The 54,645-nt window shown below is 75.1% G+C and carries 48 protein-coding genes and 6 pseudogenes (1 of these 54 only partly in view); 21 read left to right on the top strand and 33 right to left on the bottom strand.

Annotated features, from left to right (window positions below):
* Positions 1-232: 232 nt before the first annotated feature.
* Positions 233-443: pseudogene (locus ACFWTC_RS22915) on the top strand (IS630 family transposase); the annotation flags it as partial.
* A 579-nt stretch (positions 444-1,022) separates the two neighbouring features.
* Here the strand turns inward: ACFWTC_RS22915 and ACFWTC_RS22920 are convergent.
* Both ACFWTC_RS22920 and ACFWTC_RS22925 read right to left on the bottom strand, forming a co-directional pair.
* Positions 1,023-1,241, bottom strand: coding sequence for a hypothetical protein (locus tag ACFWTC_RS22920; RefSeq protein ID WP_383923596.1), 219 nt, complete (start codon positions 1,239-1,241; stop codon positions 1,023-1,025).
* A gap of 278 nt (positions 1,242-1,519) precedes the next feature.
* Positions 1,520-1,846 carry a GYD domain-containing protein gene (locus ACFWTC_RS22925; protein WP_383923599.1) on the bottom strand — a complete coding sequence of 109 codons (327 nt, stop codon included), beginning with the start codon at positions 1,844-1,846 and terminating at the stop codon, positions 1,520-1,522.
* 919 nt (positions 1,847-2,765) lie between these two features.
* Between ACFWTC_RS22925 and ACFWTC_RS22930 the strand changes: the two genes are divergently transcribed.
* Positions 2,766-3,074: a hypothetical protein gene (locus ACFWTC_RS22930; RefSeq protein WP_384074402.1), complete on the top strand. Its 309-nt coding sequence runs from the start codon at positions 2,766-2,768 to the stop codon at positions 3,072-3,074.
* Positions 3,075-4,071: 997 nt separating this feature from the next.
* On the opposite strand, the gene ACFWTC_RS22935 is transcribed toward ACFWTC_RS22930, so the two are convergent.
* The 3 genes from ACFWTC_RS22935 to ACFWTC_RS22945 all read right to left on the bottom strand — a co-directional run bounded on the left by ACFWTC_RS22935 (position 4,072) and on the right by ACFWTC_RS22945 (position 6,675).
* Positions 4,072-4,443, bottom strand: coding sequence for a hypothetical protein (locus ACFWTC_RS22935; RefSeq protein ID WP_383923603.1), 372 nt, complete (start codon positions 4,441-4,443; stop codon positions 4,072-4,074).
* 157 nt (positions 4,444-4,600) lie between these two features.
* Positions 4,601-5,398 carry a hypothetical protein gene (locus ACFWTC_RS22940; protein WP_384074405.1) on the bottom strand — a complete coding sequence of 266 codons (798 nt, stop codon included), beginning with the start codon at positions 5,396-5,398 and terminating at the stop codon, positions 4,601-4,603.
* Positions 5,398-6,675, bottom strand: a complete 1,278-nt coding sequence (locus tag ACFWTC_RS22945; RefSeq protein WP_383923608.1) for a VWA domain-containing protein — start codon at positions 6,673-6,675, stop codon at positions 5,398-5,400. The genes ACFWTC_RS22940 and ACFWTC_RS22945 overlap by 1 nt, the downstream gene beginning before the upstream one ends.
* 283 nt (positions 6,676-6,958) lie before the next feature.
* Between ACFWTC_RS22945 and ACFWTC_RS22950 the strand changes: the two genes are divergently transcribed.
* Both ACFWTC_RS22950 and ACFWTC_RS22955 read left to right on the top strand, forming a co-directional pair.
* Complete coding sequence (locus ACFWTC_RS22950) at positions 6,959-7,324, top strand: DUF6204 family protein (protein ID WP_383923611.1); 366 nt, start codon at positions 6,959-6,961, stop codon at positions 7,322-7,324.
* Positions 7,325-7,328: 4 nt separating this feature from the next.
* Entirely contained in the window at positions 7,329-7,865 is a 537-nt protein-coding gene (locus ACFWTC_RS22955) for a GNAT family N-acetyltransferase (protein WP_384074407.1), read from the top strand.
* On the opposite strand, the gene ACFWTC_RS22960 is transcribed toward ACFWTC_RS22955, so the two are convergent.
* Positions 7,832-9,619 (bottom strand): FAD-dependent monooxygenase, encoded by a 1,788-nt coding sequence (locus ACFWTC_RS22960; RefSeq protein WP_384074409.1) that lies wholly within the window; start codon positions 9,617-9,619, stop codon positions 7,832-7,834. The two genes, ACFWTC_RS22955 and ACFWTC_RS22960, sit on opposite strands and share 34 nt — an antisense overlap.
* A gap of 71 nt (positions 9,620-9,690) precedes the next feature.
* Positions 9,691-10,101, bottom strand: a complete 411-nt coding sequence (locus tag ACFWTC_RS22965; RefSeq protein WP_383923620.1) for an organic hydroperoxide resistance protein — start codon at positions 10,099-10,101, stop codon at positions 9,691-9,693.
* A 131-nt stretch (positions 10,102-10,232) separates the two neighbouring features.
* On the opposite strand from ACFWTC_RS22965, the gene ACFWTC_RS22970 reads away from it, so the two are divergent.
* Positions 10,233-10,709 (top strand): MarR family winged helix-turn-helix transcriptional regulator, encoded by a 477-nt coding sequence (locus ACFWTC_RS22970; RefSeq protein ID WP_383923622.1) that lies wholly within the window; start codon positions 10,233-10,235, stop codon positions 10,707-10,709.
* 43 nt (positions 10,710-10,752) lie between these two features.
* Here ACFWTC_RS22970 and ACFWTC_RS22975 read toward each other — a convergent pair whose 3' ends face one another.
* Complete coding sequence (locus ACFWTC_RS22975) at positions 10,753-11,061, bottom strand: hypothetical protein (protein WP_383923625.1); 309 nt, start codon at positions 11,059-11,061, stop codon at positions 10,753-10,755.
* 188 nt (positions 11,062-11,249) lie between these two features.
* On the opposite strand from ACFWTC_RS22975, the gene ACFWTC_RS22980 reads away from it, so the two are divergent.
* The gene (locus ACFWTC_RS22980; RefSeq protein WP_383923628.1) at positions 11,250-12,284 is read left to right on the top strand and encodes a PHP domain-containing protein; all 1,035 of its coding nucleotides are present in this window, start codon (positions 11,250-11,252) and stop codon (positions 12,282-12,284) included.
* 9 nt (positions 12,285-12,293) lie between these two features.
* Here ACFWTC_RS22980 and ACFWTC_RS22985 read toward each other — a convergent pair whose 3' ends face one another.
* A complete protein-coding gene (locus ACFWTC_RS22985; RefSeq protein ID WP_384074412.1) occupies positions 12,294-13,163 on the bottom strand; it encodes a UbiA family prenyltransferase in 870 nt (289 codons plus the stop codon).
* Positions 13,164-13,239: 76 nt separating this feature from the next.
* Here ACFWTC_RS22985 and ACFWTC_RS22990 point away from each other — a divergent pair, with 76 nt between their 5' ends.
* Genes ACFWTC_RS22990 through ACFWTC_RS23000 form a run of 3 tightly spaced genes read left to right on the top strand, consistent with a single transcriptional unit; the run spans position 13,240 to position 15,880 of the window.
* Positions 13,240-14,301 (top strand): type III polyketide synthase, encoded by a 1,062-nt coding sequence (locus ACFWTC_RS22990; RefSeq protein WP_384074414.1) that lies wholly within the window; start codon positions 13,240-13,242, stop codon positions 14,299-14,301.
* A 5-nt stretch (positions 14,302-14,306) separates the two neighbouring features.
* Positions 14,307-14,858 (top strand): isoprenylcysteine carboxyl methyltransferase family protein, encoded by a 552-nt coding sequence (locus ACFWTC_RS22995; RefSeq protein WP_383923637.1) that lies wholly within the window; start codon positions 14,307-14,309, stop codon positions 14,856-14,858.
* Positions 14,855-15,880 carry an NAD(P)/FAD-dependent oxidoreductase gene (locus ACFWTC_RS23000; RefSeq protein ID WP_384074417.1) on the top strand — a complete coding sequence of 342 codons (1,026 nt, stop codon included), beginning with the start codon at positions 14,855-14,857 and terminating at the stop codon, positions 15,878-15,880. Before ACFWTC_RS22995 ends, ACFWTC_RS23000 begins: the two co-directional genes overlap by 4 nt.
* A gap of 61 nt (positions 15,881-15,941) precedes the next feature.
* Here the strand turns inward: ACFWTC_RS23000 and ACFWTC_RS23005 are convergent, their stop codons facing one another.
* Positions 15,942-16,931 (bottom strand): hypothetical protein, encoded by a 990-nt coding sequence (locus ACFWTC_RS23005; protein ID WP_384074418.1) that lies wholly within the window; start codon positions 16,929-16,931, stop codon positions 15,942-15,944.
* 183 nt (positions 16,932-17,114) lie between these two features.
* Between ACFWTC_RS23005 and ACFWTC_RS23010 the strand changes: the two genes are divergently transcribed.
* Positions 17,115-18,764: a carboxylesterase/lipase family protein gene (locus tag ACFWTC_RS23010; protein ID WP_384074421.1), complete on the top strand. Its 1,650-nt coding sequence runs from the start codon at positions 17,115-17,117 to the stop codon at positions 18,762-18,764.
* Positions 18,765-18,846: 82 nt separating this feature from the next.
* Here ACFWTC_RS23010 and ACFWTC_RS23015 read toward each other — a convergent pair whose 3' ends face one another.
* The 4 genes and pseudogenes from ACFWTC_RS23015 to ACFWTC_RS23030 form a co-directional block, all read right to left on the bottom strand.
* Positions 18,847-19,656 carry a carotenoid oxygenase family protein gene (locus ACFWTC_RS23015; protein ID WP_384074424.1) on the bottom strand — a complete coding sequence of 270 codons (810 nt, stop codon included), beginning with the start codon at positions 19,654-19,656 and terminating at the stop codon, positions 18,847-18,849.
* Between the two features lie 76 nt (positions 19,657-19,732).
* Positions 19,733-20,233 (bottom strand): annotated as a pseudogene (locus tag ACFWTC_RS23020) (carotenoid oxygenase family protein); the annotation flags it as partial.
* Positions 20,234-20,309: 76 nt separating this feature from the next.
* A complete protein-coding gene (locus ACFWTC_RS23025; protein WP_383923649.1) occupies positions 20,310-20,777 on the bottom strand; it encodes an SRPBCC family protein in 468 nt (155 codons plus the stop codon).
* A gap of 101 nt (positions 20,778-20,878) precedes the next feature.
* Positions 20,879-21,445: a TetR/AcrR family transcriptional regulator gene (locus ACFWTC_RS23030; protein ID WP_383923652.1), complete on the bottom strand. Its 567-nt coding sequence runs from the start codon at positions 21,443-21,445 to the stop codon at positions 20,879-20,881.
* Positions 21,446-21,847: 402 nt separating this feature from the next.
* Here ACFWTC_RS23030 and ACFWTC_RS23035 point away from each other — a divergent pair, with 402 nt between their 5' ends.
* Positions 21,848-22,354, top strand: coding sequence for an HAD domain-containing protein (locus ACFWTC_RS23035; RefSeq protein WP_384074427.1), 507 nt, complete (start codon positions 21,848-21,850; stop codon positions 22,352-22,354).
* On the opposite strand, the gene ACFWTC_RS23040 is transcribed toward ACFWTC_RS23035, so the two are convergent.
* The 5 genes from ACFWTC_RS23040 to ACFWTC_RS23060 all read right to left on the bottom strand — a co-directional run bounded on the left by ACFWTC_RS23040 (position 22,347) and on the right by ACFWTC_RS23060 (position 35,463).
* Entirely contained in the window at positions 22,347-24,218 is a 1,872-nt protein-coding gene (locus ACFWTC_RS23040) for a hypothetical protein (protein WP_384074428.1), read from the bottom strand. The two genes, ACFWTC_RS23035 and ACFWTC_RS23040, sit on opposite strands and share 8 nt — an antisense overlap.
* On the bottom strand, positions 24,215-28,123 hold the full coding sequence (locus ACFWTC_RS23045) for a DUF5682 family protein (RefSeq protein WP_384074431.1): 3,909 nt from the start codon (positions 28,121-28,123) through the stop codon (positions 24,215-24,217). Before ACFWTC_RS23045 ends, ACFWTC_RS23040 begins: the two co-directional genes overlap by 4 nt.
* Positions 28,123-29,283: an AAA family ATPase gene (locus ACFWTC_RS23050; protein WP_384074434.1), complete on the bottom strand. Its 1,161-nt coding sequence runs from the start codon at positions 29,281-29,283 to the stop codon at positions 28,123-28,125. The genes ACFWTC_RS23045 and ACFWTC_RS23050 overlap by 1 nt, the downstream gene beginning before the upstream one ends.
* Positions 29,284-29,587: 304 nt before the next feature.
* Entirely contained in the window at positions 29,588-34,516 is a 4,929-nt protein-coding gene (locus tag ACFWTC_RS23055; RefSeq protein ID WP_384074518.1) for a DNA-binding protein, read from the bottom strand.
* Positions 34,517-34,590: 74 nt separating this feature from the next.
* Positions 34,591-35,463 (bottom strand): DUF4132 domain-containing protein, encoded by an 873-nt coding sequence (locus tag ACFWTC_RS23060; protein WP_383931796.1) that lies wholly within the window; start codon positions 35,461-35,463, stop codon positions 34,591-34,593.
* A gap of 200 nt (positions 35,464-35,663) precedes the next feature.
* Between ACFWTC_RS23060 and ACFWTC_RS23065 the strand changes: the two genes are divergently transcribed.
* Entirely contained in the window at positions 35,664-36,422 is a 759-nt protein-coding gene (locus ACFWTC_RS23065; RefSeq protein ID WP_383931794.1) for a DUF1524 domain-containing protein, read from the top strand.
* Entirely contained in the window at positions 36,419-36,712 is a 294-nt protein-coding gene (locus ACFWTC_RS23070) for a hypothetical protein (RefSeq protein WP_383931792.1), read from the top strand. Before ACFWTC_RS23065 ends, ACFWTC_RS23070 begins: the two co-directional genes overlap by 4 nt.
* 105 nt (positions 36,713-36,817) lie before the next feature.
* Here ACFWTC_RS23070 and ACFWTC_RS23075 read toward each other — a convergent pair.
* From ACFWTC_RS23075 to ACFWTC_RS23085, 3 genes and pseudogenes are all read right to left on the bottom strand, one after another.
* A pseudogene (locus ACFWTC_RS23075) lies at positions 36,818-37,429 on the bottom strand (YncE family protein).
* Positions 37,426-37,884 (bottom strand): ankyrin repeat domain-containing protein, encoded by a 459-nt coding sequence (locus ACFWTC_RS23080; RefSeq protein WP_383931790.1) that lies wholly within the window; start codon positions 37,882-37,884, stop codon positions 37,426-37,428. The pseudogene ACFWTC_RS23075 and the gene ACFWTC_RS23080 overlap by 4 nt, the downstream one beginning before the upstream one ends.
* A gap of 57 nt (positions 37,885-37,941) precedes the next feature.
* The gene (locus ACFWTC_RS23085; RefSeq protein ID WP_383931788.1) at positions 37,942-38,475 is read right to left on the bottom strand and encodes a GNAT family N-acetyltransferase; all 534 of its coding nucleotides are present in this window, start codon (positions 38,473-38,475) and stop codon (positions 37,942-37,944) included.
* A gap of 154 nt (positions 38,476-38,629) precedes the next feature.
* Here ACFWTC_RS23085 and ACFWTC_RS23090 point away from each other — a divergent pair.
* Positions 38,630-39,939, top strand: a pseudogene (locus ACFWTC_RS23090) (sulfite oxidase).
* Between the two features lie 8 nt (positions 39,940-39,947).
* On the opposite strand, the gene ACFWTC_RS23095 reads toward ACFWTC_RS23090, so the two are convergent.
* Positions 39,948-40,334, bottom strand: a complete 387-nt coding sequence (locus ACFWTC_RS23095) for a hypothetical protein (RefSeq protein WP_383931784.1) — start codon at positions 40,332-40,334, stop codon at positions 39,948-39,950.
* Positions 40,335-40,342: 8 nt separating this feature from the next.
* Positions 40,343-40,618, bottom strand: a pseudogene (locus tag ACFWTC_RS23100) (2-oxoglutarate and iron-dependent oxygenase domain-containing protein); the annotation flags it as partial.
* Between the two features lie 252 nt (positions 40,619-40,870).
* On the opposite strand from ACFWTC_RS23100, the gene ACFWTC_RS23105 reads away from it, so the two are divergent.
* The 4 genes from ACFWTC_RS23105 (at position 40,871) to ACFWTC_RS23120 (ending at position 43,307) form a co-directional block, all read left to right on the top strand.
* A complete protein-coding gene (locus ACFWTC_RS23105; RefSeq protein ID WP_383931802.1) occupies positions 40,871-41,635 on the top strand; it encodes a VOC family protein in 765 nt (254 codons plus the stop codon).
* Positions 41,636-41,711: 76 nt separating this feature from the next.
* On the top strand, positions 41,712-41,900 hold the full coding sequence (locus tag ACFWTC_RS23110) for a DUF6381 family protein (protein WP_384074437.1): 189 nt from the start codon (positions 41,712-41,714) through the stop codon (positions 41,898-41,900).
* Positions 41,901-42,032: 132 nt separating this feature from the next.
* Positions 42,033-42,482, top strand: coding sequence for an SRPBCC family protein (locus tag ACFWTC_RS23115; RefSeq protein WP_384074439.1), 450 nt, complete (start codon positions 42,033-42,035; stop codon positions 42,480-42,482).
* A 3-nt stretch (positions 42,483-42,485) separates the two neighbouring features.
* Positions 42,486-43,307 (top strand): DUF1206 domain-containing protein, encoded by an 822-nt coding sequence (locus tag ACFWTC_RS23120; protein ID WP_384074442.1) that lies wholly within the window; start codon positions 42,486-42,488, stop codon positions 43,305-43,307.
* Positions 43,308-43,380: 73 nt separating this feature from the next.
* Here ACFWTC_RS23120 and ACFWTC_RS23125 read toward each other — a convergent pair whose 3' ends face one another.
* Positions 43,381-44,718 carry a M64 family metallopeptidase gene (locus ACFWTC_RS23125; protein WP_384074444.1) on the bottom strand — a complete coding sequence of 446 codons (1,338 nt, stop codon included), beginning with the start codon at positions 44,716-44,718 and terminating at the stop codon, positions 43,381-43,383.
* A 139-nt stretch (positions 44,719-44,857) separates the two neighbouring features.
* Between ACFWTC_RS23125 and ACFWTC_RS23130 the strand changes: the two genes are divergently transcribed.
* A complete protein-coding gene (locus ACFWTC_RS23130) occupies positions 44,858-46,237 on the top strand; it encodes a tetratricopeptide repeat protein (RefSeq protein WP_383923086.1) in 1,380 nt (459 codons plus the stop codon).
* Here the strand turns inward: ACFWTC_RS23130 and ACFWTC_RS23135 are convergent.
* Positions 46,200-47,723 (bottom strand): MFS transporter, encoded by a 1,524-nt coding sequence (locus tag ACFWTC_RS23135; RefSeq protein ID WP_383923089.1) that lies wholly within the window; start codon positions 47,721-47,723, stop codon positions 46,200-46,202. The genes ACFWTC_RS23130 and ACFWTC_RS23135 overlap by 38 nt on opposite strands.
* 44 nt (positions 47,724-47,767) lie before the next feature.
* Positions 47,768-48,337 carry a TetR/AcrR family transcriptional regulator gene (locus tag ACFWTC_RS23140; RefSeq protein ID WP_384074447.1) on the bottom strand — a complete coding sequence of 190 codons (570 nt, stop codon included), beginning with the start codon at positions 48,335-48,337 and terminating at the stop codon, positions 47,768-47,770.
* 43 nt (positions 48,338-48,380) lie between these two features.
* Between ACFWTC_RS23140 and ACFWTC_RS23145 the strand changes: the two are divergent.
* Positions 48,381-48,549 (top strand): annotated as a pseudogene (locus tag ACFWTC_RS23145) (cobalamin biosynthesis protein CobW); the annotation flags it as partial.
* 87 nt (positions 48,550-48,636) lie between these two features.
* Complete coding sequence (locus tag ACFWTC_RS23150; RefSeq protein WP_383923095.1) at positions 48,637-49,170, top strand: DUF6328 family protein; 534 nt, start codon at positions 48,637-48,639, stop codon at positions 49,168-49,170.
* Between the two features lie 24 nt (positions 49,171-49,194).
* Here the strand turns inward: ACFWTC_RS23150 and ACFWTC_RS23155 are convergent, their stop codons facing one another.
* The 6 genes from ACFWTC_RS23155 to hypB all read right to left on the bottom strand — a co-directional run.
* Positions 49,195-49,437 carry a DUF6158 family protein gene (locus ACFWTC_RS23155; RefSeq protein WP_383923098.1) on the bottom strand — a complete coding sequence of 81 codons (243 nt, stop codon included), beginning with the start codon at positions 49,435-49,437 and terminating at the stop codon, positions 49,195-49,197.
* An 88-nt stretch (positions 49,438-49,525) separates the two neighbouring features.
* Complete coding sequence (hypE, locus tag ACFWTC_RS23160) at positions 49,526-50,587, bottom strand: hydrogenase expression/formation protein HypE (protein ID WP_383923101.1); 1,062 nt, start codon at positions 50,585-50,587, stop codon at positions 49,526-49,528.
* A complete protein-coding gene (gene hypD, locus ACFWTC_RS23165; protein WP_384074450.1) occupies positions 50,580-51,725 on the bottom strand; it encodes a hydrogenase formation protein HypD in 1,146 nt (381 codons plus the stop codon). Before hypD ends, hypE begins: the two co-directional genes overlap by 8 nt.
* Positions 51,722-52,069: a HypC/HybG/HupF family hydrogenase formation chaperone gene (locus tag ACFWTC_RS23170; RefSeq protein ID WP_383923106.1), complete on the bottom strand. Its 348-nt coding sequence runs from the start codon at positions 52,067-52,069 to the stop codon at positions 51,722-51,724. The genes hypD and ACFWTC_RS23170 overlap by 4 nt, the downstream gene beginning before the upstream one ends.
* Positions 52,038-54,452, bottom strand: coding sequence for a carbamoyltransferase HypF (hypF, locus tag ACFWTC_RS23175; protein ID WP_384074453.1), 2,415 nt, complete (start codon positions 54,450-54,452; stop codon positions 52,038-52,040). The genes ACFWTC_RS23170 and hypF overlap by 32 nt, the downstream gene beginning before the upstream one ends.
* Positions 54,452-54,645: the end of a hydrogenase nickel incorporation protein HypB gene (gene hypB, locus ACFWTC_RS23180; protein WP_383923112.1), read on the bottom strand. The gene runs 775 nt beyond the window's last position; only the last 194 of its 969 coding nucleotides appear in the window; its start codon lies beyond the right edge, outside the window; its stop codon occupies positions 54,452-54,454. Before hypB ends, hypF begins: the two co-directional genes overlap by 1 nt.

Raw genomic sequence — 54,645 nt, forward strand, 5'->3', positions numbered from 1 at the left:
CACAAGGCTGACCAGCGAGCAGCCACCACAGTGCCGTAACCAGCAGATCACGCCATCCTCTGAACCAGCCGCAGGGCCCACGCCCTGAGCGGTCCAGCCTCCCCCCACCTTCAGGGGAGGCCGGACCGCCGCAGCTCGACAGCAGTAAGGCCAAGTCGTTCTGCACGCCCCCCACCAGGAGCTGGGATGGCTGCCACAGCGTTGGCAATCGACGCCGGGCAGGTCAACCGCACTCGTCACCGAGACGCTGCAATCGACGCCGAATGACGCGACGCACTGGTCCACGCGGTCGATGGCCAGGGAAACGAGCCTGTCCCACGACCGTGTCGCGGATCTGGCGGGCGTTCGGTCTGCAGCCGCACCGGTCCGAGACGTTCAAGCTTTCCACGGACCCGCACTTCGTCGACAAGGTCCACGATGTCGTGGGCCTGAGGACGTCGCCCGCGGCGGCGGTCACGGTGGACAGGACGGCGCCGATGTCCCACAGGGCCGCTTCTGTGGTCGGATGCGAGCGGTCGACCGGGGGCCGGGCCTGTGGGTTTCGGTGCACAGGCGGGCGCGCCCGCCTTCGCCCGGAGGTGCTGACCTTTCCCACGTCGAGCGGAGGACATCTCGCGCTGCGGGGTGTGGGCAACGCTGTGGTGAAACGGGGCGTGCGCTGTGGGGTTCGGCAAACGAGTGCACCGTGACCCCCGGCAGCACACCACCGGGGGTCACGCCGCTGACCGTTCGCCCCGCTCGGCCCCATGCAGCGCGAAGACGGATGGGAGGGCAGCCGGATGGGAGGACAACGCCTCCGCCGGCCCTACCTGATGCCGGGGCGCGCAGATCTACCGCACGAATCCGCTCGGGGGCGGGCAGTGAACGCCCGACACGCTGCGGGACATTCGGATCTCTCGACACGGACAGGATCTGCGCGCCTCGTCAACGAGGCCGGGTCAATTCACTGCCGAGGAACAGACCGTCGGCACGAGCGTCTCGGGTCACGGTACTAACCACGCACGACCCTGGGTCGTGCGTGCTCAGTAGCCGCTGCTGCCGTAGACCCGCTGGCCGTCGTACGTGCCGCCCTGGCAGTACCAGTAGCCGCTGCTGTGCTTTGCCGGGTTTCCGCCGGCGTACTTGCAGTCCGCCCAGGATACCTGGGGTGCGGCCGCCTCGGCCGCGAAGGACGTAGTGACGCTCATTCCTGCGAAGGCCAGGGTTGCGAGGGTCAGGCCGAGCAGTCGTCGAACGCGCATGGCTTACTCCTCTCGAGGTTAGCCCGTTTGGGTCTTCTCAGAGTGACTGCTCGACGTGTCCGCGGCACGCGCGATTACTCCAATCGGGTGACGCTGGGGAGGGGCCTGGACCTGATGAAAGCCCCGACATTCGAACGCGACCCCTCTTCATGATCGTTGGCTACGACAACCTTGATCATCAGGGGTCGCGTTCGCTTTCCAGCCGGCAGATCCCGCGAATGGCCCACACCTGGGCGAACCGCTCATCTCGTCACCCGAGAACGCATCGGCCGGGACCGCTACGCGCCCGGCGCCCGGTACTGGACTCGTTCGGCTTTGCGCAAGGCATCCATGGTTTCATCGACGGTCAGGAGAACTGTCGTCTCGAACGAGCTAAGCGCGCCGCCTCCACCAATCGCCAGCGCAACCGCGGCCATGGACACGTTGTCGGGGGCCTCCCACAGGCTGTAGCCGTCGTGCCGGCCGAAGGCGTACCAGAAGCCATGGAGCTTCCCGCCGACGGACTCGATGTACGCCTGAGCGGCCTTCGTCCGGTCCTCGGGGTGGACGATCAGCCTCGCCCAAGTCTCCGGTGTGTAGCTGAACCTCGATAGGTAGAGCGGCATCAAGTCTCCCTTTCGTTCCGCCAAGGGATGCCCCGGCGGGACAGGAAGCGCGCAGGATGCGGCCCACGTATCCCCCGAACGGCTGAGGACGATGACCGGCACGGCCACAGCCAACGGGTGAGCGACCTACCCGGAGCTCTGGCCCTGCTTCGTACGCGGTGGCCGATACGTCCGCGTACGGTTCGGTCCGCGTGACCACTACCGGTCACGCCATGCCCACGCATGCGAGCTACTCCATCTCACAACCTGAGAACGCATCAGCCGGGGGTTGGGGCCCGCTTCACGGGCCCGGCCAGCCCTTCGGGCCGGAGTCCTGCGCTTCGTTTCGAACTGGTTCCCGGTTTCGCTGCGCTCCACCCGGAGCAGCCCCCGCTTTGCAGGCCATGAACTCCCTCGCTTCGCTCGGCACACGATTCCGCATGCCGGTCTTCGAGGATGGCAATCCGGCAGGCGGCCTCGACGGGGACGCCCCGGTCGACGACTCACGGGCGCGGGCGGCGATCGCAGGTGGCGGCGGGAGTGACGCCGCTCCCCGCCCCTCCCCCATGGCGTTGACAAAGCTCTGGGACCTGCCACCTCGGAAGCCTGCCTGCCGGCAAGGTGGTGAGCACGACGGCCTGGGCGCCGCCATTGCACAGCGCCCCAGGTGCCGGACGCGGGCAGCGGCGCCATATCTGGCGAGGGTGCCGACTCGCCGGGCGCGTCGACCGCTGCCGAGGCGCACTCGGGCGATTGCACGGCCCAGGCTCCCGTTAGCCCGGCAAGGTCCCGACGCTCCGAGCTCCATCGGATCAAATTGCCCCTTATGCGGTACTTACTTGCCGATTTCGGGTAGTCACTGCACGGGACGGCGTCGATCTTGGCGTGATCCCAACCCGTGGAGCACTCCGTGCTCCACTCAACGGATTGGACACCTCTCATGACCACTGCGAACCCGGGCGGCACCCCCTCAGGTCGCCGGACTGCCGGTGCCGACGTTTCCGGACACGGGACACGCCGCCTGTCGACCGAGACGAAGTCGGCCCTGAAGACGACGGAGTTCTTCGTCTACATCGCTGCCGTCATCGCGGTCCTGATCGCCTCCATGGTGGTGGGCACCGAGGATAACCACCGCGACTACTTCCGCGCCGACCAGGCGTGGCTGTACATCGTGATCCTCACCGTCGGCTACATGATCAGCCGAGGACTGGCCAAGTCCGGCAGCCGGGACAACTACGACGGCTCCTGACACCGGCCGACGGGCGCGCGTGCCTGCGGTCCGGGTCGCTGCCACCGCTGCCGAAGTGGAAACCTCCGGCCGCCGCCCGTGCGAGGAGCCGGCCCAGACTGTGTCGGCTCCGTGGGCGGGGGCGGAACCACCGGGCGGTCCTGACCCCCACCACCGTCCTCGGCAGCCTCCGCAGCATCAGATGGGACCGGGTCCGGTCCAGGTCCGCGACCGGGTCCACGCGCCGCCGGTCCAGCACCTCGCCCTGCCGGGCCAGCGCTTCGCCCTGCTCCCGCGGCTGCCCGGTGCGGGTTTGCCGACGGCGGCGGATTCTGGCCGCGGCCAGGATTGCAGCGGCAGCCAGGCCGGCGGTGATGGCGAGTGCGGGGCCGCCGAGGGCGATGGCGTGCTGGACGGATGTGGCTGCTGCGTATCCGGTGCCTGCTTCAGCGCCGGCCCACAGGGGCGCGGCCAGCAGGCTGTAGGGGGCGATACGGCGGTAGGGCATCAGGGTGGCGCCTGCCCAGGTGCGGGGTCAGGGTGCGTACGACCGGCACGAATCGGGTGAAGAAGACGGCCTGGCCACCGCGTCGTGCCATGAGGGCATCGGCGCGTTGCCAGGCGGCGGGGATGCGGCGGCCGGTGCGCAGGCGGCTGCCCAGCGCATACCCGTTGCGGTGGCCGAGGGCGTCACCGGCCACGACAGCGCAGGCTGCGGCGGCGATGACCCAGATGAGGTTCAGCTCGCCGGTGCGTGCCAGCGCGCCGGCGTAGTTCCTCGGGGCGGTGCCCGTGGCGCCTGAACGGCATCTGGTAGAGGTGCGGCTGGTTCCGGCCGACGCCGACCAGGATGCGGAGCGCGCCGGGGAGCTTGTCGGAGGGCGTCGGGGCCAAGTCAGCCCGCAGGGCGTACACCCGGTCGGCGATCCGGTCCCAGCTCTCGGTCGCGATGGCGGTCAGCAGGCTTTCCCGGAATGTGACGCCGCCCGGGACGGCGGTCGTCGCGGGTGGCGGCGGCCTACTCCTGCTCCTCCAGCCGGATGGCCTTCTTCAGGTCGTGGTGGGCCTGGCCCCACTTGCCCTCCTGCTGCTCCAGCAGGGCGGCCGCGATGGCGTCGAGCTTGCGCTGGATGGCGTGCTCCGCGCGTCTTTCGGAGTTCTTCAGCAGGGCCAGCAGCAGCAGGGAGACCGCGCCCATGGCATCACCGGTCAGGTGCTGCCAGCTCACCGGCAGGTGCAGGACGTGGACGACGATGAAGGCCGCCACGAGCAGCACGCAGAGTACGGAGAAGCCCGCGGAGCTGGTGAAGTTCGAGGCGAGTTCGGCGAATTTCTCGAATCGGCCGATCTTGCCGTTGGGGTTCTTCTCCGATGGATGTTCGATGCTCATGGTGCGCGCCTGCCCCGGGGAGACCCCCGGCACACCCCCGGCGACCCCGCCGCCACCTGCACGGCTGGGGCAGACGGCCTCGTACGGGGCCGTGGAGACGGCCCGGCTCCGGGCGGTCGCGGTCCCGGGGAGCCCCCGGCCGCGACCGCCCGGGCGGTCAGGCGCCCGGCGGGACCCGGTGCGGGCGGCCGGAGCCGCGCGTCAGGGAGTAGCCGAAGAGTCCGGCGGCCGCTCCGAGCACGCCGCCCGCGCCGGTCCAGATCCAGCGGTCGGACCACCAGCCGCCGGCCCAGCCGTCCTCCGGCTCGCGGAGCGCGGAGGTCACGGTGGCGGGCACCAGGGGGGCGGCGAGGGCGCCGTCCACCGCGTGGGCGCCGCCGGCCTCCTTCACCTCGGCTTCGACGGCCGCGCGCACCGGCAGGCCGAGGTCCTCCTCGGGGGCGCCGATGACCGTCAGCCGTACGTAGTAGCTGCCGGGCAGCGGGTCGTTGGCCCACGGCTCGGCCCCGGCGCGGACCGTGCGCAGGGTGCAGGACAGGTCCGCCGCGGCGGCGGTCGCTGCCGCGGCGACGGTCTGCGTGCCGTACGTACAGTCCTGGCGGCGGCGCAGGCCGTCGTACACGTCGAGCCGCCAGGTGGAGGCGCCGTGCCGGGCCGAGGCCTCGGGGAGCGTCACCTTCGCCTTGACGGTGACGCGCTGCCGGGCGTCGATCGGGAACACCCAGTAGAGGTAGTCGCCGGTGGAGGCGGCCGCCGTGGCCTGCTGGCCCGGGCGGAACGCCGCCGCGGTGCGGAAGCTCGTACCGGCCTCGGTCGGGGCGGGTCCGCCCTCGCCGGAGGCGCTCGGGCTCGGGCTCGGGTTCGCCGACGGGGTGTCCGCGGAGGCCGTTCCCGCCACCGCGAGGGCGGCGGTCGCGGCCAGCAGGGCGGTGGTCAGGGTGCGTACGGTACGCATCAGTTGGTCCTCCAGACGGAGACGCGCCAGCGCGAGATCCATCCCCACACCAGACCGGCCAGCAGGCCGAACACGACCAGTACGGCCAGCAGCCACCAGCCGCGTCCGAGGCCGAAGGACGCGGCGTCGGAGGCGTCGTCGGGTCCGTCCACCACCTCGATGGTCAGTTCCACGGGCATGCCCGGGGAGGTCTTGACGGACGCGGGGGCGGAGAAGGAGTTGCTGACCTGGACGCAGACGGTCTCCGCGGCCGGCTTCGCGTCGTCGTCCGCGCCGTCGGCCTCGGCCTTGGGGTAGCGCAGGCCGGTGGACAGGACGTCGGTGCGTCCGTCGCCCGCCTCGGAGCCGCGGACGATCTCGCGCCCGTGGACGGTGGTGGCGCGCAGGAGGACGCCGTAGTCCCGGTTGACGGCGCGGTCGGCGGCGATGCTGACGGAGGCGCGCAGTTCCTGGCCGGGCAGGACGTCCACGCGGTACCAGCGGTGCTCGCCGAAGGACTCGCGGTCGCTGTACAGGCCGGGCTTCAGCTGCGGGGCGCCCTCGCACTGCTTCGCGCCCTCGGTGGCGACCGGGTTGACGACCGGGTCGGCGGCGCGGTCGACGAGCTGTTTGACGCGGCCGGAGAGTTCCGCGGTGTGCTGCACCGAGGTGTAGGTGCCCCCGGTGGCCTCGGCGATGCAGGTCAGCTGGGCGCGGGTCTTGGCGTCCGGGACCAGCCCGAGGGTGTCGATGACCAGGTGGATGCCCTTGGCGGCGATGTCACGGGCGACCTCGCACGGGTCGAGCGGCGCGCAGGTGTCCTCGCCGTCGGTGATGAGGACGATCCGCTTGGTGGCGTCTCCGCCGTCGAGGTCCTGCGCGGCGGCGAGGAGGGCCGGGCCGATCGGGGTCCAGCCGGTGGGGGCCAGGGTCGCCACCGCGGTCTTGGCCTCGGTGCGGTTCAGCGGTCCGACCGGGTAGAGCTGCTTGGTGTCCTTGCAGCCCAGCGCCTTGTCGTCGCCGGGGTAGGTGGCACCCAGGGTCCGTATGCCGAGGCGGACCTCGTCGGGCACCGCGTCGATGACCTCGTTGAAGGCCTGCTTCGCCGCGGCCATCCGGGACTGGCCGTCGATGTCGGCGGCGCGCATGGAGCCGCTGACGTCCAGGACGAGATCGACCTTGGGGGGTTCCTTGGCCGCGGGTCCGTCGGCGGCTGTGGCGCTCGCCGGGAAGAGCCCGACGACCAGGGCGGCGAGCAGGCCGCACGCCCCGGCCGCAAGCCGTTTCGATGTGATCATCGCCGGATCGTATTGAGGATCGTCCGGCAATCCAAAACGGGCCCCCGGCCCGGCCTTTCGGGCCGCACCGGGCACCCGTGCGGTGCGGCGGCGGATGCGGCGGGATGCGGGTCGGGACCCGGAGCGGCGGCCTCCGCCGCGGCGGCGGACGACCCCGGACGGCCCTCGCGCGGGCCTGGCGCGGGCGCAGGCGGACGCAGGCCGGGCGCGGGTCGGGTCGCATGTGGTCGGGGTGGGGGGAAATGGCGGTGCGGGGGCGGGGTTTGCGTCCTAGGGTGCTCCGATGAGCTCCCGTACCTTTCGCATCACCGTTCGCGGCTCCTTCGACGGTCTGACCGACGACCAGCGGGCCGAGCTGCTCGCCGCCGCTTCCGACCACGACATGCTGTACGCGGCCTTCACCCCCGAGGGCCACCTCGCGTACGACATCGCGGCCCGCGACTCCTTCACGTTCCGCTTCCTGGACTCCGGCGAGGCCGAGGAGGACATCCTCGACGCGACGGCCCGCGCCGAACTCTCGGCGGAGAGCTGGCTGGGCGAGCGTGGGTACGGCTTCAAGCGGCTCACCTCCCGGGGCCAAGACCTGTCGCTCGCCCCGCTGAGCAAGCGTCAACGTCAGGCGGCAGCCCGCGCCGACGGCGGGGCCTGAGGGGATGGCGGCCGCCGAGTGGGTGCGGCTGGAACTCGACGCGGACGCATTCGCCCCGGGCCGCTTCGCGGCGTACGGGGAGCGGGCCCGGGCGGGCGGTGTCTCCTTCACCACGCTGGACGAGCTGGGCGACGGTCCGGACGAGCGCCGGCGGCTGTTCGAGCTGAACCGTGAGTGCTCCGCGGACATTCCGGGGCGCGGCCCCTTCTACGCCTACGAGGAGTACGCGCGGCTGCGCTTCGACGCGCCCTCGTACGATCCCCGGGGAGTCGTGCTCGCGCGCGACGGCGACGTGTGGATCGGCATGTCCGCGACCTCGGACCACCGGTCGTCGGGGTGCGTCTTCAACGAGATGACGGGCGTGCGCGCCGCCTACCGGGGCCGGGGCGTGTCGATCGCCATGAAGGTGCTGGGCGTCGGCTTCGCCGGGCTGTGCGGAGTCGGCCGCGTCCGTACGGTCCACCACCCGGCGAACGTGCGGGCCATCGCGATGAACCGGACGCTGGGCTACGTCGACGCGGAGTGGGACGACGGTCCCTGACCGTCCGGGGCGAAGACGGCTTCGAGGTGGGCGGCCAGCCGGTGCGGGTCCGGCGGGCAGAGCCGGGCACCGAGGTAGCCGTCGGGGCGGACCACGAAGGCGGTGGGGCGCTCCACCCCGTAGAGGCGGGCGAACTCGCCCTCCGTGTCGTGGTGGACGGGCAGGGCCGTGCCGTCGGCCGGGGTTCCGGGGGCCAGGACCGTACAGACCTCGATCCGGTCCCCGGTGCAGGCGCGTGCCGTCGTGACGAGTGCGTCGAAGTCCGCGGCGCCGTCCGGTTCTCCGGTGCCGAACAGCAGCAGCACGTGGCCGCGCTCGCGCAGGAGGTCGTACAGGCGCAGCGGGTGGGCGGCGATGGGCCCGCTGAGACCCCCGCAGTCCGGGGCGCGGTCCCCGGGGCGCGGGCCGGACCCGTCCGATCCGTCGCCGGCCTCTCTGATCTTTTTGGCGTCACCCTCGGATCCGGTGGCACCCTCGGATCCGGTGTTACCACCGGCTCCGGCGGCCCCGTCGCCCGGCGGGTCGACGATCGGGCCGCCCCGGTAGGTGACGAGCAGTTGGGCTTCGCGCAGCAGCAGGGTGGCCGGGTCCTCCGGGTCGGCCTGCACCCCTTCCGCCGCGTGCCGGACGGTGCGGCCGACGACCTCCTCGCCTACAGGCCGCCGCTCGGCGTCGTAGCTGGCGAGCAGGCCGGGGCCTGCGGCTCCTGCGACGGCGAGGGCGAGTTTCCAGGCGAGGTTGAAGGCGTCCTGGATGCCCGTGTTCATGCCCTGGGCGCCCGTCGGGGGGTGGATGTGGGCGGCGTCCCCGGCGACGAACACGCGCCCGTCGCCGTACCGGTTCACGATCCGGTGGCTGATCCGGAACACCGAGGCCCAGCGCATGTTCCCCGCGGTCGTCGGCTGCGGGGAGAGCCGGTCCAGGACCGCCTGGATGTCGGGCAGCGCGGGGGCCCGGCCGCTCTCCAGGCCGTGCGCCACCCCGTCCCCGGCGGTCCTGGACGCCTGGTCGCCCCCGGGCGCCCGTCCGGCGTCCGTGAGCTCGGGCGGGACCAGCATCGACATGCGGTAGCGGCCCGGTCCGGGCAGTGGAATGCCCACGAGGACGTCGTCGACCGCGCCGTCGGCGCCGCGGTGCATGGCGCGCACGCCGTAGCCGGCGGGCAGGTCCCAGTCGACCTCGACGTCGGCGAGCATGTACCCGTCGGCGAAGGCACCGCCCTCGAAGGTGAGCCCGAGGCCCTTGCGCACGATGCTGTGCGCGCCGTCGCAGCCGATCAGGTACCGGGAGCGGACCTCTTCCTCCGTGCCGTCCGCGGCGCGCAGGACGCTGGTGACCCCGTCGGCGTCCCGGCTGAACGAGACGAGCTCCACGGACCGTTCGATCCCGGTGCCGAAGCGGCCCAGGAACGCCTCGAGGATGCGCTCGGTCTCGTACTGCGGCAGCGCGGCGAAGCCGTACGGCACTTCGGGGGGCATGACGAGCTCGACGCGGGCCTGCTCGACGCCGTTGGCGTACACCAGCTGGCCGCGCATCGGGACGGACGCGTCGAGGGCGTCGCGCACGAGGCCCATGCGGTCCCAGACCTCCAGGGTCCGGGGCTGGATGCCCACCGCCTTCGCGAACGGGAGCCTGGCCGGCAGCCGGTCGACGATCCGGCAGCCGACGCCGTGCCGGCGCAGTTCCCCGGCGGCGGTGAGGCCGACGGGTCCGGCGCCGGCGACCAGCACGTCCGTGGTGTAGGTGCGCGCCATGGGCGCCTCCCTGGGAGCGGCCCCGTACGGGTCGGTGCCCTCCCATGGTCGCCCGGCGGCGCGCGGAGGGGCTACTCGATCACGAGCTCGACGTCGATGTTGCCGCGGGTGGCGCGAGAGTACGGGCAGACCTCGTGCGCCTGCTTGACCAGCAGGGCTCCGGTCTCGCCGGCCAGGGACTCGGGGAGCTCGACGCGCAGGACCACGGCCAGGCCGAACGCGGGGCCGTCCTTGCCGATGGAGACCTCGGCGGTCACCGAGACCTCGCTGGTGTCGGCCTTGGCCTGACGGCCGACGAGGCCGAGGGCGCTGGCGAAGCACGCGGCGTAGCCGGCGGCGAAGAGCTGCTCGGGGTTGGTTCCGCGGCCGTCTCCACCGAGCGCCGGGGGCATGGCCAGCGCGAGGTCGATCTGACCGTCGGAGCTGACGGTGCGGCCTTCGCGGCCGTTGGCGGTGGCGACAGCGGTGTACAGGGCGTCCATCGGAGTTCCTCTCGCAGGGGGTGAACCGTGGTGCGGGGGCCGGGTGGCCGGCCGCGCTCCACCAGTAGAGCACGCGATTCAGTTGTGCACAACTCAATGCCGCGCACATTGCCCCGGGTACACTGGCGGACATGACCGAGACGCCGACCGAACCCCTCGCCGCCCAGGACTTCCTGCGCCTGGACGGGCAGATCTGCTTCGCCTTGAACGCGGCGACCCGGGCCTTCGGCGGCCTCTACCGCGTCGTCCTCAAGGACCTGGGCCTGACCTACCCCCAGTACCTGGTGATGCTGGTGCTCTGGGAGCACGGCGAGCTGCCGGTCAAACAGATCGGGCAGCACCTGCGCCTCGACTCCGGGACGCTGTCGCCCCTGCTCAAGCGGCTGGAGGCGGCCGGGCTGGTGGTGCGCGAGCGCAGCACCGAGGACGAGCGGTCCGTCCGCGCGCGCCTCACCCCGGAGGGCGCCGCCCTGCGCGACCGCGCGGTGGAGGTACCCCGGCGCATCGCGACCGCGACCGGCTTCGACCTAGCAGAGATCCATGACCTCCACGCCCGCCTCGGGCGCCTCACCGCGGCCCTGGACGCCGCCGTCCCGCCGGACGCCTGAGCGGCTCCACGCCGCCCGAGAGGCCCTCGGCGCGCACTCCGGGTCACTCCTCGCCGGCCGCGATCCCCCGGTTCTCCCGGGCCGTCATCTGCCCCTGCACGAAGGCGTCGGTGTGCGGCGCGTAGGGGCCGCCGTGGTCGAAGAGCAGCTCGGTGATCCGCCGCCACTCCGCCGCCGTCGCGGCGGTGTCCTCGTCGGCCCGCTCCAGGTCGCCCGCCGCCTCCTCGGCGGCCTCCAGGGCGGCCGCCGTCTCGTGGTGCGTCATCCCGATGGCCGTGCGCCGCACCCGGTCACGGGCGGCGCGTTCCGCCCCGGAGGGCTCGTGGGGCTGTGTCGCCTCGTCCTCGGTCATGCCTCGTCCTCGCCCTCGGTCATGCTGCGTACTCGCTCATGGGTTCCGCCGCCCCTCCCGTCCCCGCGCCCGTCCTGGTCGCGGGCGCCCGGGCCACCTCCCGTATACCCCGGACCTGGGCGTTCATCGCGCGACGCGCCCGCGCGGGACGCCCGCCCGCTTGTCACACTGGGGCGAGGAGGTGAGCGATGGACCCGGTGGCGGCGCTCGACCGGATCGCGTTCCTGCTGGAGCGCGCGCAGGCCCCCACCTACCGGGTGCGCGCCTTCCGGACGGCGGCGGCCGCCCTCGTCCGCATGGGCGGGCCCGAGACCGCCGCGCGGGCATCGGCGGGCTCCCTGGAGGCCGTCAAGGGCATCGGTCCCAAGACCGCCCAGGTCGTACGGGAGGCGCTCGCCGGATCGGTACCGGGCTACTTGCAGGCACTGGAGGACGAGGCCGCCGCCCTCCCCGAGGGTCCCCCGCCCACACCGGAGGCCCTCGCCCTGCGGGCGGCTCTGCGCGGGGACTGCCACGTGCACTCGGACTGGTCCGACGGCGGCAGTCCGATCGACGTGATGGGGCGGGCGGCCGCCTCGCTGGGCCACGCGTACGCCGTGCTCACCGACCACTCGCCGCGGCTCACCGTCGCCCGCGGGCTCTCCCCGGAGCGGCTGCGGGAGCAACTGGACGTGGTGGCCGGGCTCAACGCGTCCTGGGCGCCGTTCAGGCTCCTGACGGGCATCGAGTGCGACATCCTCGACGACGGGTCGCTGGACCAGGAGCCGGAGCTGCTGGAGCGGCTGGACGTGGTCGTCGGGTCCGTGCACTCGAAGCTGCGCATGGACGCGCCCACGATGACCCGGCGTCTGCTGGCAGCCGTGCGCAACCCCCTCATGGACGTACTGGGCCACTGCACCGGGCGGCTCGTCACCGGGCGGACCCGGCCCGAGTCGCAGTTCGACGCGGAGCGGGTCTTCGCGGCGTGCGCCGAGGCCGGTACGGCCGTGGAGATCAACAGCCGGCCCGAGCGGCTGGATCCACCGCGGCGGCTGCTGCGGCTCGCGGTGGAGGCCGGGGCCTTCTTCGCGATCGACACCGACGCGCACGCCCCGGGCCAGTTGGACTGGCAGCTCCTCGGCTGCGAGCGGGCCGTCGCGTGCGGGATCCCCGCCGACCGCGTCGTCAACACCTGGGACGCGGAGGACCTGTTGGCCTGGACCCGCACCCGGCGCGCCCCCTGACGAGACCCCCTACCCCCGCATCCGCACGACCAGCAGCACCGCGTCCGCCCCGGCCAGGGCCAGTACCGCCAGGAAGGGGAGCCGGCCGGCGGGACGGCGCGAGACGAGCAGGGCCGTCGCCGCCGCCCCGCCCAGCAGACCCCAGCCGTACGCGGGCACCCGCCCCGGCGGCCCTGCCACCAGCACCGCCGTGGAGGCGAGGACGAGGAACCCCGCGACCGTGGCCGCCCACCGCGCCCCCAGGCGGTGCGGCAGGCCGGTGATCCCGGTGGCCAGGTCGTCGTCGATGTCGGGCAGCACGTTCGCGAAGTGCGCGCCGGCGCCGAGCAGGGCCGCACCGGCCGTGAGCCACGCCGGCGGCCACGGCGCCCCGGGCAGGCCCAGCGTGACGAAGGCCGGCAACAGGCCGAAGGCCACCGCGTACGGGAGCCAGGAGACGGCGGTGGCCTTCAGCCGGAGGTTGTACGCCCAGGCGGCGGCCACCGCGAGAAGGTGGACGGCGCCCGCCGCCCGGCCGGCGGCCAGCGACAGCGGGACGCAGCACAGCAGGGCCAGACCCGCGGCGCCGGCCACGGCCGCCGGGGACACCGTCCCGGCGGCCACGGGTTTGTCCCGGCGGCCCGCGGCGAGGTCGCGCCGCAGGTCCGCCCGGTCGTTGCACCAGCCCACGGAGAGCTGCCCGGCGGCCACTGCGGCCACGGTCACGGCGGTTCCGGGCAGGCCGCGCCCCACGGCGACCGCCAGCGCGGCGGCGAGCAGGGTGACGGCCGCCGCCGGAACCGGGTGGCAGGCCCCCAGCAGGCCGAGGGCCGCGCGGAGGCGTCCGGCGGCCGGCGGGGCCGCCGCGGCGGGGCGGGGGGATGCGAGGCGCGCGGGCACGACGCCACGGTAGACGGCGCCGCGCCCGGTCCGCCTCATTCATAACGAAATGTCAGTTCTTTTCTATGGTGCATCAATGACACGTGTCCTGGCAGTGAGCAGCGTGTTCCCTCCCCACCGCCACCCGCAGTCCGAGATCACGGCAGCGCTCGCCCGCTTCCTGCCGCCCGGTTCCGACGCCGCCCTCCTGCACCGGGTCCACGCCTCGGCGTGCGTGGAGGCCCGCCACCTCGCGCTCCCGCTGGACCGGTACGGGCCCGCGAACGACTTCGGCGCCACGAACGCCCTCTTCGTGGAAGCGGCTCTCGACCTCGGCGCCCGGGCCCTCGAACTCGCCCTCGCCGAGGCCGGCATGACGGCCGGCGCGATCGACCTGGTCATGTCGACCACGGTCACCGGGCTCGCCACCCCCTCCCTGGAGGCCCGGCTCGCCGGCCGGGCGGGGCTGCGCCCCGACGTGAAGCGGGTGCCGCTCTTCGGGCTCGGCTGCGCCGCGGGGGCCGCCGGGCTCGGCCACGTCCACGACCACCTCACCGGGCACCCGGAGCACGCGGCCCTGCTCCTGTCCACGGAACTGTGCTCGCTCACCCTCCAGTCCACCGACACCTCGACGGCCGCCCTGGTGGCCGGGGCCCTCTTCGGCGACGGCGCCGGGGCCCTGCTCGCCGTGGGCCGGGGCCACCCGCTGCACGCCACCGCCGCCGGACCCACGGTGGTGGCGTCGCGCAGCCGCCTCTACCCGGGCACCGGGCACCTCCTCGGCTGGGACATCGGCCACTGGGGTTTCCGGATGGTCCTGAGCCGCGAACTCCCCGACCTGGTACGGCTGCACGTGGCCGAGGAGGTCGAGGCCTTCCTCGCGGCACACGACCTCAAGCCGGCCGACGTGGACGCCTGGATCTGCCACCCCGGCGGGCCCAAGCTGCTCGACGTACTCGCGGACGCCCTGGCGCTCCCCGAATCGGCCTTCGCGGCGAGCAGGCGCTCGCTGGCCTCCGTCGGCAACCTCTCCTCGGCGTCCGTCCTGCACATCCTGGGCTCCGTCCGGGAAGCCGGCCCGCCGCCGCCCGGATCGGTCGGGCTGATGCTCGCCTTCGGTCCGGGCTTCGCCTCCGAACTCGTCCTCCTGCGGTGGTGACCCCGATGACCTGGTACCTGGTCCTCATCGGCCTCGTCTGCGCCGAGCGGCTCGCCGAACTCGTCACGGCGCGCCGGCACACCGCGTGGAGCCTCGCGCGCGGCGGCGTCGAGCACGGCCGCGGCCACTATCCGGCGATGGTCGCCCTGCACACCGCCCTGCTGGCGGGCTGCGTGCTGGAGCCGCTGCTGGCCGGCCGGCCGTTCGTGCCCGGGCTCGGCTGGCCCGCCCTCGCCCTGACCCTCGCGGCCCAGGGCCTGCGCTGGTGGTGCATCCGCACCCTCGGACCGCGCTGGAACACCCGGGTGCTCGTCGTGCCCGGGCTGCCGCTCGTCACCCGCGGACCGTACCGGTGGCTGCGCCACCCCAACTACGTCGCGGTCGTGGTGGAGGGGTTCGCCCTGCCGCTGGTGCACGGTGCCTGGCTGACCGCGCTCGGCTTCACCGTGCTCAACGCGGTGCTGCTGCGCGTACGGATCCGCTGCGAGGACGACGCCCTCACCGGGGCGGCCCCGTCCCGGGCGCCGGCGCCGGCGGCGACGGGCACCGTGCGGTGATCGACCTGCTGATCGCGGGTGGCGGGCCGGCCGGGCTGGCCACCGCCATCCACGGCGCCCTCGGCGGCCTGGAGGTCGTGGTCGCGGAGCCGCGGCCGACCCCCATCGACAAGGCCTGCGGGGAGGGGCTGATGCCCGGCGCGGTCCGCCGCCTGCGGGAGCTGGGCGTGCCCGTGGAGGGACACCCCTTCCACGGCATCCGCTACGTGGACGGCGTGAACGGCCGCCACGCCGAGGGGCTGTTCCGCTGTGGTCCGGGGCTCGGTACCCGGCGGACCGCGCTCCAGTCCACGCTGGCCGAACGCGCCGCCGCCCTCGGCGTCCGGGTCGTCCCGCGCCGGGTGGACGGGGTGGTCCAGGACGGCGACCGCGTCCACGCGGCCGGGCTCACCGCGCGCTACCTCGTGGCGGCCGACGGGCTGCACTCCCCCGTGCGGCGCGGACTGGGCCTGGCGGCCCCGCCGGTGCCCGGCCGGCCGGCGCGGTACGGGCTGCGCCGCCACTACGACCTCGCGCCGTGGAGCGGGCTCGTCGAGGTGCACTGGGCGGACCGCTGCGAGGCGTACGTGACCCCGCTGGCGCCCGGCCGGATCGGCGTCGCGCTCCTGACCGGGGAGCACGCCCCGTTCGACGTACAGCTCGCCCGTTTCCCGCTGTTGGCCGAGCGCCTGGCGGGGAGCGCCGGCACGCCGGTGCGCGGGGCGGGACCGCTGCGCCAGGGCGCGCGCGTACGGGTGGCCGGGCGCGTGCTGTTCGTCGGGGACGCGGCGGGCTACGTCGACGCGCTGACCGGCGAGGGACTCACGCTGGCCGTGACCGCCGCCGGGGAACTGGTGCGGTGCGTACGGGAGGGGCGGCCGCAGGCGTACGAGCGGGCCTGGCGGGAGCTCTCGCGCAGCTACCGCGCGCTGACCGCCTCCCTGCTCTGGGCCCGCCACCGGCCCCCGCTCGCCCGCCGGATCGTGCCGCTGGCCGCGCGGCTGCCGCGCGTGTTCACGGGGGCGGTCAACCTCCTGGCGTGACACGGCACCCCGCGCACGGGGCGCGGGGTGCCGGTGCCGTACCGGGAGGGGTCGACCGGTTCTAGGCCGAGCGCTCCTGACGGTTCCTCAGGGCCAGTCCGGCGAGGACGGCGCCGGCCGCGGCGCAGAACACCGCGAGGACGCCCGCCCAGGCGAGCGACCCGCCCACGGCACCCGTCAGGGGGTCGTAGTGCGCCGCGCCGCCGAACACGTGCAGGGCGACGACGCCGAGGGCCGTGACCGCCCCCGCCCGCCACACGAGCGGGGTGTCCCGGGCCGCGAGCACCGAGCCGGCGCCGAGGCACAGGACGGTGACGACCAGGGGCAGGAAGCCCGCGGGGGAGGCGGAGGAGAGCGCCGTCAGGTCGGCGGGGAGGTGGAGCGCGCCGCTGACCAGCAGGGCCAGCGCCACGGGCCAGCGCAGTACGTGCCTCAGGGCCGGGGAGGCCTCCGGCCGCGCGGCGGGGGCCTGCCGCGAGCGGGGCGGCGCCTGGGGCGCGGCAGGACGGGTCCGCGGCTCCGCGTAGGGCACGGGGCGGGCGGGCGCTTCCGCGTACGGGGCGTCGTACAGCTCGGTGTACCCGGGCTCGTACCGCTCCGCCGGCGGCTCCGCGCCCTCTCCGGGCCGTTCCGCGGACCCGGCGGGCGCCTGGTCCGGCGCGCCGGATCCGTCGGCTTCGCCGGCGCCGAGGATGGTCACCAGCAGGGCCACGTCCTCGATGGACCGGCCGACGGCGGCGGCGCGCAACGTGATGTCCGCCTCCACCACCTCGTGCGGGTGCTCGCCCAGGAGGGCGACCATCTGCCGTACTTCGTCCACGGGCCGGGTCACGGCGGCCGTGCGGAGCGCCTCGTGTCCGGGGTTGGGCGACTGGCCGGTGTCGTTGAGGAGGCTCACCAGCGCGGTGACCTCTTCGAGCGGGCGACAGGTCGCCGCCGCTTCCAGCAGGGTCCGCACGGGCTCCTGGCCGAAAGCGTCCGGTGCGGTGGTGTCCGGGATCCCCGGGCGGTCTTCATGGTCCGTCGCCGCGAGGGTGATGGGGTCATTCATGGAAAGCTCCGTTCGCCGACGCGCGGGTCTACACATCGCGCGCCGGTCATCGTGCGTCATGGGAAGCGCACGCTTTGTTACATTTACTGTCAGGTCTGTTCACTGCGCCATTCGGGGCGCGCAAACGGGGGACTCCCCGTGGGGGCTCCGGGCTTCAGGGAAAGGGCGTCAGCCGTGCCCGCCATGCGACTCCTCCGCCGCCGCCGGGCCCACGCGCTCGCGGCGGCCCTGTCGCTCCTCGCCGCCGGGACGACGCCGGCGGCGGGCGCCGCGCCCGGTCCGCGACAGCCCGTGGTGGAGACCGACCGGGGGGCGGTGCGCGGCCGGGCGCACGGCGCGTACGACACCTTCGGGGGCATCCCGTACGCCGCTCCCCCGACGGGCCCGCTGCGCTGGCGGCTTCCGGAGCCGGCGCCCTCGTGGCCGGGCGTCCGGGACGCCGGGGCGCCCGGCTCCCGCTGCGTGCAGCTCCCGCCGCTCGGTCCCGGCGGCCCCAGCGGCTCGGAGGACTGCCTGTTCCTCAACGTCACGGCGCCGCCGGTGCGCGGCCGGGGGGCGCCGCGGCCCGTCATGGTCTGGTTCCACGGCGGCGGCTTCCAGAACGGCGCGGGCGATCCGTACCGGCCGGACCGGCTCGCCGTCCGGGGCGACGCGGTGGTCGTCACCGTCAACTACCGGCTGGGGATCTTCGGGCTGTTCGGCCATCCGGAGCTGGGCGGGGCCCCGGACTTCGCCCTCGCCGACCAGCAGGCGGCGCTGCGCTGGGTACGGGCGAACGCGCGGCGCTTCGGCGCCGACCCGCGTAACGTCACCGTCTTCGGCGAGTCGGCGGGCGCGCTGAGCGTCTGCGCGCACCTCGTCTCCCCGGCCTCCGCGGGCCTGTTCCACCGGGCGGTCGTGCAGAGCGGTTCGTGCTCGACGACGATGCCGCCCCGGTCCCTGCTGCCCACGCTCGGCACGTACGAGCCCTTTGCCCCCGAGCGGCGCACGGTCGAGGCCGGGGCCGCTGCGGCGGTCCGGCTCGGCTGCGGCCGGCCGGCGGACGGGGCTCCCGCCGTGGGGGCCGCGGGAGCAGTGGACTGCCTGCGGCGGCTGGACGCCCACTCGCTCGCCACCCCGGAACTGATGCAGCGGTTCTCGCTGGTCTCCTACGGCAACGCCGCGCTGCCGACGGAGCCCGGGCGGGCGCTGCGCGAGGGGCGGTTCCACCGGGTGCCGGTCGTGCAGGGGACCACCCGCGACGAGATGCGGATCTTCCTGGGGCAGACCCTGGCGGCGTTCCCGGTGCCCGACCGGGCCGCCTACCGGGCCCGGCTGGAGCAGTCGTTCGACGCCGGGACGGCCCGCGCGGTCGAGGCGGAGTACCCGGCGGCCGCCTACCCGAACCCGGCGGTGGCGCTGGCCACCCTGCTGTCCGACGCGTCGTTCACCTGCCCGTCGCTGCGGGACAGCGAGGCACTGGCCCGGCACGTGCCGACGTACGGCTACCTCTTCGCCGACGGCGACGCGCCCAATGCCACCGGCCTCGCGGAGGTGCCGGGGCTGCCCTACGCCGCGTCGCACGGCTTCGAACTCCCCTACCTGTTCACGTCCGTGCCGCTGGCGGCGCCGCAGCGGGAGCTCGCGGACCGGATGACCGGCTACTGGACGGCGTTCGCCCGGACCGGGATCCCCGCGGCGGAGGGCGCCCCGGCCTGGCCGCGGTACCGCTCGCCGGCCTCCGTGCTGAACCTGGCGCCGGGGGCCGGCGGGATCCGCACCGCGGACGCGCGGGCCGCACACCACTGCCCGCTGTGGGACGCGCAGTGGCCGGCCGCGGGCGGCTCCCGGTAACGGGCCGCTCCTGGTGGCGTCCGGCTCCCGGCGCCGGGCAATCAGCACTCCCGCGTGCCGCACCCGCCCGCGTCCCGGGCGTTCAGTTCGCCGCGTCCGGTATCCAGGAGCCGTGGATCATCGCGGGCACCCGGCGCGGCAGGTGCACGGTGGCGACCGGTGCGGCCCCGAGGTCGGAGGCGTCCAGGACGAGCAGCCTGGAGGCGTCGGCGTTGAGGTCGCTGACGACGGTCAGCAGGTATCCGGCGTCCTCCGCGCCCGCGCCCGCCGCTCCCGCTTCCGCGTCGCCCGCGGCGGGTACGAAGACGGCCTCGCTCGGCAGCTGTCCGGTGCCGAACGGCCGCAGGGAGCGGGCCCCGGTGGTCCGGTCGTACTTGACGAGGGCATGGTTGCCGATGCCGAGGTCGTCGGGGAACGACAGCGCGTACTGTAAGCGGTGCTCGCGGCCGGTGAAGTCCTCGTTGATGGTGGGGAACTCGACGGTCAGGTCGTCGGTCCACTCCTGCCTGACGGCTCCGGCGGCGAGGTCGACCGTCCAGCGGCAGCCCCGGGAGCCGGAGTTGGGCTCGGCTCCGCGTTCGGGGGCGCCGACCCACCACTTCCAGGAGCGCTGCCAGCCGTCCCGGCCCACCGACGGGCCCTCGATCACGATCCGCCCGTACGGGTCCTCGTAGGCGTTGGCGAGGTGCATGGCGTAACCCTGACCGATCTCGAACCAGCGGATCCGCCGGGCCCCGCCGCCGCCGCGCGGCATGACGCCGATGCGCGAGGGCTGTTCGTCGTTCCAGCCGTACGGGATGCCCGAGTGCTCGCCCGGATCGAAGGTGACCGACCCCTCCAGGAACACGACGTGGTGCTCGGTGATCGCGAAATCGTGCTTGAGCGCGGGCACTCGCCCCGGGGACGTCCTGGCTGTCCAGCACCCGGCCGTCGGCGGAGGCCACGTGGTGGACCAGGTACGGCGAGAACGGGGAGGAGCCGAAGAAGTGCAGCTCTCCGGTGCCCGGGTCCTCCTTGAGGTGCGCGGTCATCGCGGAGGTCAGCTTCCCGCCGAAGTCGTGGGCCCCCACCGTCTCCAGGTCGGCCGTCAGCTCGAACGGCAGCGCGGCCTCGCTGAGCGCGAGGAGCCGTCCGGCGTGCTCGATGACGTGCGTCCCGGCGGTGCTGGCCGTCAGGTCGGGGCCCTTCTCCGTCATGTAGGGGGCGCCGTCGAGGGCGGGGGTGTGGACCCAGCGGTTGCGGTACCACTCGGCACGGCCGTCGCGCAGGCGGATGCCGTGGACCATGCCGCTGCCCTTGAACCAGTGGGTGGGGGTGATGCCGGGCTTGGGGTTGTGGCTGTTGCGGATCAGCCGGCCGGTCAGCTCGGGCGGCAGGATGCCCTCGACGGTGAGGCCGGTGGCGGTGATCTCGTCGGGAACGGGGGCGTAGTGGCCGGTCAGGTAGGGCTTGGACAGGTGCTGGCTCATGACGGTGACCTCTCTCGGCTTCTTCTTCTCGGGAGGCGCGGCGGGGGTGCGTGCGGCGGTGCGCGGGGCGGGGGCCCTAACCGGGGGTTGCGGCGCCCGCTTCGGCCCGGGCCTTCAGCAGCCCGAGCCACTGCTCCAGCGACTGGCGGAGCGCCGCTTCGAGCTCTGCGGGCCGCTCCTCGACCGGCGCCCCCGCCCATGACTCCTCGGTCCGCACGGTCACGGCGCCGTCCGGGTCCGGCTGCTCGAAGGTCCAGACGTGGATGCCGTGAATGCCGTGGGCCGGACCGCCCCAGACGATCCGCGCGCCGGGTACGACCTCCAGGAGCGTGGAAGTGATCTCCAGGCCGTGGGTCAGCCAGCGGAAGGTCGAACCGGGCGCGAGCGGGCCGTCGTACGCGACGGAGTCGATGCCGGTGTTCCAGGCGGCCCAGCCGACGATGTCGGTGTGCAGGGCCCAGACCGTCGCCAGGGGTGCGTGGACGGTGGTCTCCATGCGGACGACGACGGGGGCGTTCTCGTCGACGGTGTGCGGTGCGTTCATGGCGTGCTCCTTGGATCTCGGATTCATTGTGAGAGTGATTGACCACTCACTCTTTGGGTCAAAGCGAAGGCGGACCGTCCGGCCCCCCGTCCCATCTGCGGTCAGTAGTGCCGGACCCCCGCCGTGAGGGTGCGGGTCCACGGGGCGTCCACGTCCTGCGCGTCCACCGAGACCAGCAGGTGGCAGAGCATGCCGACGGCGAAGAACCGCTGGACCTCCGCGTCCCCGGCGCCCGAGGCGCCGCGCACGTACTCCACCATCCGGGCGTACCCGGCGCGTACGACTTCCCGTACCGCGGGCTCGGAGACCGCGGCCGCCTGGGCGTGCGTCAGGACGAGGAGCAGGTCCTTGTCCGCGATCAGTCGGGCGTACGCGTCACCCATCGCGTGGAGCACCTCCTCCGAGGCGCTGCCCCCGGCCTCCGCGGCACCTTCCTCGAGGCTGGCGCGGACCCGGGTGAAGCAGTGCTCGACGACGGCGGTGAACAGCGCCTCCTTGTGCGGGAAGAGCCGGTAGACGTACGACTGGGAGATGCCGGCCGCCTTGGCCACCTCGGTGGTCGTGGTACCGAAGTAGCCGCGGGCCGCGAAGGCGCCGATGGCCGTGCGCAGCACCGTGTCCCTGCGCTCCTCGGCGGAGGAGAGCTGGCGTCGTCGTTCCGTGTTCATGCGAGTAATAAACCACTCACACCTGTCTCCGTCAAACGGTCACTGTTCCGGCCTGACCGGTCCTGCGGCCCTCGAGCCCCGGGCCGCGACCCGGATGCCCGTTGCACGGACGTCCGCGACGACCTGGGTGCGCGCCGGGGTGAAGGCGACCGAGGAGGTTCGTGCGACCGTCCCGGCCAGGAGCCGTTTCGTCCGGGCTGGTAACCATTCCGATCAAGGTCTATCCCGCTACGGACTCGCACGCGGTGTCCTTCCGGCAGAAGGAAGTAGGACGAGCGCTGCACGCGGGGGAATGCGTTGTACTGCGTTGGTGCAGAAGCTGTCGCTGCGCAGAACCCAGCTCCAGGACTGGCGGCCATGAGTTTCTGCAACTGCGCTCACTCTTCTTGCCTCTTTCCCGACATGCAGACAACCCGCCCGCTCCTCTACCTCGACGTCGACGGTCCCCTCATCCCGTTCGGGGCGGGCCCCTATCCCCCGGCGGACGACGCCAACCCGCTCTTGGCGCGGATCGATCCGTCGCTCGGGCCCCGGCTGGCCGCGCTGGGGTGCGTGCTCGTGTGGGCCACCACCTGGATGGAGGAGGCGAACGAGTACGTCGCACCCCGGCTGGGCCTGCCGGACCAGCCGGTGGTGCGGTGGCCGGAGCCCTCCGACGCGGACGGGCGCGGCGGGATCCACTGGAAGACCCCGGCGCTCCTCGATCATGCGGCCGGGCGCCCGTTCGTCTGGGTCGACGACGAGATCACCGGCGCCGACCGGGCGTGGGTCGCCGCCCGCCATCCCGGGCGGGCCCTGCTGCACCGCGTCGATCCGGGGCGCGGCCTGGCCGAAGCCGATCTCGCCGTGCTGCGGGCATGGCTCGGCAGCGCCGCGGGTCCCGGCCCGGACGGTCCCGACCTCAGATGAGGGCCGCGGACGCCCAGGAGGCGGCGACCAGGCTGCGCTCCGCGGCCGACAGATGGGCGGCGGCCGCCAGCCAGGCCCGGGCGTAGCCCTCGGCGGAGGGGTCGCCGAGGCGGCCGAACACGTCGCGGGGCCGGCGGTCGGCCTCGGCGGCCAGCGCCGCGGCGCAGTCCGCCGCCGCGGTGAAACCGGCCCGGCGCAGCGGCCCGTACCCCGAGCGGTGGTCCTCGCCCCGGGCGGACTCCGCCACGGCGCGGCGGCCTCCCGCGACGCCGCTCTCCAGGAGGCGGCGCACGCGCCACAGCGGGGAGTCGGCCAGCGGGTCGGGGCCCGCCGGCGCGGGGGCCGGGGCCGGGGCGGCGTCCGGGGTGTGGCCCGCGGGCGGGAGGTGTTGCCCCTGGAGGCGGTCGTAGCCGAGGTCGGCGCGGTCGAGCCACTCCTCGGGCAGCCGCAGGGTGTGGTCGGCGCCGGGTACGGGTCCCACGGCGAGGGGCCGCAGGGTGGCGGCCCGGTCGAGGTCGGGGCGGCCCAGGACCCGGATCCGGAGTCCCGGGTGCCCGGCGAGGCGGCGCAGGTTGTCCGCGTGGGGGAGCTCCGGGTGGGGGTGCGCGGCGCGCAGCCGGAGCAGGGGCCCGTCCGGCCGGGCCTCGCGGACCAGGAGGTGTTCCCCGGCCGCGCCGACAACGGCCACGTCGCAGCCGAGCAGTGCCGGTTCGGCGCCGTCCGCGTCGGCCAGGCTGTCGGCGACGGCCTCGGCCGCCGGGCGGGCGAAGAGCGCGGCGGCGGGCCCTTCGCTCCAGGGCGTACCGGGCAGCGGGGTGGCCTTGACCCCGCGTCCGGCGCCGAGCCTGCCCTCCGGGGAGACCGTGGCACCGGCGATGCGCAGGCCACCGCGGGCCAGTCCGGCGTGGTCGAGGGCGGCTCCGCCCAGGGCCACCGAGGCGGAGCCCGCGCCGCGGGCCCGGGCCAGGCCGCCGGGGCGTACGTCGGAGACCGAGTAGCGGGCGCCGTCCGGGGCCAGGAGGTGGGTGACCACTCCCCCGTAGCCGGTGGCGGACAGCACCGGCTCCCGGCAGAGGCCGTACACCCGGAGGCTGCCGCCCGGCGCGTAGGCGCGGCGGGACATGCCGGTCAGCGCCGGGTCGGTCGATCCGGAGGCCAGCAGGGCCGTGGTGTACAGGAGCTCCCGGAAGGCCTCCGTCAGGTCGCCGAGCCGCCCGGCGGCCTGCCGCTCGCGGGCGGCGCGCAGGCCCCGTACGACCCGCAGGGCGGCCGCCTCGGCGCGCGGCAGTGCGGCGAGGCGGGCCGTGTGCGCGGCGCGGAGGAGTTCGGCCTGCACCACGGCGCCGCCGGCGGTGGCCCCTGCGGCCAGGGCCTCGGCGGCGGCCGCCCAGAGCGCGCCGGCGGCCGCGGTCTGGGCGCCGGTCAGGGCCCGGGGCGCCGCGGCGCCGGGCCCTGACGTCGGCGCCGGCTCCCCGGCGGGGGCCCCGGGCGCCCGAAGCGGGGCGTCGGCGGGCAGGGTCACGGCGGGCGGGGCGTCGGCGAGCAGGGTCACGGCGGGCGGGGCGTCGGCGAGCGGGGCCGCGCCCAGGGCGGCAGCCCGGTGGAGGCAGCGGGGCGCCAGCAGGCAGGAGCACACGGCCTGTTCGGCGCGCGTGAGCGTCCCCTCGGCCCCGGGGCGCAGGGTGACGACGGCGTCCTCCCCGAACCGGATGCCGACGCTGCCGTCCGGCGCGCGGACGGCAGCGGCGCCGCAGCTCGCGGTGGCGGCGTCCAGCTTCTTGCGCAGCCGGGCCGTGAGGTTCTCGACCGCCTCGGCCAGCACTTCGGGGGCGACGGCCGGCAGGGGGGTGTCAGCGCTGCTCAACGGGGTTCTCCACGGAGTCGTTCGCCCACCCAGCGGGCGAGGGCGAGGGGGCTGAGGGCGGCCACGGGCATCCCCGCCGCGACGAGTTGGCCCGCCACCGCGACCGAGTACCGGGGCGTGCCCGCGTCGTCGAGCGCCGCGCAGCCCAGCAGGTGGGCTCCGGAGGCGGCGAGGGCCCGGACCTCGCCGAGGAGGCCGCCCATCGGGGCCCCCTCCTCGAAGTCGCTGACCACGACGACGAGGGTGCGGCTCGGGACGGTGATCAGGGAGCGGGCGTGGGCCAGTCCGGCGGCGATGTGCGTACCGCCGCCGACGCGGACCTCCAGCAGCAGCGACAGCGGGTCCTCGACCCGGTCGGTGAGGTCCACGACCCGGGTGGAGAAGGCAAGGAAGTGCGTGGACAGGGTCGGCACGCCGCCGAGTACGGCCGCGGTGAGGGCGGACCAGACGACCGAGGCCTCCATGGAACCGGAGACGTCGACGACGAGGATCAGCCGCCAGTCGGCCTCCCGGCCCGCGCGGGTGGCGAAGACCGGGTGTTCGGGGACGACGACCACGCTGCCGTCCGGGCGCCTGCGGGTGTGCGCGAGGTTGGCGCGCAGGGTGCGGGCGAGGTCGAGGCGGCCGCCGGGACGCCGGGTGGGCCGCGGGGTGGAGAGTCCGGACAGCGCCGGGCGCAGCCGGGTGGCGAGCTCCCTGGCGAGTTCGTCGACGAGCCGCCGGACGAGGGGGCGCAGCCGGGCGAGTTGGGCCTCCGGCATGCCGCCGGCGAGGGACAGTACGGAGCTCAGCAGTTCCACCGAGGGCCGTACGCTCGCCGGGTCCAGTTGGGCGAGTACGTCGGTGCGGCCCGTCTCGGCCGCCCGCGCGAGCACCTCCTCGCGTACGTCGGCGCCGAAGAGCGATTCCAGTTCGCCCGACCATTCCCGGGCGGTGGGGAAGGACGCCTCACGGCCGCCGCCCGGACCCGCGCCGCTGCCGCCGTCGAGGTCGGCGGCGCCCTCGCCGCGTCCGGCGCCGTACAGCTCGTCGAGCGCGTGGGCGTAGCGGCGGGCCCCCGGGGGGAGCCGGTCGCGCTCGCGGCCGAGGAGCAGGCGCCAGCGGTCGGCGGGGGCGATCCGCCGGGCGTCGGACGCGCCGGGTACGCGGGACCCGGCCGGTCCGGCGCCGTGCGGGGCCTGAGGGGTCGACGGTTCGGGGGCCGGGGCGCCGGGAGTCGACGGTTCGGGGGCCGGGGCGGGTTCGGGAACGCCGGCGCGGGCTTGATCGGCGGGCCCGCGCGGCGGGAGTGTCTTCAGCGCGGCGAGGCCGGCGGCGTCGGCGGCGGCCCACAGGGCGAGGAGGGCGGGCGGGGCGTCGAGCGCGAGGTCGACGCGGTCGCCGAGGCGTTCGGTGACGGTGGCCAGCAGCCGGTCCCGGGCGGCGGGCGAGAGCGCGTCGAAGCCGCCTCGCAGGGCGGGGAGGCGGTCCAGGAAGGCGGGGCCGGCGAGGTGTTCCACCCGGTCGAGGAGCGGGCCGAGCGCGGCCGGGGAGGCCTGGAGCAGCGGTCCGGCGGCGGTGAGGAGCCCGCCCAGCCGGCGGGTCAGGGCGCGCCGGCTGTCGGGGCCGGCCGCGCCGTCGATCCATCCGGCGGCCCGGTCGCCGAGGTCCGCGGCCGGGTCGAGGTCGAGGAGGACCCGTACGGCGAGGGCGGCGCCCTGCATCAGCGGCGACGCGTCCCGGGCCAGGTCCGCGAGGGCGGCGTCGGTGCGCAGGCCGAGGTGGAGCGCGGCGGCCCGGTCGGCCAGTGCGACCAGGGCGGCCGCGTCGGCGGGGTCGTCGCTGCCGGCGAGGCCGGGCAGGGAGCGTACGGCGGCTTCGAGCAGGTCGCCGGTGAGCGCGGCGGCGGTGGCGGGGGTCTCCGCGCCGGTACCGGGCAGGTGGCCGCGGTGCAGGGCCTCCAGGAGGTCGAGGGCGTCGAGGAGTTCGGGCAGCGTGGCGGTCTGCGGCAGGACGGAGGCCGCCTCGTGGAGCCGTACGCCGACCAGCTCGGGCAGGTCGCAACGCGCGGCGGCGGCAAGCCCGGCGAGGATCCCCGCCGGGGTCGGGCCACCGTCGGCGGCGGCGCGGCGGGCGGTGTCCCGCAGGGTCCCGGCGGCCGCTTGGGCGGCGGTGACGCCGCGTACCCCGGCGAGGTCCAGGCGCGCCGGGACGGACGGGGTCCAGGCCAGGCGCCACTTGGTTCCGAGGGCGGAACCGTCGCCGGTGGCCGCGACGGCGACCGGTTCCCCGTACGAGGCGCCGCAGACGACGAGGCGTTGCAGCAGCACCTCGCGGCGGCCGTCGAGGGGTGAGCGGAGCGGGTCGAGGCGGAGCTCGCGGGAGGCGGGGTCGTCGGGGCCCGGGAGCCGCAGCTCGGCCAGCTCGGCCTCGACCGAGGGGCCGAGGCCGGAGCGGGGCGCGTGCGGGGTGATCCGTCCGCGGGAGGTGCCGACGAGCACCGCCTCGAGGGCCCGGGCCAGCGCCCGGCCGCGGCCGAGGGGCTCGCCCTGGCCGAGGACGGTGGTGACGGCCTCGATGAGCTCGCCGCGGCCGGGTGCCGGGAGTCCGCGCAGGACGGCGAGGTCACAGGCGAGCCGCAGCGCTTCGGCGGCCTCGCCGGTCCCGGCGGTGTGCCCGGCGCGGCGCAGCTCGCGGCAGAGCCGGGTGACGGCGACGGAGGCCGCCTCCCGGACGCGTACGGGGTCGCCGGCGGCGTGCAGGACGGCCTGTTGCCATAGGGGGTCGCGGATGCCGGCGGGGTATCCGGAGCGGGAGTCGAGCAGGTCGAAGGAGTACGGAACGAGCGAGGTGACGGCGCCACCCCCGGACTCGGCGACCGCCCCCGCACCCCCGCGCCCGACGCGGATGCCCGGTACGGGCGCGGAGCCGGCGCCCGCGGCGGAAGCGGAGCCGGTGGCTGCCGCGGACGACCCCGGCCCGGGGACGCCGCCGGCGCGGGCGGCGGAGCCGGTACCAGCGAAGTCGGTGCCCCCGGCAGAAGCGGTTCCGGAGGGCGCGAAGCGCGCGGAGCCGGTGGGCGCCACCGGGGCCGGGTCGGGGCCTGCGGCGGAGGCGGCGCCCCGGGGCGCGGGGGCGCTCGACGATGGGGACAGGAGGGCCGGGGCGTGGAAGGCGCCGATCACGGCGGCCACCGTGCGGCCACCGGTCGCCGCCGTGGCGATCACCCCGCGCATGTGGGCCTCACGGGCCAGGTCCGTGGCCGGGACGGCCGCGTCCTCGCGCAGGGCCCAGCCGACGCCGAGCGCGGCCCGCCGTACGGCCTCCGGGGAGCATCCCGGGGCGAGCACCTCGACGGCGCGGTCCCACATGTCCTCGCCGGTACGGCCGGTCCCGGCGGCGGTGAGTCCGTCCGCGTACGAGCGCCCCGGACCCCGGTCGCGGACGGCGTGCCCCGGAGCCAGGGGGTCCCGCTCCGCGTCGGGAGCCGGTGCGGACTCCTGGGCCCCGTCGAGGGCGGGCGCCGGAGCCCCGGGCCGGTCCGGCCCGGCGTCCGCCGGGGTACCGGCCCAGGCCCGGGACGACAGCGGGAGGTCGCAGCACAGCACGGCCGCACCGCGGGCGCGCGCCCAGCGGATGGCGGCCAGTTCGGGGGAGAAGTCCGCGAACGGGTAGAACGCCAGGCGGCCGTCCTCCCCCCTGCCCGCCAGGGCGACCGGGGCCACCGTCTCGGCGTCGGCCAAGTGCTCCAGCCAGGGCTGGAACTCCGTCGGCAGCTCCACGCAGACCACGTCCGCACCCGAGGCGTCCAACAGGTCCGGGACCACCGCGGCCAGCGCGGGGCTGTGGTGGCGCACTCCCAGCAGGTACGGCGCGCGGGACGCCGCCAGCGCGGCGACCGCGTCACGCGGGTCGGTACGCGCCATCACAGGCTCCCGCGCAGGTCCCACAGGCGGCGCCACATGGCCGAACCGTCTTCGGCCCGGCGGCGCACCGGGCCGTCCCAGTACCCCAGCAGCCGCGCGTGGTCGGCCGGGTCGTCCTTGCGTACGACGCCCAGCAGATGACCCGGCAGCAGGTCCAGCACGTCCCCGCCCGGAAGGTACGCGGCGGCGACCCCGAGCGACGCGGCCACCTGCACGGCCTCCGCGGTGGACATGACCGTACCGGGGCGCTCCACGTCCCAGCCCTCGGCACAACGCCCCGACCGGAGGTCCCGGAAGACCGTGACGAGCGCGTCGAGGACGGCGTCGTCGACGCCGAACGCGGCGCCCGCCCGCTGGACGGCGGCGACCGCTTGGCGGCGGATCAGCGTGGCCTCCGCGTCCGCGTCCGCGATCGGGGCGACGGTCTCGAAGTTGAAGCGGCGCTTGAGGGCGGCGGACATCTCGGAGACACCGCGGTCGCGGAGGTTGGCGGTGGCGATGACGGTGAAGCCCGGGGCGGCGGAGACCACCGCGTCCTCGGTTGCGGTCAGTTCGGGGACGCTGACCCGGCGGTCGGACAGGATCGACACCAGCGCGTCCTGTACCTCGGGCAGGCAGCGGGTGATCTCCTCGACCCGGACCACCCGCCCGGTCCGCATCCCGGAGAGCACCGGGGAGTCGACGAGGGCCTGTGCGGTGGGGCCCTGGGCGAGCAGCAGCGCGTAGTTCCATCCGTAGCGGAAGGCGTCCTCGGTGGTGCCGGCCGTCCCCTGGACGGTGAGGGCGCTGGTACCGCTGACGGCGGCGGCCAGCAGTTCGGACAGCATCGACTTGGCGGTGCCGGGCTCGCCGGTGAGCAGCAGGCCGCGCTCACCGGCGAGGGTGACCACGCAGCGCTCCACGAGGGAGCGTTCGCCGACGAACTTGGGGGCGACGGCCATGCGCGCGGGCAGCCCGTCGCGGCGTTCGGGCAGGGCGAGTTCGGCGCCGTCGCTGCCGCAGACGAAGGTGACGACGGCGCGCGGGGTCAGGGCCCAGCCGGGCGGGCGGGGGCCGGGGTCCTGGGCGGCGAGGAAGGCGAGCTCGGCGGCGTACCGCTCCTCCGCCGGACGTACCTGGCGGGCGGGGGCCTCGGGGGCGGGCTGTTCGGTGAGGGTCATCGGGGTGGTCCTCCGGTGGGGTGGTGCCGGGCGTGGGCGGGACGGTGTCGGGCGGGGACGGCGGTGGGCGGGGGTGGGGCGGGGGTGGTGCCGGGTCGGCAGTGGGACGGGGAACCGCGGGCGCGACGAAGACGGGTGCGGGCCGGCCGGTCCAGCAGGAGCGGGGCGGGAGCCGGCCCACAACCCGGTCCAGCGGAAGCCGGCCGGCAACCCGGCAACCCCGCGCGCCGGGAGCCGTGGCCCCGTCGGGCGGGGGCCACGGCGCCGCGGCTCCCTCAGCCCCGCTCCCTCAGCCGCGGCGCCGTCAGCCGCGGCGCCTGCGGGTGCGCTTGACCTGGAGCTGTTCGAAGCGCGGGCCGTCGCCCTCCCGGACCCGTGCCCAGGCCCGCCGGTACAGTTCCGCGGCCGGTTCGCCGGGTACCAGGGCGCCCAGGGCCGGCCTGCCGCCCGGCGCCAGCCCGTACAGCGGGAGCTTCCACTGCTCCAGCGGCAGGACCGGTGAGGACTGCTCGCTCCACCCGCCCGGCAGGAACAGCGTGCGCCCGGCCCGGCTGCGGTTGGCCGTCACCACCAGGTCGGTGGCGGCCAGTTCGGCGCGGGCCGCCTTGAGGCGGGCCGGCTTCCAGCCCGTCCAGCGCGCCGTGTTGCGGTCGGTGGGGTCGGGCATGGCCAGCAGCGCCAGGTACAGGGCGGCCGCGTCGGCACCGAGGCCGTGGGCGGCGGAGACCTCCGCCACCACCTCCGGCACCGAGCGGCTCGGGTCCTGCGGCCACCACGTGCCGTCCGCGTCGGTGGTCCCCGCCGCCGGGGTTCCCGGGTCGGCGAGCAGCGCGGCGAAGCGCGGGTCGTGCACGGCCCGCAGCGCCACCTCGACGCCCGAGGGGTGCTGGTCGGTGTCGCGCAGCATCGGCAGGTACGGGTCGGACCCCGTGGAGTCCAGCAGGGACGTCCGCAGCGCGGGCTTGGGCCGCCCGTCGGCGGTGGGCAGCAGGACCGCGCCGTAGCGCTCGTGGTCTGCGGCGGTCTCGGTCGGGGTGCCCGCCGCCGACCGGAAGTCGGCGAGGCTGGTGTAGGTCCAGAAGCTGAGCAGCAGGTCGGGCGCGGCGAGCCGCTGCCGTACGGCGGTCAGCACGGGCGGCAGCACGGCCCGTACGGGATCGCCCGCGGGCAGCCGGTGCGCGAGCCAGGCCGCCATGGCCACGGTTGCGAACAGGACCGCGGAGGTGAACGGGTCGGTGGCCGGCTCGCGGGGCTCCACGTGGTCGCCCCGCACGGTCCACGCGACGTCGACGCTCAGCTCCCGCGAGGAAGCGGGGTCGAGCAGGGCGGGCAGCGCACGGTGTGCGGGCCACCCGCCGGACACGGCGCGCGCGGCCTCGGTGGCCAGCCAGTCCGGTACGGGCGTGCGCCGGCCCACGCGCGCGTTCCACACCTCCGCGGCGGCGGCCGCGTCCGGGCCCTCGCTCCACAGCCGGGCCGGATCGGCGGGCAGCAGGGCGGCGACCACGGCCCGCCGCAGGTCGAGGTCGAGGTTCCTGAGCTCGTCGCGGGCGGCCGCGGCGTCGGCTGCCTTGAGCCCGAGGGCCGTACGCAGCTCCGTGGGCAGGAAGTTGCGCTCCCAGCCGTCGAGGTGCGGCATGCCCGCCACCACGAGCCGCGCGAGCGCGCCGGAGGCTCCGGTGAGGCGGCTGAACTCCTCCGCGGCTTCGGGCCGGAAGGGCGCCGGGCCGTGCGCGGCGGCCGCGGCGAGGAACGCGGACAACCAGCCGGGGCCGCGCTGCCGGTCGCCGAGCGGGGCGTCCCCGCGCGCGGTGTAGGGGCCGGGCACCTCGAACCGACCGGTCGGGTCGTGGAACAGGGCGCCGAACTCGTGCCCGTCGGGGACGGACTCGGAGTGCTCGGTCAGGGCGAGCGCGGCGCCGCCGCCCAGGGTGAGGACGTTGCGCAGGTAGAGGTTGCGGCCGATGCCGTCGGGGGTTTCCAGGTGGCGGCGGTCCAGGTGCAGCAGGACGCGGCGCCACCGGCCCGCGGAGCCTTCGGCCGAGTCCAGGCCGAGTGCGTCGACGGCGGCGAGCAGCGCGGTGAGGGCCGCCCGCTGCTCGTCGCCGGCGCCGGGCGCGACGGCGCGGTAGGCGACGGCGGCGGGCTGGTCCAGCAACCCGGTCCACGCGAGCCCGGACTGCGGCAGCGCGGGGGCGTCGAAGTGGAGCCGGCCGGGGACCGCGGCGTCGTCGGTCCGCGCGACGGCGGCGGCGAGTTCGCGCAGCACCCGGTGCGCGGAGTCGTTGTCCTTGCCCCAGTGCTGGTAGCCGCGGCCGACGAGCCCGCTCACCGCCTCGCCGATCAGCTGGTCGGCGGGGCCGCGGGCGGCGTCCCCGGTGGCTTCGCCGTCCGCGTGGAGCCGGGCGGCGACGGCGTCGAGGGCCTTCTGCTGGGTGAGGGTGAACCGGAGCACCTCGACGATGCCGCCGATCAGCTTGGGCGCGGTGACCTGCGGCAGGGCCGCGTTCACCAGGCCGGGCAGGTCGGTGACCAGCTCGGCCGCGGCGGCCGCCTTGAGGAGGGCGGCGACGGTCTCCCGGTCGGCCGCGCGCAGGGCGGCCGAACCCTCGGGGTCGCGCGGGCGCAGTGCGTACCAGTGGGACAGCGGCGGGAGTTCGACGCTGCCGGTCGCGAAGGCGGCGTGCCCGTGGTCCCCGCGCGAGGTGGCGGTGACCACGCCGTCGGGGTCGGTGAGGCTGAGCTCGCGCCAGTGGTGGGACAGGGCGCGCGGCCGGTCGTCGCCGGGGAAGGTGACCGCGGCCACGGGCGCGTCGTGGCCCTCGGGGACGGTGACGGAGCGGCCGCCGGTGTCGCTCCCGTGCCAGCCACCGCCCTGGAGGCGTACCGCGCGCCAGCCGAGCAGTCCTCCGGCCGGGGCGCCGAGCACCGAGCCGGCGACCTCGGGCGCGGGGCGCAGCCAGGAGCCGTGCCCGGGCAGGGTGGCGGTGTCCGGGTGGCCGTGCAGCGCGTCGGTGAGGAAGGCGGGCAGGGAGCTCCGGCCGTAGGCGGGGCCGGCGGGGTCGTACTCGGTCCAGCCGCCGTCGTGGTGCTGGTCGCGGGAGCGCCACACCCAGTACGAGGTGCCGTCGCCGAGCAGCGGCTTCTCCTCGGGCAGCCGGGTGTCGCCGGCGTGCAGGACGCCCGCTCCGGTGGCGCGGCCGCCGCCCGGCAGGGGCAGGCTGATGTGGTCGGACCGCAGGGACCAGTGGTTCCGGTCGGTCTCCAGGGTGATGACGGTGCCGGGCGAGGTGTGCCAGTAGCCCTGGGTCTGGCCGGCGCCCCAGGAGGACCAGAAGACGAGCAGTTCGCCGTCGACGTAGTGGAAGCCGAGGCGGTGCCCGGAGCCCGCGGGCACGCGCAGGTCGTGGGTGAGGACGGTGGAGTCGGCGTCGATGACCCGGACCTGCGTCTGGTTGGCGACGATCAGGTGGGGCCAGGCCTCGACCACGGTGAGGTCGGACGAGCGCCGGTCCGAGGAGAGTTCGGCGACGGCGCTCTCCCACGGGGCCCACTCCAGTTCCTCGAAGAGGCCGCCGCGCAGGGTGCGGGCGAGGGTCTCGGCGAGGTCGGTGGCGGCGGCCGCGGCGACTTCCGCGGGGGCCAGTGCGAGGCCTTCGGCGGGCAGCCAGGTCAGACGCTGGATGGCGTCGGGGACTCCCGGCAGGCCGGCGGCGGTGGAGTCCGCGGCGACGGTGCGCACCCATCGGGTGAGCAGCGGGCGGCCGCCGGGCGAGGCGGCGACGGCCTGGATGATGTCGGCGCCGCTGGTGGCGTCTCCGAGGGCGTTCAGCGCCCGGTCGAACGCCGGGTGGAAGCGTGCGTCGGCGGCGATGGCGAGCAGGTCGCGGCGCTGGTCGGCGCGGGCCCAGTCGCGGAGGCCCAGCTGGTCGTGGCGGCGTCGCCGGTCGCTTTCGTCCGGGTCGGCGACGGGGAGGCCGAGGGTGAGCAGGAGGTCGAGCAGGTCGGCGTCCTGGACCCCTATGCGCAGTCCGGCCTCGCGGCCGGGGCGGGCGAGTTCGGTGCGCAGTGCCGGGGCGCACCGCTCGACGAGGCCGAGCAGGGCCGGGAGCGTGGGGTGGAGGCCCCAGCCGGCGTGGCGGGCGGCGTGGAAGCGCTCCAGCCAGCCGGCGGCGCCGTCGGCGCAGCGCTGGTCGGCGGGAAGGTCCTCGGAGATCAGGCCGGCGGTGGCGCCGGACTCCTCCAGGACGCCGAGCCACAGGGCGGTGAGCTCGGTGCTGTCGCCGCCGCCGGGCGGTGTCAGTCCGAGGAGGGTGCCGCGTACGGCGGGAACGCGCCGGGCCAGCGCGACGAGGGCCGTCCGGTGGGCCTTCCACCAGCCGGTCGCGGCGCGCAGGGTGGCGGGCAGGGGCAGCAGTTCGGCGAGGTAGTCCTGTTCGGGCTCGGTGCCCGTCAGGCCGGCGGCGCGGGCCAGGCGGCGCAGTTCGGTGGCGGCCTGGGCGGAGGGCGGCAGCCCGCCGGCGGTCCGGCGCACGCACAGGCGGCGGAAGCGTGCGTGGGCTTCGGCGGGGGTGACGCGGGTGGCCACGTCCTTGCCGTAGCCGGTGAGCACCTTCACCGGCAGGGCGCCGGCGAGGGCGAACTCGAGGAAGACGGCGTCGAGGCGGTCCTCGTCGACGTCGAGGCCGTGCTGGGCCTCGGCGGTGCGGGCGCGGCCGAACAGCTGGGAGGCGTAGGTGGCGTTCTCGACGGCGAGGAAGGTGCGGGCGGCCTGTTCGTAGAAGACGGGGAGGAAGTGCGGGACGGACGCGGCGAGCCGGCCGGCGAGTTCGTGGCAGGCGTCGAGGGCGGCTTTGGGCTTGGTCTTCGCCTGGCGGGCGAGGCGGTCCAGTTCGGGGACGACGGCGAGGGCGTGGTGCCCGTCCTCGGGGTGGTGCACGAGGACCCACTCGGGGAAGCCGAGGGCCTGGCGGCGGCCGAGGCCGACGACGGGCGGCTCGCCGCCGTCGCGTACGAGTCCCAGGAACCCCGCAGCGAGGTCCTCGGCGGCGCCGAGTTCGGCGGCGGCGAGCCGGACGACGACGCGGTCGTCGCCGAGGGCGGGGTGCCGGTAGGAGCGCGCGGTCAGCTCGACGGCGGCGGGCCCGCCGCCGCTGGTGCCGGGCGGCAGCACGGCGCCCGCCGCGAGCAGCAGTGCGGCGTCCTCGCCGCCCGCGGACCCGGTGGCGGCGATGCCGCCCGCCGGCCCGGTGGCACCGGCCGCGCCCGCTCCGGTGTCCGTCCCGTCCGTGTGCGTCTGGTGGTCGTTCACGCGTCCCCGCCCTTCTCGATCTTGCGCCCGGCGTACAGCGCCGCGGCCATCCTCATGCCCTCGGACCAGGCGACCGGTCCGACCTCCGCCAGGCGCACGGCCCGGCCGTCCTCGTCGTGCCAGTTCAGGCCGCCGGTACTCGTCTCGTCCTCGTAGTACGGCTCGCCGATCCACACGGCCGCCTCGACGGCGCGGCCCCGGCCCGCGTCACGGACCTTGCAGGTCGCGTATCCGCCGGAGACCCGGTAGCCGAGGCCCGTGGCCCGGGCCGCGAGGCCGAAGCGGGTGGCGAAGACGCCGCCCGCGTAGTCGCGGACCTCGGTCGCGGTCTCCGCGAGTCCCTCGGGCTTGTGCCAGGTGGCGCGGTGGATCTGCTCGACCCGCTGCTCGATGCCCAGTTCGGCCGCGAACTCCCGTACGTCTTCCAGATCGGGCAGCAGCACCGGGTGCGGCAGGGTCACCGTGCGCGGGGAGAGGCGGACCGTCTCGCCGTCGAGGTTGACCACCTTCAGCTCACCGGCGGCGGTGGCGTCGCGCAGGAAGCCCGCCTCCTGCGGGTCCTCGCCGACGACGGCCAGGTCGCGCAGGGCGCGCTGCCAGGCCTCGTCGGGCCAGACCCGGGCTATCAGCGCGGTCGGCACCGGCAGCGAGGACACCATCCAGGCGTCGACCTGGGCGACACAGGACGCCTCGTGCCGGTCGAGCCATTCGGCGAGCCGGCGCAGCCGGTCCACCTCGGGATGGTCCTTCAAGGCCTTGGGCAGCGTCTTCAGCTGCCTCCCGCTCGTGCGGCCGCCGGTCGACCGCGCCGCCACCCGCCCCTCCACCAGGGCGATTTCGTACCCCTCGCCCGCTGCCAGCCATGCCATCCGTCCGCACCTCTCCCGCGTGTCCCGCCCGGTTCCGCGCAGCTTCGTCCAGGGGAGTGGGACCCCCCTGAGCTGCGGTATGCCGGGAGACTAGCGAGAGCCACTGACAACACCCTCCGGAGGGTCGCGGCCCGATTGAATGTCCGGTTCTGGGTAGGCTCCCGGGGACATTGACGCGGAGTCGGGTTTGGGGTGGGGTCATGGTTCGTCAGATACGCGTGCCAGGGGCGGTGCTGGCCGCGGGGCTGCTGCTGGCCATGGCGGGGTGTTCCGGTCCGGTGGGGACGGGCCCCGACGGGAAGCCGCCCTCCGCGGGGCGGACGTCGGCGTCCTCTTCGGCGGACGGGGGCAAACCGGCGGACCCCGGCAAGCCGGGCGGCGGCGGCGAACCGGTGGGCGGCGATGTCCTGCCGGGCCTGGTCACCGTGGCCGTGGCCCGTACCCGACTGGCCGCGCTGAAGGTCGCACCGGTGGGCACGATGGCGGGGTACAGCCGGGACAAGTTCACGCACTGGACCCAGCAGGGGAACAAGTGCGACACCCGCGAGACCGTCCTCAGGCGCGACGGCGCCGACGTCAGGCAGGACGGCGAGTGCAAGGCCGTGTCCGGCACGTGGAAGAGCCTGTACGACGCGGTGGTCGTCACCGACGCCGGGAAGGTGGACATCGACCACATGGTGCCGCTGGCCGAGGGGTGGCGCTCGGGCGCCGCCGGCTGGGACGCTGCCCGGCGCAAGGCCTTCGCCAACGACCTGAGCCACCCCCAGCTGCTGGCCGTGACGGCGGCCTCCAACCGGTCGAAGGGCGACCAGAGCCCGGACCTGTGGCAGCCGCCGGAGAAGGCGAGCTGGTGCCAGTACGGCCGGGCCTGGACCACCGTGAAGTCCGCTTACGAACTGACCGTCACCGAACCGGAGAAGAAGATGCTCACCACGATGCTGGACACCTGCGCCTCATGAGCGGCGCGACGCCCGCGCCCCACCGGTGGCAGGACGAGGCGAAGGCCGGTCCCGGGGGCGCGATGACGGACGAGGTGGGCGTCATCACCGGCCCGCTCACCCTGCGCACGACGGAACAGGACGGGGGCCTGGTCCGGTTCGACATCCAGTACACCGACGCCGACGAGTGGTACACGCTGACCGGCAGCCCCCTCCCCCACCACGGCGACCCGGCCGGCCTGCACGCGGCCGCCCTCGCCGCGGTCAGGGCGGGCGGCGGGGCCCAGGCCCCGGGAACGGGCCCGGCCTGACCGGGGCCCGTCCTGCGGTGCGCCCCCGCGTCCCGGTGCGGCCCCGTGTCCCGGTGCGGCCCCGCCCCGGCCCCGCGCCCCGGGCCGGCTCACAGGCTCACAGGCTCACAGCACGGCGACGCCCAGCGGCCGGTTCCCCGCGGCCAGCCGGCGGGTGGCGCCCGAGTCCAGGTCGACGACCGTGATGCCGTTCCAGTACCCGTCGCGGGTGAACCCGCCGGTGACGTAGGCGGTACGGCCGTCCCGGGAGACGGCCACGTCCTCGTGCGGGCCGTCCTAGCCGCGCGCGCCGTCGGGCGAGAGCGCGATGCCCATGCCCCCGCCGCGGTACTCGCCGTCGGCGGCCGGGCCGGTGTCCGTGCGGTAGGGGATGCGGGCCGACCGCTCGCGGGTGCGGGTGTCGACGACGGCGACGCCCTCGGCCGTGGCCACCCAGGCGCGGCCGTCGGCGCCGGCGGCCAGCCCGTACGGGGCCCTGCCGACGGGCACGGAGGCCACGGCGCCGCGCACCGGGTCGACGAAGGTGACGGCGCCGAAGTCGGCGGTCAGGAGCGTGCCCCGGGGCGTCGCCGCGGCGGCCGGCAGCGGGGCGGACGCGGACGGCGCCGGGGCGGAGGAGCCGGGGGCGGCTTCCCCCGGTCCGGCGCAGGCACCCAGCAGCAGGGCGGCGGTGAGCGCCGCGAGTGCCGTACGGGAGCCTCGTGCGCGGGGGTTCACCGGCCGGTCCCCCGCTCCTCCTCCGCGGCCCGCACCAGGCGTGCCATGCCGTCGAAGCCGCGGCGCACGGCGTGCTCGTACGGGGTGGTCCCGTCGTGGTCGCCCCGTGCGGGGTCGGCGCCCGCCGCGAGCAGCAGCGCGACGACCTCCTCGTGGCGCGGGCCGCCGTCGCCGAGGATCACGGCCTCCAGCAGGGCGGTCCAGCCGAGCCGGTTGGGCTGCTTCAGGTCGGGGCCGGCCGGCAGCAGCAGGCGCATCATGCGGACGCTGCCGGTGACCCCGGTGACCAGCCACGGGCTGTCGGCGCGGGAGTCCGGGGCGTTGGGGTCGGCTCCGGGGCGGGAGGGGCCGCCTGCGCCCTTCCTCTCCCCCGTCCATGGTGGTCCCGCGGCGGGCCCCGTCCGGTCCGCCCGGCGGCCGGAGCCCGGGGGCGGACCGGAGGACCCCGGGGTCATCCGATCGGCCGATGCGTGCGGCCGGCCGTCCTGCCGGGCGCCGGCCGGCGCGTGGGCTCAGGCCTCGTACTCGGTGAGGTCGATCCCGTGGACCTGCAGCATGTGCCCGTACGCCGGGTGGGTGGTGTCGCGCTCGGCCACCATGCCGAGCTTGCGGATGACGTTCTCGGACTCGTCGTTGCCGGCCCGGTTGATCGCCACGACCCGGTCCAGGCCGCGGTCCTGGAGGGCGAACTCCAGGGTGGCGTGGGCGGCCTCGGAGGCGTAGCCCTGGCCCCAGTACTGGCGGCCGAGGCGCCAGGTGATCTCGACGGCGGGCATGACCTCGGGCAGGTACTCGGGCACCGAGAGGCCGACGACGCCGATCAGCTCGCCGGAGCCGAGCAGTTCCACGGCGAACAGCCCGAAGCCCTCCTCGTCCCAGTCCTCCTCCATGCGCTCCAGGTCCTCGGCGGTCTCGTCCAGGTCGCGGACCGAACCGTCGCCGATCCACCGCATCACCTCCGCGTCCCCGTTGATCTCGGAAAGGGGGATGAGGTCGTCGTCGTGCCAGCGGCGGAGGATGAGGCGGGGGGTCAGGATCTCGGTCATGCGGCCCATCCTGCCGAACGCCGGTGCGCAGCGGTAATCGGGTCCGGCATTGCGGCCGTGTTGCAGGTTCGTGGCCATCGCGGCGAGAAGGTTCCCGCAGGTGGGGGTGGGCTTCTACGGTTCGTCGGGAATCGCGACCAAGGAGTGTTCCGCCATGCCCCTCGACCTGTCGGACGAGAGCCGGTACGACCGTGCGCGCCTGCGGCAGTGGGCGCGCGGCCGCGCCCGCTCCGCCGGGGTGGGCCGCCGCGACCTGCTCAGGCTGTTCGCGGCGGGAGCCGCCGCGGGCTCCCTGGGCCTGGGTGCGGGCGGCAGCGCCGAAGCCGCCGCGGAGGGGGCGGCCGCGGCCCCCGGTCTTGCGGCCGGCTCCGCCACCGCGGCCGCGCCGCCCGGCATCGTGAAGCCGCTGCCGCCGGAACTGTTCACCGTCCGGGGAACCAACGCGGAGACGAACTTCGCCTCCCTGCGCGGTACCGGGCCGCTGACTCCCGTCGACCGGTTCTTCGTACGGAACCACACCTCGACCCCGCGGATCGAGGCGTCCGGCTGGCGGTGAGCGTGTGGGGCGACGCGCTGGCCGGCGGCCCGGTGGAGTTCTCGTACGACCGGCTGCGGTCCCTGCCGGCGGTCGAGCGGACGCTGTTCGTGGAGTGCGCGGGCAACGGGCGGAGCTTCTACGCCACGCAGCAGGGCCAGCAGGTGACGGGCACGGCCTGGAACCTCGGCGCGATCGGCGTGGCCCGCTGGCGCGGCGCGCGGCTCTCGGACGTGCTGCGGCGGGCGGGCGTGACCCGCGCGGCCGTCGACGTGCTGCCGCGAGGGCTGGACGACGAGGTGGTCACGAACGGGGTGAACCTGGGGCGGGTGCGCCGTCCGCTGCCGGTGTCGAAGGCCCTGGACGACGTGATCCTGGCGTACGAGATGAACGGCGAGCCGCTGCCGCCCGACCACGGCGGTCCGGTCCGGGTGGTCGTTCCGGGCTGGATCGGGATCTCCTCGGTCAAGTGGGTCGGGGACATCGAGGTGAGCTCCGAGCCGCTGTACACGCCGTGGAACACGGACCTGTACCGCTTGTTCGGGCCCGGTCAGCCTCCGCAGGGCAGTGCCCCGCTGACCCGGCAGACCCTCAAGAGCGCCTTCGAGCTGGAGGCGGGGGCGACGCTCCCCGTGCACCGTACGCGGCTGCTGACCGGCCGTTCCTGGTCGGGCGCGGCGCCGGTGCACCGGGTGGAGGTCAGCACCGACGGGGGCGCGCGCTGGCAGCGGGCCAGGCTGCACGACGCGCCGCGCCGGGGCGGCTGGGTGCGCTGGTCTCTGCCGTGGACCCCGCGGGCCACGGGTCCGGCCGCGCTGCTGGCGCGGGCGACGGACGCCACCGGGCGGACGCAGCCCGCGACGGCGGCCCACAACACGCAGGGCTACCTGTTCGACGCGGTCGTGCGCCACCCGGTGACGGTGGTCTGAGCGGCTGCTCAGGGGGTGTGGAAGCGGACCTCGGGGGCGTCCGCGGCCGGTCCGTCCAGGACCGGCCGCGGCCGGCCGAGCAGGTGCCGGTCGAGGAAGGCGCCGACGTAGCGGCGGGTCAGCTCGACGGAGCGGGCGCCCGGGAGCGGGGTCTGCGGGTCGGGCAGGCCCAGCTGGTCGCCGATGGCCGGGAAGTCGGTGAAGGTGAAGTGGCCCGAGCCCGCGAAGGTGATCCAGCGCTTCCAGCCGTCGAACCGGGGCCAGTCCCGGTCCCAGCTCGCGTCCCCGCCGGGCACCGTGTCGGCTGCCCCGAGCAGCAGGAAGGGGCGGCCGCCGAGCCCGGCCTCGGGGACCGGGGTCATCAGCGAGCCGTCCATGTCGACGCCGGCGCGCACGCGGGGGTCGCGTAGCTGTTGGCCTCGGCTCCGGGGCCCAGCCAGCCCCGGTCGCCGACGGTGACGGCGTACGGCTCCTTCGATCCGGGCGGCAGCCGGAAGAACGTGCGGGCCGCCGACCTGATCCGTGCGGGCAGCGACGGGTCCACCCCGTGCCCGGTGATCAGCAGGAAGCCGGCCGCCCGCAGGGCCTCGTCGACACGGGCCGCCGTTCGGGCCCGTTCCTCGGGGGCGCCGGACCGCCACGGTCCGAGGTCGATCACGGGAATCCGGGGACCTGCCATGGGATACCTGCCTTCCGCGCCTGTGCCGGACGTCGTGCGGACGTCGCGCCCCGGCGTCCCGGAGCACCGGCACCGAGGCTAGCGCCACAGGACCCGAGGCATCCCGCTTACCGGCGGTGACCGGCCGCATCCGCACTTGACCGCGAAGACCGTCCCGAAAAGGACCAGAATGGGTCCGGGGAACGAGGGACGGAGCGAGCGGTGAAGATTTCTACGAGGGAGGTCTTCGGGGCTCCGTGCTGGGTGAGCCTGATGGCCCGCGACCTCGGCACCTCCCAGCGCTTCTACGGCGCCGTCGCGGGCTGGACCCACCGGCACGCCCGCCTCGGCGCGGCCTTCTCCGTCGCCGAGCTGGACGGGGTGCCGGTGGCCGGCATCGGCGCGCTCGCGGCCGACCTGGGGGTGGCGGTGGCGTGGACCCCGTACTTCGCCGTCGACGACGCCGACGTGGCCGTGGACCGCATCCGCGAACGCACCGGCACCATCGCGGTCGGCCCGGTCTCCTTCGACTCCGGCGGCCGCGCGGCCCTCGTCGCCGACCCGGAGGGCGCGGTCTTCGGGATCTGGGAGGGCGCCGTGTCCTCCGACTGGCGCGTGGGCCGGGGCCCGGCACCGGCCTGGCTGGAGCTGCGCACGCGCAACGCCTTCGACGCGGCGATGTTCTACGGCGCGGTGCTGGAGTGGGCCACCGGCCGCTCCGGCTGCTGCGAGGTCTCGTACGAGGAGGACCAGGTGGTCCTGCGGCAGGCCGGCGAGCCGGTGGCCCGCCTCAACGGCGGCCCGGTCGAGGCGGCGGCCTACACCCCGCACACGCGGCCCCGATGGCACGTCCACTTCCGCGTGCCGCGGCTCCGTCCGGCGGTCGAGGCGGCCGTGGCGCTGGGCGGCCGTACCGTCTCCGACGTCACCTCCAACGCCACGGAGCGATGGGTCGCGCTGCGTGACCCGGACGGAGCCCTGTTCACCCTCACCACGTCACTGACGGCCGATCCCGCCCCGGAGCGTCACGCTCGGTGACCGTTCGAGATGCGCGCCGGCGGTCGCGCTGGTTCTCTGGTTCCGCCCGCTCTCCCCACGGTTCCAAGGAGCGAACATGAGCGATGCAGGCGAGTCCCGCGGCCGGTCCGCACAGTTGCGGGCCAAGGCGCAGGAGCTGAACGAGGCCGCCGAGCGGTCCACCGACGCGGACGAGCGGCAGCGGCTGCGCGACAAGGCGCGCCGTCTCCAGGAGCAGAGCGAGCAGGAGAGCCGGATGGACGACCGCGGCATGGACCCGCTGTAGGGCGCCGTCCGCCTCCCGGATCCCGGGCGCATGGAGCACCCGCGCCCGGGTACCCGTGCGGTCGAGGCATCCGACAGGCGGCCCCGCCCGTCGGGGGCCGCGGAGGCACCGACCACGAGGGAAGGATTCACGATGTCGCACGTCGAGGAACACGTCGAGGTGAACGTCCCCCTGCGGACGGCGTACAACCAGTGGACGCAGTTCGAGGAGTTCCCCGCCTTCATGGAGGGCGTGGAGCGGATCGAGCAGCGCGGTGACGCGCTCACGCACTGGGTGACGAACGTGAACGGCGTGGAGCGCGAGTTCGATGCCCGGATCACCGAGCAGCTCCCGGACCGGCGCATCGCGTGGATGACCGTGGACGGGGAGGCCCGCCAGGCGGGGCTGGTCACCTTCGAGCCGGTGGACGCCACCACCACGCGGATCGACCTGCACATGAACTGGGTCCCGGACGGTCTCGCGGAGAACGCCGCCGACAAGCTCGGCTTCGTCCAGCGGCAGATATCCGGCGATCTGAAGCGCTTCAAGCACTTCATCGAGACGCGAGGGGTCGAAACCGGCGCCTGGCGCGGCGAGGTCTGAGCCATGGGTGATGGAGTGGCGAGAGAAGGCGTCCGGACCGCGTCCCGGGGCGGTACGGGCCGCCAGGTCGTGGCCCGGGTCGGGCTCATCGCGCGCGGAGTGCTGTACGTACTCGTCGGCGTCCTGGCCGTCCGCATCGCGTTCGGTGAGGGCGGTCAGGAGGCTGACCGCCAAGGCGCGCTGCAGGAACTCGCGGCGAAGCCGTTCGGCGGTTTCCTCGTGTGGGCCGTCGGAACCGGGCTGGTCTGCATGATGCTGTGGCGGCTCTCGGAGGCGGTGTTCGGCGCGGCCGGCCCCGACGGCGGCAAGGCGACGAAGCGGCTGGCGTCGGCCGCGCGGGCCGTCTTCTACGGGGTCATCGCGTTCTCGGTGCTGTCCTTCGCGGCCGGTTCCGGCGGCGAGTCCGGCGACCAGCAGTCGCGGGACATGACGTCGAAGGCGATGGAGCTGCCGGGCGGTCCCTGGTGGGTGGGCGCGGTCGGTGTGGCGATCGGCGTCGCCGGCGTCGTGATCGCCGTCCAGGCGGCGCGGCGCACCTTCCGCAAGCACCTCGCGATGGACGGGGTGTCCCAGGGGGTCCGCAAGGCGGTCGACGTCCTCGGCGTCGCCGGCGGCGTGGCCCGCGGCATCGTCTTCGCGGCGGCCGGCGGTTTCATCGTGTATGCGGCGGTGCGCTTCGACCCCGCCGAGGCGAAGGGCATGGACGACACGCTGCGCTCCCTGACCCAGACGCCCGCGGGCCCGTGGCTGCTCGTGGTGGTCGCCGCGGGGCTCGTGCTGTTCGGCGTGTTCTCCTGGGCGATGGCGCGCTGGCGCCGCGTCTGACGACCGCGTGCGGAGGCCGCTGCCGGGACCGTTCGGGGTCCCGGCAGCGGCCTTCGCACGGGGTTCGGGGCCGTCAGAGCCGTACGTTCCACTGCGCGGTGGACTTCAGGGTGCGGGCGACCTCGGGGTCGCGGACCGAGGGGGTCGGGTCCTGTGCCGTGACCGACAACCGGTGCGTGCGCAGGTCGAACAGCCACAGTTCCGCGACGCGGACCTCGGTGCGGCCCGCGAAGCGCCCCAGCTCCCTGCCGTCGAGGTACCAGCGCACGTCGAGCTGCCGGCCGTCCGGGCCGGCCAGCCGGGGCACGGCCGCCTTCGCGGTGTGGCGGACGCGCAGGGTGCGGTCGGTGGGGGTGAGCGGGGTGACGATCCGCGCGTGCTGGTAGAAGCCGCCGATCATCGCTTCGACACCGGGCAGGTTGAACGGCTTGCCGAGCACCCGCATGAGGGAGCCGTCGGTGGGCCGGTAGAGCCCGGTGGCGAAGTAGCCGCCGCCCTCGTACGCGCCGACCGTGCCGCCGTCGGGCGACTCCTCGCCGAGCCAGCGGTACCACTTGGCGCGCTGCGCGGCCAGCCGGTCGGCGGGCAGGGTGGTGGAGTTGGAGTCGGCCGGCTCGGGACCGGTGTACTTCTCGTAGTCCGGTACGCCCGGGTAGAAGTACTCGTCGGCGAGTTTGCCCAGCGAGTGGCCGGTCTCGTGGATGGCGACCTGGCCGGACTTGTCGTGGTCCGCCGAGGCGGTGGATATGCCCTCGTAGCCCAGGGTCTCGCTGGGCTCGTTGTAGCCCGCTCCGCCGTACTTGGCGCTGTTGGCGAGGACGATGACGAGGTCCGCGGCCGGTGCCTTCGCCACGTACGCGTCGACCTTGGGCTGGTCGATGCAGAGCAGGCGCTCGATCTCCTCGCACCAGAAGTACGAGCCGAGGGCGGTGTCGCGGACGGTGGCCGGCTCCGGGTCGCCCGAGACGCCCGACTCGCGGGAGACCGCGTCGACCGTCCACACGTTGAAGAGGTTCCGGTAGGTGGCGTACGGCTCGACGGCCGTCACCTCGGCCCATTTCTCCCGTGCGTCCGTGTGGAACTTCGCCAGTTCGGCCGCGGTGTAGCCGTCGCCGATGACGACGACGTCGAGCCGGTCGGCGGTGGACCCGTTGTCGATCACCTTGGCGACGTCGCCGTCGGCGGCCCGCTCGGCGGCGGAGAGCCGGCCCGCGGCCTTCGCCCGGCCGCCGGCCGGCACCTCGACGTGGCCCGATCCGGCGTCGCCGCCCCGTTCCGGCCCCGGCACCTCCACCCGCGTCCGGTCCGGTGGGCCGGCCGCGCCGGCGGGTCCGGCCGGCCCGGTGGCGAGGAGCACGGCGGCTGCGCAGGCCGCCGCGACGGCCGTGACGGAACGTCTCACTGGATCCATGAAGTCCTCACCGGGAAAGGAGAGTTAAGTGGCGGATTAAGTCTGCTGAACCAGTTGCTTAAATTAGGTGGCGCGCGGAGAGTGCGCAATGGCCCGCTCCCCATGAATACTGGGGAGTTCGAGCAATCAGGGGGACTTCGTGGACGAACCGGACCGCATCGGACGCAGGGTTCAGCGCATGCGCGCCGAACGGGGTTTGACGCAGAAGCAGTTGGCGGACCCCGCATACACGTCCGCCTACATCTCCACCCTGGAGTCGGGCAAGGTCCGCCCCTCCGAGACCGCCCTGCGCTTCCTCGCCGGGCGCCTCGGCACCTCGTACGAGGAACTCACCACCGGCCGGCCGGCCCGCCTGGCCACCGAGCTGCGGCTCGCCCTGACCGACGCGCAGCAGACCCTTGCCGACGGCGAGGCCGGCGCGGCCGCCGACCATTACCGCCGCCTGCTCGCCGAGGCGGAGAAGCTGGGGCTGCTGCCCGAGCAGGCGGAGGCCCAGCTCGGGCTCGGGGACTGCGCCCTGGAGGCGGGCGAACTTCCCGCCGCGGCGGCCCGCTTCGAGGCGGCCGAGCGGCTGCTGGCCGGGGAGCCGCTCCCCCGCCGGGCCCGCGCGGTCCGCGGCCGCGCCGTCGCGCACCTGCTGGCCGGGGAGCTGCGCTACGCGTGCTACCTGCTGGAGTCCGCGATCGACGAGCTGGGCACCAGCGGGCTGGGCGACCCCGAGGCGCTGGTCCTGCTGTACGCCGCGGTCATCGGGCCGTACATCGACATGGGCGCCCACGCCCGCGCCGCGCACGCCGCCGAGCTCGCCCTCGCCCTGGCCCCGCGCGTGGAGGACCCGGCCCTGGTGGCGGGGATGCACCGGCAGGTGGCGCGCACGTTCCTCGCCGAGGGGCGGGTGGCCGACGCGGACGCGTCGCTGGCCAAGGCCCAGGAGATCTACGGGCAGCTGCGGCTGCGGACGGACCTGGCGCACTGCCACTGGATGCGCGGCTACGTACAGGCGCAGAACGGGGACCTCGCCTCGGCCGAGCGGGAGTTGCGCACCGCCAGGGACATGCTGTCCGCCCGTCGCGCCGCGCTGTACACGGCGCAGGTGGAGGTGGAGCTGGCGGACGTGCTGCGGCGGCTGGGCCGGCACGACGAGGCCGCCGGGCTGCTCTCGGCCCTGCTGGAGCTGGGCGACAGCCACGGCGCCGTCCACGCGGGTGGAGCGCACCGGCTCCTCGGCCTGATGGCCGAGGAGCGCGGGGAGGCCGAGGCCGCCGAGGAGCACTACGTACGGGCGCTGGCGCTGCTGGAGCGCAGCGGTGCGAGCGGGGACCTCGCCGACCTGTGCCGGCTCCTGGGCGACCTGTTGCGGCGGGCCGGCCGGGTCGAGGCGGCGCTGGACGTCTACCGCACGGGGCTGGGGCACCGGGCGGCGCCCGGTACCACCACGCTCGGGCCGGCGCCCGCCGCGCCCGCGTTCGGCTCCGCTCCCGTCAGTGGTTCTCGGTGGGCTGGAGGTCCCGGGGAATGAGGGACCAGGTGGTGGCAGCCGCGGCGACCGCGAGGACTCCCGCCATCAGGAACGCCGGGGTGATCGCCAGGGTGTAGGCGTGCGAGGCGGTGTCCAGCAGCGCCTGGCCGACGGCGCCGCCGAGCCGTTCGGCGGTGTGGGCGGCCTCGCCGACGGAGTCGCGCACGGCGGCGGTGCTGGGGCCGTCCAGGTCGAGGGCGGGGAGGTTGCCGCGGTACAGGGCGGCGGCCGTGGAGCCCAGGATGGCGACGCCCATCGCCGAACCGAGCTCGTAGCAGGTCTCCTCGATGGCGGCGGCGCTGGAGACGTCGTCCGCGGGGGCGGCCGAGATCAGCGTGACCGAGGCCACCGTGGTGGCGAGGCCCGCGCCCAGGCCCATGATCGTGAGGGCTGCGGCGAAGGCCGGGTAGCCGAGGTCGGTGAACTGCTGGAAGGTCCAGGGCAGCGCCATTCCGGCCGCCAGGACGACCAGGCCCGCGCCGAGGACGTGGCGGATCGCGAAGCGCTGCATCAGGCTCGGCGCCACCATGGAGGCGCAGATCAGGGCGAGCGGCGCCGGCAGGAGGCGCAGCCCGGCCTCCAGCGGGGTGTAGCCCTGGCCGTACTGGAACCACTGGGTGACCAGGAAGAGGATCGCGCCCATGCCGACCATGGGCAGGAAGATGGCGGTGGCCGCGACGCTGAAGGCGGGCTTGGCGAACAGCCGCACCTGTAGCAGGGGGTTGTCCAGGCTCAGCTGGCGGCGGACGAAGACGGTCAGGGCCACGGCGGCCAGGAGCAGCAGCGCCCAGGGCAGCGGGTCGGCGACGCCGCTCTTGCCGAGCTGTTTGATGCCGCCCGCGAGGGCGAGCATGCCGACGATGGACTGCCCGACGCCCCACCAGTCCCACGCGCCGGCGGCGCGCGGGGAGCGGGACTCGGGGAGGTAGCGCAGGCCGGCCGCGACGATGACCGCGGCGACGGGGAGGTTGAGCAGGAACGCGGAGTGCCAGCCGTAGTCCTGGACCAGCAGGCCGCCGACGACCGGGCCGAAGGCCATGCCGCCGCCGAAGACGGCCGCCCATACGGCGAGGGCGAAGGCGCGCTCCTTGGCGTCGGTGAACGCGCTGCGCAGGATCGACAGGGTGGACGGCATGATGGCGGCGCCGCCGACGCCGAGGAGGGCGCGGGCGGCGATCACGTGCCAGGCCTCGGTGGAGAACACGGCGATCAGGGAGGCGACGGCGAAGATGCCGAAGCCCGCCATGAGGAGCCGCTTGCGCCCCCAGCGGTCACCGAGCGCGCCCGCGGTGACGAGCAGGCCGGACAGGGCGAGCGCGTAGACGTCGATGATCCACAGCTGCTGGACGGCGCCCGGCTGGAGGTCTCCGACGAGGGAGGGGAAGGCCACGTTGAGGATCGTGGTGTCCATGGAGATGAGCAGGAGACTGCCGGAGAGGATCGCCAGGACGATCCACCGGCGGGGGTCCTGCGAGGGGGTGTGCATGGGATTCCGTTCTGGGGTCGTGCACGGCGGTGGGGCGGGGCGGTTCAGGGGGCCGGGGGCGGCGCGGCGGGCCGCGTCCCGCCGAGGAAGGACGTCAGGACCAGGCGGCCGATCTCGCGGGGGGCGAGGTGTCCGTCGCGCACGCCCTCCGCGGCCGCGTCGAGCAGTCCCCAGAGCGAGTACCAGATCCAGTAGGGCGGCAGGTCGCCGCGCAGCCGGCCCAGCCGCTGGCCGAGGGCGAGGAAGGCGAGGGCCCGCCGGTCCTGCCGGTCCACGCCGGCCCGGAACTCGGGATCGGCGAGGACGGTGGCGTCGCGCGTGGTGAAGCCGTAGAGGTGGGCGGCCGGCAGCAGCGCGACGACCAGTTCCTCCAGGGCGGCGTCGAAGGCGGCGCCGTCGGCGGTGTCCGGCAGGTCGACGGGGCCGAGGCAGCCGTCGACGACGCGGATCGCCCGGTCCGCGACGGCTTTCAGCAGGGCCTCGCGGGTCGCGTAGCGGCGGCTGAGCGTGGCGCGGCTGGTCCCGATGCCCGCGGCGATCTGGACCATCGACGCGCTGTGGTCGCCCGCCAGGACGCGCGCGGCGCCGTCCAGCAGTTCCTCTTCCTGCACCATGATGAGCCTCCTTCGCCTCAAACAATACAAAGATGTCTCACATGAGGCAAGTCAGCACCTGGTGTTCACCTCCCCGGGCCTCGACCGCGACGGCCTGGAACGGCTCCTCGACTCCTGTCTGCTGACCGGGGCCGAGTTCTCCCGCCGGGCGCGAGGCCTGGAGCCGCCTGCCCGCCGCCTTCGACGCCCTGCTCCCGCACTCCGGCCGGTGACGGACCGGCGGAACCTCCTGGTCCGCGCCCCGCATGACGGGGCGGGGTCCGGGTAGGCGCCGGAGCACACTCGGGGAGGGAGCACACATGAGGCACCAGCACAGAGACGCCGGCGCGGACGCGGTCGAGGTGACGGGCGACGAGGTTCCGGGCGACGGCCGCAACGAGACCGCGGTGGAGCGCGCGGACCGGCAGTGGCAGGAGCTGGTCCAGGAGATACGCGTCGCGCAGACGGGCGTACAGATCCTGTTCGGCTTCCTGCTGACCGTTGTCTTCACCCCGCACTTCCAGGGGCTGGAGCAGACGGACAAGACGCTCTACATCATCACGGTGATCCTCGGATCGATGGCCACGGGCGCCCTCATAGGGCCGGTCGCCTTCCACCGCATCGTCTCGGGACGCCGGATCAAGCCCGAGGCGGTCGCCTGGGCGTCCCGGCTCACCTTCGTCGGCATCGTGCTGCTGCTGGCGACGCTGACGTTCGCGCTGCTGCTGATCCTGCGCGTGGCCACGCACAACGCGATCGTGCCCTGGATCGTGTCCGGGGTCCTGGCCTGGTACCTGCTGTGCTGGTTCGTCCTGCCCCTGTGGGCACGGGTTCGCTACACCACCGCGGACTGAACCGGGCCGGTACGGCCGGCCGGGCTACTCTTCGGAGTGGCGGGCCCTGGCGCCCGAGCGGGTACGGCCCGCGGTCTGGGCGCGCTGCGGATGGCGGCGCACGTACTCGTGCTCCAGCTCGTTCATCCGCTGCGTATGGGTGATCAGCGCGTCGTCGGACCCGTGCAGCAGGGTCTCGTGTCGCGTGCGGTGGATGGCCTCCAGCTCCTTCAGGAGCCGGCCCTCCTCCAGGTTCCGCGCCGAGGGACCGCCGTCGTGCTCCGCCATGGTGCACCTCCAGAAGACCAGCGTAGGGCCGCCCGCGCCCCCCGCGCCTGCCCGGACCCCGGGACGGCTCGGGGGGCGCGCCCGTACGTCAGCAGATGCGCGGCAGCTGCTCGCCGATCGGGAGGTCCACCACGCGGGTCCCGCCCAGGCCCGTGCGGGCCACGACGAGGCCGGGGTGCGCCTCCACCGCCTCGCCGATCACCCGCGCGTGGCGGCCCAGCGGATGGGCCCGCATGGCGTCGAGCACGGCATCGGCGTGCTCGCGCGGGACGAAGGCTACGAGCTTGCCCTCGTTGGCCACGTACAGCGGGTCGAGACCGAGGATGGCGCAGGCGTTCGCCACGGCGGGGGGCACCGGGATCCGGCCCTCCTGGATGACGACGCCCGCGCCGGACGCGGCCGCGATCTCGTTGAGGGAGGCCGCGAGCCCGCCCCGGGTGGGGTCGCGCAGCACGTGCAGGTCCGGGGTCACGGCGAGCATGGCCTGCACCAGGCCGCCGAGCGCGGCGCAGTCGCTCTCGATGTCGACGCCGAACTCCAGCCCCTCGCGCACGCTCATGATGGCCACGCCGTGCAGGCCGATCTCGCCGCTGACGATGACGACGTCTCCCGGCACCACCCGCTGCGGGCGCAGGTCCACGCCCTCGGGGATGAGCCCGATCCCCGAGGTGTTGACGTAGACGCCGTCGCCGTGGCCCGCCTCCACCACCTTGGTGTCACCGGTGGCCACCTCCACGCCCGCGGCGCGCGCCGCGGCGCCCAGCGCCTCGGCCACCCGCGCCACGACGGAGATCTCGACGCCCTCCTCCAGGATGAACCCGCAGGACAGGTAGGCGGCCCGGGCGCCGCTCATGGCGAGGTCGTTGACCGTGCCGTTGACCGCGAGGTCGCCGATGCTGCCGCCGGGGAAGAACAGCGGCCGCACCACGTAGGAGTCGGTGGAGAAGGCCAGGCGGGCGCCACCCAGGGTGACGGCCGCGGAGTCGCCGAGCCGGGACAGCACCTCGCCGCCGAAGGCGGGGGCGAAGAGGTGCTCGACGAGCTCGGCGGAGAGCGCGCCGCCGCCGCCGTGGCCCATCACCACGCGCGGGCGGTCCCGCAGGGGTGCCGGGCAGGTCCAGCCGGTGATGTCGAGTGCGGTGTCAGGCAACGGGGCTCGCCTCCAGCGGTGCGGCGGTCCCGGCCTGCGGGGCCGGGGTGAGTTCCAGGCGGCGGTACAGGTAGTACGCCGCGCACGCGCCCTCGCTGGAGACCATGGTGGCGCCGAGCGGGTTGCGCGGGGTGCACAGGGTCCCGAAGGCCTCGCACTCGTGCGGCTTGAGCAGCCCCTGGAGGACTTCGCCGCTGCGGCACTCGGCCGGCTCCAGCGTCTTGATGCCGGTCACCGAGAAACGGTGCTCGGCGTCGTGCTCCCGGTACCGCTCGGAGAGCCGCCAGCCACTGTCGGGGATGACCCCGATGCCGCGCCAGGCGCGGTCGGTGATCTCGAAGACGTCCTCCAGCATGGCGAGGGCGGCGGGGTTCCCCTCGGGGCGGACGGCCCGTGCGTAGGCGTTGTCGACGGTGTGCTCGCCGCGCTCCAGCTGGTGCACGGCCCGCCGTACGCCTTCGAGGATGTCCAGCGGTTCGAAGCCGGTCACCACGATCGGGACCCGGTGGCGCTCCGCGAGGGCGGGGTACTCCCCCGTGCCCATCACGCTGCACACGTGTCCGGCGGCCAGGAAGCCCTGGACCCGGCAGCTCGGCGACCGCATGATCGCCTCGATCGCGGGCGGCACCCTGACGTGCGAGACCAGCAGGCTGAAGTTGCGGATGCCCAGCTTCTTCGCCTGGTGGACGGTCATGGCGTTGGGCGGGGCCGTGGTCTCGAAGCCGATGCCGAAGAAGACCACCTCGCGCTGCGGGTTCTGCTGGGCGATCTTCAGGGCGTCGAGCGGGGAGTACACGACGCGTACGTCGCCGCCCTCGCTGCGCACCTGGAAGAGGTCGCGGCCGGTGCCGGGGACGCGCAGCATGTCGCCGAAGGAGCAGAAGATCACGTTCGGGCGGGACGCGATCTCCAGCGCCTTGTCGATGACCTCCAGCGGGGTGACGCACACCGGACAGCCGGGGCCGTGAATCAACTCCACCTGCTCGGGCAGTAGTTGATCGATCCCGTGCCGGATGATGGTGTGGGTCTGGCCGCCGCAGACCTCCATCAGGGCCCAGGGGCGGGTCACCGTGGCGTGGATGTCGTCGAGCAGCCGACGGGCGAGCTCGGGGTCCTGGAACTCGTCGATGTACTTCACTTGCGGGCCTCCTCCTGCGGGGCGTCTACGGCGGGCCGTTCGGCGGGGGTGTCGCCGAACGGCCAGTCACCGCCGCCGGCTTGTGCGGCCTGCTCCCACGGATCGCCGAACTCCTCCTGCAACATGCCGAGCTGGGCGAAGAGTTCGAGCGTCTGCCTGGCCGACTCCTCGTCGAGACGCTGCAGGGCGAACCCCACGTGGACGATGGCGTACTCGCCGACCTGGAGGTCGGGCAGGTACTCCAGGCACACTTCCTTCTGTACGCCGCCGAAGTCGACGGTGGCCATCCGGGTCCCGTCCTTCTCCCCGATGTCAAGCACTCTGCCGGGTACCGCCAGGCACATGGGGTTCTCCTTGCTGTGGGTGGTGATCCGTGGCGTGGGCCGCCACCATGAGCTGGCCGAGGGACAGGCCCCCGTCGCCCGGGGGGACCCGGCCGTGTCGCAGGACGGTGAAGCCGTCGGCGCGCAGGGCGCGGGCGCAGGCGCAGGAGAGCAGGGTGTTGGCGAAGACCCCTCCGGTCAGTGCCACGGTGTCCAGGCCGTGGCCCGCGCGGGCGAGGCCGCAGAGGGTGACGACGAGGGCGGCGACGCCGGCGTGGAAGCGGGCCGCGATCACGGAACGGGCGACGCCCGCGCGGACGTCGCCCGCCACGGCGGCCAGGACGGGCGCCGGGTCGGCCGTGAGCGGTCCCGGCGCGCCCGCCGCGGGCGGGCACAGGGCGAAGGCATACCCGGTGGCGGTGCCGGACCCCGGGCCGGAGTCCGGCGCGAGTGCGCCGGGGGCGGGTGCGCCGAGGGCCGCGGACTCCAGCTCGATCGCGGCCTGGGCCTCGTACCCGGCGACCTGGCAGACACCCGCCAGGGCCGAGACGGCGTCGAAGAGGCGCCCCATGCTGGAGGTGGGCACGCAGTTCAGGTTGCGGGCCAACTGGGTTTCGAGCAGACGCAGTTCGTCGGGCGGACAGGCTGCCGTGCAGGGCAGGTCGGCGCTCCAGGCGATACCGGCGGCCCGCAGGTGGGACAGGGCCATCCGGTACGGGCGGTGCACGGCGGCGTCGCCGCCCGGCAGGGGCACGTACGCGAGGTGGGCGAAGCGGGCGTACCCGGCGTAGTCGGCGAGGAGGACCTCGCCTCCCCAGACGGCGCCGTCGTCGCCGTAGCCGGTGCCGTCGAAGGCGACGCCGATGACGCGCCGGGTTCCGTCCAGCCCGTGCTCGGCCATCGTGGAGGCGACGTGGGCGTGGTGGTGCTGGACGCGCACAAGCGGCCGGCCGGCCGCGGCGCCCTCGGCCCACCGGCCGGAGCGGTAGCCGGGGTGGCGGTCGGCGGCGAGCAGCCCGGGGGTGACGCCGGTGATGGACTCCAGCCGGCGCTCGGCGCGCTCGAAGGCGTACTGGGTGGCGAGGTCGCCCATGTCGCCGATGTGGGCGGACAGCCAGGCCCGGCGGCCTTCGCCGAGGCAGAAGGTGTTCTTCAGGTCTCCCCCGGCGGCGAGGGCCGCGGGCACCGGGACCGGGAGGGCGACGGGCAGCGGGGCGTAGCCGCGCGAGCGCCGCAGGGTCAGCGTCTCGCCGTCGCAGACGCGCACCACGGAGTCGTCGCACGGCACGTGGATCGGGCGGTCGTGGGCGAGCCAGGCGTCGGCGAGGCCGGCGAGCCGGTCCAGGGCCTCGCCGTCGTCGGTGACGATGGGCTCGCCGGAAAGGTTTCCGCTGGTCATGACGAGCAGGCGGGGGCCGGGCGGATCGCCGGGCAGCCCGAGGAGCAGGTGGTGCAGCGGGGTGTACGGGAGCATCACGCCGAGGTCGGGGCAGCGCGGCGCGACCTCCTCGGGCAGGGCTCCGGCGGAGGAGGCCCGGCGGCGCAGCAGCACGATGGGCCGTACTCCCCCGGCGAGCAGTTCGCGCTCCACCGGGCCGAGGTGGACGAGGTGTTCGACGTCGGCGGGGTCGCGGGCCATCAGGGCGAACGGCTTGTCACCGCGCGCCTTGCGGCGGCGCAGCTCGGCCACGGCTCCGGCGTGCGCGGCGTCGCAGGCGAGGTGGTAGCCGCCGAGCCCCTTGACGGCGAGGACCGCCCCGGCGGCCAGGAGACGGCGGGCCTCGGCGACCGGGTCGGCGGCCGGCACCTCGCGGGGCGGGTGTCCGGCGAGGAGCCGCAGCCGCGGCCCGCAGGCCGGGCAGGCGACGGGCTGGGCGTGGAACCGGCGGTCGGCCGGGTCGGCGTACTCGCGGGCGCAGTCGGGGCACATCGGGAAGCGGGCCATGGTGGTGTGGGCGCGGTCGTACGGCAGCCCGGTGACGATGGTGAAGCGGGGCCCGCAGTGCGTGCAGGTGATGAAGGGGTGGCGGTGGCGGCGGTCCGCCGGGTCGGCCAGTTCGGCGAGGCAGTCGGCGCAGGTGGCCACGTCCGGGGAGACGAGCGTACGGGCGGGGCCGCCGGTCCGGGACGCGACGATGGTGAACCCGGCGCCGCCGGAGGCGGGGACCTCGCAGTGGTCGACGCGGTCCACCACGGCGAGCGGGGGCGCGTCCGCGGCGAGCCGGTCGCAGAACTGCGTCACGGCCGCCGCCGCGCCCTCGACCTCCGCGACCACGCCCTCGGGGGTGTTGGTGACGTGGCCGGCGAGACCCAGGCCGGTCGCGCGGGTGTACACGTAGGGCCGGAACCCGACGCCCTGCACCACCCCCGTCACGGTGACCCGGCGCCGCTGCACCGCCTCCATCAGCGGGTCGGCACCACGGTGGACGGGGCCCCGGGCCGGAACGCGGCGGGCTCGGACGGCACCGGGCCGTGGCCCGCGTCGTGGGTGGGGCGGCCGTGACCGTCGGTGGGGGTGGAGGTGTGACGGTGCTCGTGATCGTGGTGGTGGCCGTGGTCACGGCCGTCGCCGTGGTCGTGTTTGTGGTCGTGTTTGT

Origin of the sequence: Streptomyces sp. NPDC058619, assembly GCF_042717785.1 — a bacterium.
Classification (GTDB): Bacteria; Actinomycetota; Actinomycetes; order Streptomycetales; family Streptomycetaceae; genus Streptomyces.

Coding starts and splice junctions, on each gene's coding strand:
- ACFWTC_RS22930 (WP_384074402.1), top strand. CDS start 2,766: ATGACCACTGCGAACCCGGGCGGCACCCCCTCAGGTCGCCGGACTGCC.
- ACFWTC_RS23105 (WP_383931802.1), top strand. CDS start 40,871: ATGGCCCGCGACCTCGGCACCTCCCAGCGCTTCTACGGCGCCGTCGCG.
- ACFWTC_RS22960 (WP_384074409.1), bottom strand. CDS start 9,619: ATGGCGCGCACCTACACCACGGACGTGCTGGTCGCCGGCGCCGGACCC.
- ACFWTC_RS22970 (WP_383923622.1), top strand. CDS start 10,233: ATGACCGAGACGCCGACCGAACCCCTCGCCGCCCAGGACTTCCTGCGC.
- ACFWTC_RS22925 (WP_383923599.1), bottom strand. CDS start 1,846: ATGCCGCTCTACCTATCGAGGTTCAGCTACACACCGGAGACTTGGGCG.
- ACFWTC_RS23110 (WP_384074437.1), top strand. CDS start 41,712: ATGAGCGATGCAGGCGAGTCCCGCGGCCGGTCCGCACAGTTGCGGGCC.
- ACFWTC_RS23025 (WP_383923649.1), bottom strand. CDS start 20,777: ATGAACGCACCGCACACCGTCGACGAGAACGCCCCCGTCGTCGTCCGC.
- ACFWTC_RS23125 (WP_384074444.1), bottom strand. CDS start 44,718: ATGGATCCAGTGAGACGTTCCGTCACGGCCGTCGCGGCGGCCTGCGCA.
- ACFWTC_RS22935 (WP_383923603.1), bottom strand. CDS start 4,443: ATGAGCATCGAACATCCATCGGAGAAGAACCCCAACGGCAAGATCGGC.
- ACFWTC_RS22955 (WP_384074407.1), top strand. CDS start 7,329: ATGGCGGCCGCCGAGTGGGTGCGGCTGGAACTCGACGCGGACGCATTC.
- ACFWTC_RS23030 (WP_383923652.1), bottom strand. CDS start 21,445: ATGAACACGGAACGACGACGCCAGCTCTCCTCCGCCGAGGAGCGCAGG.
- ACFWTC_RS22980 (WP_383923628.1), top strand. CDS start 11,250: ATGGACCCGGTGGCGGCGCTCGACCGGATCGCGTTCCTGCTGGAGCGC.
- ACFWTC_RS23050 (WP_384074434.1), bottom strand. CDS start 29,283: ATGACCCTCACCGAACAGCCCGCCCCCGAGGCCCCCGCCCGCCAGGTA.
- ACFWTC_RS23005 (WP_384074418.1), bottom strand. CDS start 16,931: ATGAATGACCCCATCACCCTCGCGGCGACGGACCATGAAGACCGCCCG.
- hypF (WP_384074453.1), bottom strand. CDS start 54,452: ATGGAGGCGGTGCAGCGGCGCCGGGTCACCGTGACGGGGGTGGTGCAG.
- ACFWTC_RS22990 (WP_384074414.1), top strand. CDS start 13,240: ATGACACGTGTCCTGGCAGTGAGCAGCGTGTTCCCTCCCCACCGCCAC.
- ACFWTC_RS23010 (WP_384074421.1), top strand. CDS start 17,115: ATGCGACTCCTCCGCCGCCGCCGGGCCCACGCGCTCGCGGCGGCCCTG.
- ACFWTC_RS23080 (WP_383931790.1), bottom strand. CDS start 37,884: ATGACCCCGGGGTCCTCCGGTCCGCCCCCGGGCTCCGGCCGCCGGGCG.
- ACFWTC_RS23060 (WP_383931796.1), bottom strand. CDS start 35,463: ATGGCATGGCTGGCAGCGGGCGAGGGGTACGAAATCGCCCTGGTGGAG.
- ACFWTC_RS22940 (WP_384074405.1), bottom strand. CDS start 5,398: ATGCGTACCGTACGCACCCTGACCACCGCCCTGCTGGCCGCGACCGCC.
- ACFWTC_RS23070 (WP_383931792.1), top strand. CDS start 36,419: ATGAGCGGCGCGACGCCCGCGCCCCACCGGTGGCAGGACGAGGCGAAG.
- ACFWTC_RS23155 (WP_383923098.1), bottom strand. CDS start 49,437: ATGGCGGAGCACGACGGCGGTCCCTCGGCGCGGAACCTGGAGGAGGGC.
- ACFWTC_RS23150 (WP_383923095.1), top strand. CDS start 48,637: ATGAGGCACCAGCACAGAGACGCCGGCGCGGACGCGGTCGAGGTGACG.
- ACFWTC_RS22950 (WP_383923611.1), top strand. CDS start 6,959: ATGAGCTCCCGTACCTTTCGCATCACCGTTCGCGGCTCCTTCGACGGT.
- ACFWTC_RS22945 (WP_383923608.1), bottom strand. CDS start 6,675: ATGATCACATCGAAACGGCTTGCGGCCGGGGCGTGCGGCCTGCTCGCC.
- ACFWTC_RS22920 (WP_383923596.1), bottom strand. CDS start 1,241: ATGCGCGTTCGACGACTGCTCGGCCTGACCCTCGCAACCCTGGCCTTC.
- ACFWTC_RS23035 (WP_384074427.1), top strand. CDS start 21,848: ATGCAGACAACCCGCCCGCTCCTCTACCTCGACGTCGACGGTCCCCTC.
- ACFWTC_RS23120 (WP_384074442.1), top strand. CDS start 42,486: ATGGGTGATGGAGTGGCGAGAGAAGGCGTCCGGACCGCGTCCCGGGGC.
- ACFWTC_RS23140 (WP_384074447.1), bottom strand. CDS start 48,337: ATGGTGCAGGAAGAGGAACTGCTGGACGGCGCCGCGCGCGTCCTGGCG.
- ACFWTC_RS22975 (WP_383923625.1), bottom strand. CDS start 11,061: ATGACCGAGGACGAGGCGACACAGCCCCACGAGCCCTCCGGGGCGGAA.
- ACFWTC_RS22965 (WP_383923620.1), bottom strand. CDS start 10,101: ATGGACGCCCTGTACACCGCTGTCGCCACCGCCAACGGCCGCGAAGGC.
- ACFWTC_RS23085 (WP_383931788.1), bottom strand. CDS start 38,475: ATGACCGAGATCCTGACCCCCCGCCTCATCCTCCGCCGCTGGCACGAC.
- ACFWTC_RS23065 (WP_383931794.1), top strand. CDS start 35,664: ATGGTTCGTCAGATACGCGTGCCAGGGGCGGTGCTGGCCGCGGGGCTG.
- ACFWTC_RS23135 (WP_383923089.1), bottom strand. CDS start 47,723: ATGCACACCCCCTCGCAGGACCCCCGCCGGTGGATCGTCCTGGCGATC.
- ACFWTC_RS23045 (WP_384074431.1), bottom strand. CDS start 28,123: ATGGCGCGTACCGACCCGCGTGACGCGGTCGCCGCGCTGGCGGCGTCC.
- ACFWTC_RS23115 (WP_384074439.1), top strand. CDS start 42,033: ATGTCGCACGTCGAGGAACACGTCGAGGTGAACGTCCCCCTGCGGACG.
- ACFWTC_RS22995 (WP_383923637.1), top strand. CDS start 14,307: ATGACCTGGTACCTGGTCCTCATCGGCCTCGTCTGCGCCGAGCGGCTC.
- ACFWTC_RS23170 (WP_383923106.1), bottom strand. CDS start 52,069: ATGTGCCTGGCGGTACCCGGCAGAGTGCTTGACATCGGGGAGAAGGAC.